Source organism: Streptomyces sp. NPDC102441 (assembly GCF_044765585.1).
Lineage (GTDB): Bacteria > Actinomycetota > Actinomycetes > Streptomycetales > Streptomycetaceae > Streptomyces.
Window position 1 is genome coordinate 1 of record NZ_JBIWKH010000020.1, and the last position, 55,728, is coordinate 55,728.

44 protein-coding genes, 2 tRNA genes, 2 pseudogenes and 1 riboswitch are annotated in these 55,728 nt (G+C 71.4%); of the genes and pseudogenes, 28 read left to right on the forward strand and 20 right to left on the reverse strand.

The genetic code is table 11. The features are described from left to right. Positions 1-371: 371 nt before the first annotated feature. Complete coding sequence (locus tag ACIREO_RS34335) at positions 372-929, reverse strand: MarR family winged helix-turn-helix transcriptional regulator (RefSeq protein WP_030123185.1); 558 nt, start codon at positions 927-929, stop codon at positions 372-374. Positions 930-1,071: 142 nt separating this feature from the next. Here ACIREO_RS34335 and ACIREO_RS34340 point away from each other — a divergent pair, with 142 nt between their 5' ends. Continuing rightward, positions 1,072-2,364, forward strand: a complete 1,293-nt coding sequence (locus ACIREO_RS34340; RefSeq protein WP_404117824.1) for an MFS transporter — start codon at positions 1,072-1,074, stop codon at positions 2,362-2,364. Between the two features lies 1 nt (position 2,365). Here the strand turns inward: ACIREO_RS34340 and ACIREO_RS34345 are convergent, their stop codons facing one another. Continuing rightward, positions 2,366-4,027: a SpoIIE family protein phosphatase gene (locus ACIREO_RS34345; protein ID WP_404117525.1), complete on the reverse strand. Its 1,662-nt coding sequence runs from the start codon at positions 4,025-4,027 to the stop codon at positions 2,366-2,368. A gap of 333 nt (positions 4,028-4,360) precedes the next feature. Then, positions 4,361-5,746 carry an NAD(P)/FAD-dependent oxidoreductase gene (locus ACIREO_RS34350; protein WP_404117527.1) on the reverse strand — a complete coding sequence of 462 codons (1,386 nt, stop codon included), beginning with the start codon at positions 5,744-5,746 and terminating at the stop codon, positions 4,361-4,363. Between the two features lie 384 nt (positions 5,747-6,130). Here ACIREO_RS34350 and ACIREO_RS34355 point away from each other — a divergent pair, with 384 nt between their 5' ends. Continuing rightward, positions 6,131-6,943 carry a TetR/AcrR family transcriptional regulator gene (locus tag ACIREO_RS34355; protein ID WP_404117530.1) on the forward strand — a complete coding sequence of 271 codons (813 nt, stop codon included), beginning with the start codon at positions 6,131-6,133 and terminating at the stop codon, positions 6,941-6,943. 317 nt (positions 6,944-7,260) lie between these two features. Next, positions 7,261-9,165, forward strand: coding sequence for a sigma-70 family RNA polymerase sigma factor (locus tag ACIREO_RS34360; protein WP_404117532.1), 1,905 nt, complete (start codon positions 7,261-7,263; stop codon positions 9,163-9,165). Positions 9,166-9,525: 360 nt separating this feature from the next. Here the strand turns inward: ACIREO_RS34360 and ACIREO_RS34365 are convergent, their stop codons facing one another. Continuing rightward, positions 9,526-11,637: an asparagine synthase-related protein gene (locus ACIREO_RS34365; RefSeq protein WP_404117534.1), complete on the reverse strand. Its 2,112-nt coding sequence runs from the start codon at positions 11,635-11,637 to the stop codon at positions 9,526-9,528. 939 nt (positions 11,638-12,576) lie between these two features. On the opposite strand from ACIREO_RS34365, the gene ACIREO_RS34370 reads away from it, so the two are divergent. The 4 genes from ACIREO_RS34370 to ACIREO_RS34385 all read left to right on the forward strand — a co-directional run bounded on the left by ACIREO_RS34370 (position 12,577) and on the right by ACIREO_RS34385 (position 17,863). Beyond that, positions 12,577-14,079 carry a sporulation protein gene (locus ACIREO_RS34370; RefSeq protein ID WP_404117536.1) on the forward strand — a complete coding sequence of 501 codons (1,503 nt, stop codon included), beginning with the start codon at positions 12,577-12,579 and terminating at the stop codon, positions 14,077-14,079. Between the two features lie 142 nt (positions 14,080-14,221). Next, complete coding sequence (gene lhgO, locus ACIREO_RS34375) at positions 14,222-15,478, forward strand: L-2-hydroxyglutarate oxidase (RefSeq protein ID WP_404117539.1); 1,257 nt, start codon at positions 14,222-14,224, stop codon at positions 15,476-15,478. Continuing rightward, positions 15,471-16,337: a tRNA (guanosine(46)-N7)-methyltransferase TrmB gene (gene trmB / locus ACIREO_RS34380; RefSeq protein ID WP_404117541.1), complete on the forward strand. Its 867-nt coding sequence runs from the start codon at positions 15,471-15,473 to the stop codon at positions 16,335-16,337. Before lhgO ends, trmB begins: the two co-directional genes overlap by 8 nt. Positions 16,338-16,408: 71 nt before the next feature. Continuing rightward, entirely contained in the window at positions 16,409-17,863 is a 1,455-nt protein-coding gene (locus ACIREO_RS34385; RefSeq protein WP_404117544.1) for a PrsW family intramembrane metalloprotease, read from the forward strand. A gap of 13 nt (positions 17,864-17,876) precedes the next feature. On the opposite strand, the gene ACIREO_RS34390 is transcribed toward ACIREO_RS34385, so the two are convergent. The 5 genes and pseudogenes from ACIREO_RS34390 to ACIREO_RS34410 all read right to left on the reverse strand — a co-directional run bounded on the left by ACIREO_RS34390 (position 17,877) and on the right by ACIREO_RS34410 (position 22,137). After that, complete coding sequence (locus tag ACIREO_RS34390) at positions 17,877-18,821, reverse strand: aldo/keto reductase (protein ID WP_404117546.1); 945 nt, start codon at positions 18,819-18,821, stop codon at positions 17,877-17,879. A 222-nt stretch (positions 18,822-19,043) separates the two neighbouring features. After that, the gene (locus ACIREO_RS34395; RefSeq protein ID WP_404117548.1) at positions 19,044-20,084 is read right to left on the reverse strand and encodes a M23 family metallopeptidase; all 1,041 of its coding nucleotides are present in this window, start codon (positions 20,082-20,084) and stop codon (positions 19,044-19,046) included. Between the two features lie 11 nt (positions 20,085-20,095). Then, positions 20,096-20,248, reverse strand: a riboswitch (cyclic di-AMP (ydaO/yuaA leader). Between the two features lie 233 nt (positions 20,249-20,481). After that, a complete protein-coding gene (locus ACIREO_RS34400) occupies positions 20,482-21,639 on the reverse strand; it encodes a PP2C family protein-serine/threonine phosphatase (protein WP_404117551.1) in 1,158 nt (385 codons plus the stop codon). 135 nt (positions 21,640-21,774) lie between these two features. Continuing rightward, positions 21,775-22,011 (reverse strand): annotated as a pseudogene (locus ACIREO_RS34405) (TipAS antibiotic-recognition domain-containing protein); the annotation flags it as partial. Between the two features lie 52 nt (positions 22,012-22,063). Then, positions 22,064-22,137 (reverse strand) — tRNA-Met (locus ACIREO_RS34410). A gap of 88 nt (positions 22,138-22,225) precedes the next feature. On the opposite strand from ACIREO_RS34410, the gene ACIREO_RS34415 reads away from it, so the two are divergent. The 3 genes from ACIREO_RS34415 (at position 22,226) to ACIREO_RS34425 (ending at position 23,231) form a co-directional block, all read left to right on the forward strand. Next, a complete protein-coding gene (locus tag ACIREO_RS34415) occupies positions 22,226-22,591 on the forward strand; it encodes a BBE domain-containing protein (RefSeq protein WP_404117553.1) in 366 nt (121 codons plus the stop codon). A gap of 194 nt (positions 22,592-22,785) precedes the next feature. Next, complete coding sequence (locus ACIREO_RS34420) at positions 22,786-22,941, forward strand: hypothetical protein (protein ID WP_404117556.1); 156 nt, start codon at positions 22,786-22,788, stop codon at positions 22,939-22,941. A 68-nt stretch (positions 22,942-23,009) separates the two neighbouring features. Further along, on the forward strand, positions 23,010-23,231 hold the full coding sequence (locus tag ACIREO_RS34425) for a hypothetical protein (protein ID WP_404117558.1): 222 nt from the start codon (positions 23,010-23,012) through the stop codon (positions 23,229-23,231). 28 nt (positions 23,232-23,259) lie between these two features. On the opposite strand, the gene ACIREO_RS34430 is transcribed toward ACIREO_RS34425, so the two are convergent. Further along, a complete protein-coding gene (locus tag ACIREO_RS34430; RefSeq protein WP_404117561.1) occupies positions 23,260-24,600 on the reverse strand; it encodes an ABC transporter substrate-binding protein in 1,341 nt (446 codons plus the stop codon). A gap of 457 nt (positions 24,601-25,057) precedes the next feature. Here ACIREO_RS34430 and ACIREO_RS34435 point away from each other — a divergent pair, with 457 nt between their 5' ends. Beyond that, entirely contained in the window at positions 25,058-25,513 is a 456-nt protein-coding gene (locus tag ACIREO_RS34435) for a MarR family winged helix-turn-helix transcriptional regulator (protein WP_404117564.1), read from the forward strand. Positions 25,514-25,590: 77 nt separating this feature from the next. Here the strand turns inward: ACIREO_RS34435 and ACIREO_RS34440 are convergent, their stop codons facing one another. Further along, positions 25,591-28,083 (reverse strand): ABC transporter permease, encoded by a 2,493-nt coding sequence (locus ACIREO_RS34440; RefSeq protein ID WP_404117567.1) that lies wholly within the window; start codon positions 28,081-28,083, stop codon positions 25,591-25,593. Further along, positions 28,080-28,907: an ABC transporter ATP-binding protein gene (locus ACIREO_RS34445; RefSeq protein ID WP_404117569.1), complete on the reverse strand. Its 828-nt coding sequence runs from the start codon at positions 28,905-28,907 to the stop codon at positions 28,080-28,082. Before ACIREO_RS34445 ends, ACIREO_RS34440 begins: the two co-directional genes overlap by 4 nt. A gap of 266 nt (positions 28,908-29,173) precedes the next feature. Between ACIREO_RS34445 and ACIREO_RS34450 the strand changes: the two genes are divergently transcribed. The 3 genes from ACIREO_RS34450 to ACIREO_RS34460 all read left to right on the forward strand — a co-directional run bounded on the left by ACIREO_RS34450 (position 29,174) and on the right by ACIREO_RS34460 (position 33,244). Next, the gene (locus tag ACIREO_RS34450; protein WP_404117571.1) at positions 29,174-30,112 is read left to right on the forward strand and encodes a LysR family transcriptional regulator; all 939 of its coding nucleotides are present in this window, start codon (positions 29,174-29,176) and stop codon (positions 30,110-30,112) included. A 106-nt stretch (positions 30,113-30,218) separates the two neighbouring features. After that, on the forward strand, positions 30,219-31,580 hold the full coding sequence (gene hisD / locus ACIREO_RS34455; protein WP_404117574.1) for a histidinol dehydrogenase: 1,362 nt from the start codon (positions 30,219-30,221) through the stop codon (positions 31,578-31,580). Between the two features lie 203 nt (positions 31,581-31,783). Beyond that, a complete protein-coding gene (locus ACIREO_RS34460; protein ID WP_404117576.1) occupies positions 31,784-33,244 on the forward strand; it encodes an amino acid permease in 1,461 nt (486 codons plus the stop codon). Between the two features lie 4 nt (positions 33,245-33,248). Here ACIREO_RS34460 and ACIREO_RS34465 read toward each other — a convergent pair whose 3' ends face one another. Further along, positions 33,249-34,247 (reverse strand): LacI family DNA-binding transcriptional regulator, encoded by a 999-nt coding sequence (locus ACIREO_RS34465; protein ID WP_404117579.1) that lies wholly within the window; start codon positions 34,245-34,247, stop codon positions 33,249-33,251. Between the two features lie 211 nt (positions 34,248-34,458). On the opposite strand from ACIREO_RS34465, the gene ACIREO_RS34470 reads away from it, so the two are divergent. The 7 genes from ACIREO_RS34470 to ACIREO_RS34500 all read left to right on the forward strand — a co-directional run bounded on the left by ACIREO_RS34470 (position 34,459) and on the right by ACIREO_RS34500 (position 41,867). Beyond that, entirely contained in the window at positions 34,459-35,598 is a 1,140-nt protein-coding gene (locus tag ACIREO_RS34470; protein ID WP_404117582.1) for a cupin domain-containing protein, read from the forward strand. Between the two features lie 5 nt (positions 35,599-35,603). Continuing rightward, positions 35,604-36,362, forward strand: coding sequence for an alpha/beta fold hydrolase (locus tag ACIREO_RS34475; RefSeq protein ID WP_404117585.1), 759 nt, complete (start codon positions 35,604-35,606; stop codon positions 36,360-36,362). 85 nt (positions 36,363-36,447) lie between these two features. Continuing rightward, complete coding sequence (gene hisD / locus ACIREO_RS34480; RefSeq protein ID WP_404117587.1) at positions 36,448-37,758, forward strand: histidinol dehydrogenase; 1,311 nt, start codon at positions 36,448-36,450, stop codon at positions 37,756-37,758. Beyond that, on the forward strand, positions 37,755-38,528 hold the full coding sequence (locus ACIREO_RS34485) for an SDR family NAD(P)-dependent oxidoreductase (protein WP_404117589.1): 774 nt from the start codon (positions 37,755-37,757) through the stop codon (positions 38,526-38,528). The genes hisD (ACIREO_RS34480) and ACIREO_RS34485 overlap by 4 nt, the downstream gene beginning before the upstream one ends. Continuing rightward, on the forward strand, positions 38,525-39,310 hold the full coding sequence (locus tag ACIREO_RS34490; protein WP_404117592.1) for an HpcH/HpaI aldolase/citrate lyase family protein: 786 nt from the start codon (positions 38,525-38,527) through the stop codon (positions 39,308-39,310). The genes ACIREO_RS34485 and ACIREO_RS34490 overlap by 4 nt, the downstream gene beginning before the upstream one ends. Before the next feature lie 103 nt (positions 39,311-39,413). After that, entirely contained in the window at positions 39,414-40,760 is a 1,347-nt protein-coding gene (locus ACIREO_RS34495) for an MFS transporter (protein WP_404117594.1), read from the forward strand. Between the two features lie 108 nt (positions 40,761-40,868). Next, on the forward strand, positions 40,869-41,867 hold the full coding sequence (locus ACIREO_RS34500) for an ester cyclase (RefSeq protein WP_404117596.1): 999 nt from the start codon (positions 40,869-40,871) through the stop codon (positions 41,865-41,867). A gap of 98 nt (positions 41,868-41,965) precedes the next feature. Here the strand turns inward: ACIREO_RS34500 and ACIREO_RS34505 are convergent, their stop codons facing one another. Next, entirely contained in the window at positions 41,966-43,051 is a 1,086-nt protein-coding gene (locus ACIREO_RS34505) for a LacI family DNA-binding transcriptional regulator (protein ID WP_404117599.1), read from the reverse strand. 168 nt (positions 43,052-43,219) lie between these two features. Between ACIREO_RS34505 and ACIREO_RS34510 the strand changes: the two genes are divergently transcribed. The 4 genes from ACIREO_RS34510 (at position 43,220) to ACIREO_RS34525 (ending at position 48,221) form a co-directional block, all read left to right on the forward strand. Beyond that, complete coding sequence (locus ACIREO_RS34510; protein WP_404117601.1) at positions 43,220-44,548, forward strand: extracellular solute-binding protein; 1,329 nt, start codon at positions 43,220-43,222, stop codon at positions 44,546-44,548. Continuing rightward, positions 44,545-45,540 (forward strand): carbohydrate ABC transporter permease, encoded by a 996-nt coding sequence (locus tag ACIREO_RS34515; protein WP_404117604.1) that lies wholly within the window; start codon positions 44,545-44,547, stop codon positions 45,538-45,540. Before ACIREO_RS34510 ends, ACIREO_RS34515 begins: the two co-directional genes overlap by 4 nt. After that, positions 45,537-46,385 carry a carbohydrate ABC transporter permease gene (locus tag ACIREO_RS34520; protein ID WP_404117606.1) on the forward strand — a complete coding sequence of 283 codons (849 nt, stop codon included), beginning with the start codon at positions 45,537-45,539 and terminating at the stop codon, positions 46,383-46,385. The genes ACIREO_RS34515 and ACIREO_RS34520 overlap by 4 nt, the downstream gene beginning before the upstream one ends. Positions 46,386-46,538: 153 nt before the next feature. Continuing rightward, the gene (locus ACIREO_RS34525) at positions 46,539-48,221 is read left to right on the forward strand and encodes an alpha-amylase family glycosyl hydrolase (protein ID WP_404117608.1); all 1,683 of its coding nucleotides are present in this window, start codon (positions 46,539-46,541) and stop codon (positions 48,219-48,221) included. Here ACIREO_RS34525 and ACIREO_RS34530 read toward each other — a convergent pair. From ACIREO_RS34530 to ACIREO_RS34540, 3 genes are all read right to left on the reverse strand, one after another. Continuing rightward, a complete protein-coding gene (locus tag ACIREO_RS34530) occupies positions 48,218-49,093 on the reverse strand; it encodes a carbon-nitrogen hydrolase family protein (protein WP_404117611.1) in 876 nt (291 codons plus the stop codon). The two genes, ACIREO_RS34525 and ACIREO_RS34530, sit on opposite strands and share 4 nt — an antisense overlap. 374 nt (positions 49,094-49,467) lie before the next feature. After that, complete coding sequence (locus ACIREO_RS34535) at positions 49,468-50,046, reverse strand: HD family hydrolase (RefSeq protein WP_404117614.1); 579 nt, start codon at positions 50,044-50,046, stop codon at positions 49,468-49,470. A 12-nt stretch (positions 50,047-50,058) separates the two neighbouring features. Continuing rightward, positions 50,059-51,177, reverse strand: a complete 1,119-nt coding sequence (locus ACIREO_RS34540; RefSeq protein ID WP_404117616.1) for a helix-turn-helix domain-containing protein — start codon at positions 51,175-51,177, stop codon at positions 50,059-50,061. Between the two features lie 131 nt (positions 51,178-51,308). Here ACIREO_RS34540 and ACIREO_RS34545 point away from each other — a divergent pair, with 131 nt between their 5' ends. The 3 genes from ACIREO_RS34545 to ACIREO_RS34555 all read left to right on the forward strand — a co-directional run bounded on the left by ACIREO_RS34545 (position 51,309) and on the right by ACIREO_RS34555 (position 53,335). Then, positions 51,309-51,476: a hypothetical protein gene (locus ACIREO_RS34545; protein WP_404117850.1), complete on the forward strand. Its 168-nt coding sequence runs from the start codon at positions 51,309-51,311 to the stop codon at positions 51,474-51,476. 180 nt (positions 51,477-51,656) lie between these two features. Continuing rightward, positions 51,657-52,778: an adenosylhomocysteinase gene (locus ACIREO_RS34550; protein WP_404117619.1), complete on the forward strand. Its 1,122-nt coding sequence runs from the start codon at positions 51,657-51,659 to the stop codon at positions 52,776-52,778. 11 nt (positions 52,779-52,789) lie between these two features. Further along, on the forward strand, positions 52,790-53,335 hold the full coding sequence (locus ACIREO_RS34555; protein WP_404117622.1) for an NUDIX hydrolase: 546 nt from the start codon (positions 52,790-52,792) through the stop codon (positions 53,333-53,335). 342 nt (positions 53,336-53,677) lie between these two features. Here the strand turns inward: ACIREO_RS34555 and ACIREO_RS34560 are convergent. The 3 genes and pseudogenes from ACIREO_RS34560 to ACIREO_RS34570 form a co-directional block, all read right to left on the reverse strand. After that, positions 53,678-53,751 (reverse strand) — tRNA-Lys (locus ACIREO_RS34560). A 90-nt stretch (positions 53,752-53,841) separates the two neighbouring features. After that, on the reverse strand, positions 53,842-55,398 hold the full coding sequence (locus tag ACIREO_RS34565; protein WP_404117625.1) for an amino acid permease: 1,557 nt from the start codon (positions 55,396-55,398) through the stop codon (positions 53,842-53,844). 101 nt (positions 55,399-55,499) lie between these two features. Further along, a pseudogene (locus tag ACIREO_RS34570) lies at positions 55,500-55,728 on the reverse strand (RNA helicase); the annotation flags it as partial.

The following is a 55,728-nucleotide window of genomic DNA, read 5'->3' on the forward strand; positions in this document are numbered from 1 at the left end:
CTGATTCGCTTTCCAGTTCTTCGCTTTCGCGTTTCCCTTTCCGGCGAGTCCGACTCTATCAGATCCTTTCGGGCCTGATTCCCAGTCAGCGGGGGTCGCCGTCCCGGCCCTTGGGCCGTTCCGACGCTCAAACTCTAGCGGATTCTCCCGGCGGCTCATAATCGAGCTTTCGAATTGAATTTCGGCATGCCGAAATTCTCCCCGGTGGGAGATCGTGCTGAGTTTGGTTGCCGCATTCGCGGCGGGATCGGCTGCCGCAGAACCGTATCGGGTCCGTGACAACTCGAAGAACCTTACGGATGCGAGGGAGGGGTGTCAAGCCCCCCTGGGAGGGGCGTCAAGCCCCCCCCTGACTGCCCCGTCGCTGACCGTCAGCCCAGGTCGGTGAGCCGGCCGCCGGCGTCCGGCTGCTCGTGTTCCACCCGGCGCAGGAGCCGGATCAGGATCTCGCCCAGCGCTCCGCGCTCGTCGCCCGAGAGGTCCTGGAGAAGGTCCTCCTCGAAGGTGGTGGCCATCCGCATCGCCTCCAGCCACTTCGTACGGCCCTCGTCGGTCAGCTCGACGATGACCCGTACCCGGTTGTTCTCGTCCCGGTCCCGCGTGACCAGGCCTTCACCGGCCATGCGGTCGATGCGATGAGTCATCGCGGCAGGGGTGAGCCCGAGGCGCTTGGCGAGCTCGCCCGGCCCCAGCCGGTACGGGGTGCCGGACAGCACCAGGGTCTTGAGGACCTCCCACTCGGCGTTGCTGATCCCGAGGGTGGCGACCTGTCTGCCGTAGGCGACGTTCATCCGGCGGTTCAGCCGCCCCAGCGCGGAGACGATCTGCTCGACCTGCGGGTCGAGGTCCCGGAACTCGCGCTGGTAGGCGGCGATCTGCTCGTCGAGGCTCGGCTCCTGTAGCTCGGGCTGCTCGGTGGTGTCAGACATGGCGGGCAGTATCGCACGCTCTTCATCGCCCTCGAAGTCCTTCAGAGTGAAGACTTCAGCTTCTAACTTTAGTGCTAAAGTCTACGAGTCTGTGTTCTTAAAGGTTCTTTCTGTCTTGAGGTAGGTGAGCGTGACCAGGGAGATGGGTGCAGCGCTGCGGCGGATCCAGTTGGGGAGCGCGCTGAGCGCGTTCGGCCTCGGATTCACCGTTCCGTATCTGTACGTCTACGTGGCGCAGGTGCGGGATCTGGGTGCCGGTACGGCAGGTGTCGTGCTGGCTGTCTTCGCCATGGCGGCGCTGGCCGTACTGCCGTTCACGGGCCGCGCCATCGACCGGCGCGGCCCCCTGCCGGTGCTGATCGTCGCCGCGGGTACGGCCGCCGTGGGCGCGTGTGCCCTGGGCCTTTCGAACGGCGTGACGTCCGCCGTGCTCTCCGCCGCGGTCCTCGGGGCGGGCACCGCCGTCATGCAGCCGGCCCTCGCGACGATGCTGGTGTGGTGTTCGAGCGCAGCGACCCGTACCCGTGCCTTCGCGATGCAGTTCTTCCTGCAGAACCTCGGGCTCGGCATCGGTGGCCTGGTCGGGGGCCAGCTGGTGGACGTCGGCCGGCCGGCGAGCTTCACCCTGCTGTTCCTCATCGAGGCGGCGATGTTCCTGGTCCTCGGCGTCGTCGCGGCCACGGTGCGCATGCCGCGTGCCCCCTCCATCGGCGACGCTGTGCCCGACGACGGCACGACGCCCAAGGGCGGGATGCGGGTCCTGCTCTCGCACAGGGCCATGGTGCAGCTGTGCGTGCTGGGCTTCGTGATCTTCTTCGCCTGCTACGGACAGTTCGAGTCCGGCCTCGCCGCATACGGCACCGAGGCCGCCGGCATCGATCCGTCCACCCTGGGTGTCGCGCTGGCGGCCAACACGGCGGTCATCGTCGTCGCGCAGTTCGTCGTGCTCCGTCTCGTGGAGCGTCGGAGGCGCAGCCGTGTCATCGCGTGGGTCGGTCTGATCTGGGCCTTCGCCTGGATCGTGGCGGGATACGCGGGTCTCGGGCACGGCAGTCAGACCATGGCGACGGCCGCGATGATCTCGACGTACGCCCTGTTCGGACTCGGTGAGGCGATGCTGTCGCCGACGGTGGCGCCGCTCGTCGCGGATCTGGCGCCGGAGGCCATGGTCGGTCAGTACAACTCGGCGTTCGCCCTGGTGAAGCAGCTGGCCCTGGCCGTCGGGCCTGCCGTGGGCGGGCCCATGGGGGCGTCACTGCACGGGCCGTACATCGTGACCTTCGTGCTGTTCTCGCTGGGCATCAGCGTGCTGGCGCTCAAGCTGGGCCGCCGGCTCACTCCCGTACAGGACAAGCCGTCGCTCGCGGCGGTGCCCTCCCGGGTGGTCGCCGTGTCGGTGCCGGAGAGCGAACCGGTCACCGCGCCCTTGGGATAGGTCAGCCGGGGAGCGCGAATTCGCACCAGACCGCCTTGCCCCCTCCGGGGGTACGGCGGCTGCCCCAGGACGAGGCGATGGTCGCGACGATGGAGATGCCCCGTCCCGCCTCGTCGGCGGGTTCGGCGCGGCGACGGCGCGGCAGGTGGTCGTCCCCGTCCGTCACCTCGATGATCAGCCGGCGGTCGGTCCTGCGGAGGCCGAGGCGCATGGGCGGGGTGCCGTGCTGGAGGGAGTTCGCCACGAGCTCGCTCGCGGCGAGGACCCCCAGGTCGCAGAGTTCCACGGGGAAGCGCCACGACGCCAGGACGCCCGTGGCGAAGGCGCGGGCCCTGGGGGCGGCCTCGATGCCGCCGAGCAGTTCGAGTGAGGCGTTGTGGAAGAGCTCCGCGCTCGCTCCCGTGCGGGCGGGGTGCTGGACGACGAGGACCGCCACGTCGTCGTCGTGCTCCGCGGTGACGCCCAGGGAACGGATGAGCCGGTCGCAGACGACCTGGGGCGAGCCCTTGGCGCCCGACAGGGCGCGCTCCAGGGAGGCCACGCCCTCGTCGATGTCCTCGCTGCGGCGCTCGACCAGACCGTCCGTGTAGAGCACGGCCGTTGAGCCGGGCGGCAGCGGAATCGTCCCCGAGGTGTGGACCCATCCTCCCGTGCCGAGCGGCGGACCCGTCGGGTCCTCGGCCCGGTGCACGGTGCCGTCCTCGTCGCACACGAGGATCGGGAGGTGCCCGGCGGAGGCGTAGACGAGGTGCCCCTCGTTGGGGTCGTGGACGGCGTAGGCGCAGGTCGCGATCTGGCTGGCGTCGATCTCGGCCGCGAGGACGTCGAGGAGCTGGAGCACCTCGTGCGGGGGGAGGTCGAGGCGCGCGTAGGCGCGGACGGCGGTGCGCAGCTGGCCCATGACGGCGGCGGCCCGCACCCCGCGTCCCATCACGTCGCCGATGACGAGCGCGGTCCGGCCGGCGCCCAGGGTGATGACGTCGTACCAGTCGCCGCCGACCGCCGCGTCCGTGCCGCCCGGCTGATACGTGGCGGCGATGCGCAGGTCGTCCGGCTGTTCGAGGTCCTGCGGGAGCAGGGAACGCTGGAGAGTGACGGCCGTTTCCCGGTGACGGCGCTCGCTGGCGCGGAGCCGCTCCGCCGCTTCGGCGTGGTCGGTGACATCGGTGGCGTAGACGAGGACGCCCGCCTCACCGTCCGGGTCGCCGGTGGCCACGGGGGTGCAGGTCACCGTGTACGAGCTGCCGGACAGGACCTTGCGGGACTTGACCGTACGAGGGGTGCCGCTGCGCAGGACCTGGTCCATGAGGGGCAGCAGGCTCAGCTCGGCGAGCTCGGGCATGGCCTCGGCCGCGGGTGCGCCGCAGGGGCGGTCGCCGAAGGCCGTCGTGTAGGCGGCGTTGACGTAGGTGATGCGGTGCTCGGGGCCGTGGAGCAGCGCGACGGGAGCGGGGAGCCGGCCGAGGAGCTCGCGGGCCGGCATGGCCTCCAGCGAGGGCCCGGTGGCGGGGACGGGGTCTTCCGCGGGGTCGTCCGGTGGCGTGGCCGCGGTCTTCGGCCGTACGGACTCGGCGCGGGCGGCGGGTACGGAACTGTGGTCGTCCCGCGCCGCGGCTCGACGCTGCGTTCCGGGAAGGCGGGCGCTCCAGCGCGTGAAGTTCACGGAATTTCTGGCCTCGTGTGTCGGTCTGGTCCGCTCGGGCGAGCTGCTTCTTCTGCTGGTCCTGTGGCCGGTGGCCCCCTGCCGGTCCTCATGCCGGGCCCGGGCGCCGGATCCGGGCCGCCGGGAACGCGCGGCCCGGCCGATTCATGCTGTTGGTCTTCACTGCCGGTCACTGTAGGTGACTACCTGCCGGGTGACTCTGCGCAGGTGCGGGCCCACCTATGGTCACACGCCCAGTGTGACCGACCGTACTGACAGTTGCCGTACGGCAGTCGGTCCATCCGCTGAACTGCGGTTCCTCCCGAGGGGTATGGGTGCGCGGGGAACCGCGGGTCAGCCGGACGTGTCCGGTGGCCTGCCGTCCTTCGGCGGCGTGTCTCCGGGAGGCCCCGGGTGCGCGTGTCCCCGGGCGGCGAGGGCGAATTCGGCACGCGGGTGTTCGAGCGAGCCGAGGGAGACGATCTCCCGTTTGAAGAGTCCGGCCAGGGTCCACTCGGCAAGGACACGCGCCTTCCGGTTGAACGTGGGTACGCGGCTGAGGTGGTACACGCGGTGCATCAGCCAGGCCGGATATCCCTTGAGCTTGCGCCCGTAGACATGGGCGACGCCTTTGTGCAGGCCGAGCGAGGCCACGGATCCGGCGTAGGAGTGCCGGTAGTCCTCGGCCGGCCGGCCGGCGAGCGTGGCCACGATGTTGTCCGCGAGGACCTTGGCCTGGCGCACCGCGTGCTGGGCGTTCGGCGCGGTGTCCGTGCCCGGCTCGGACGAGGTGAGGTCCGGAACGGCTGCCGCGTCACCGGCCGCCCATGCGTGCTCGGCGCCGTCGACGGAGAGCGTGGTGGTGCAGCGGATCCGGCCGCGCTCCGTGAGCGGAAGATCTGTGGCGGCGAGGATCGGCGCCGGTTTGACGCCGGCGGTCCACACCAGGGTGCGGGTCGGGAAGCGTGAGCCGTCGCTGAGGACGGCGACCCGGCCCTCGCAACTGTCCAGACGGGTGTCGAGCCGTACGTCGATGTTGCGGCCCCGCAGCTCTCTGACGGCGTACCTGCCCATCGCCTCGCCGACCTCGGGCAGGATGCGCCCGGTCGCCTCGACCAGGATCCACCGCAGGTCCGAGGGCTTGATGTTGTGGTAGTACCGCGAGGTGTAGCGGGCCATGTCCTCGAGTTCCGCGAGCGCCTCCACACCGGCGTAGCCGCCGACGAAGACGAAGGTGAGGGCCGCGTCGCGGATGGCGGGGTCCCGGGTGGCGGAGGCGATGTCCATCTGTTCGATGACGTGGTTGCGGAGCCCGATGGCTTCCTCGACGGTCTTGAAGCCGATACCGAACTCGGCGAGACCGGGAACCGGCAGGGTGCGTGACACGGATCCTGGCGCGAGGACGAGCTCGTCGTACGGGATCTCGAGGGCGCCCGTGCCGTCCTCGCCGGTGGCGAGCGTCGTGACCGTCGCGGTGCGCTTGGCGTGGTCGACGCGCTCAGCCTCGCCGATGACGATCGTGCAGGCCTTCAGGACCCGGCGCAGGGGCACGACGACATGACGTGGCGAGATCGAACCGGCTGCCGCTTCGGGCAGGAACGGCTGATAGGTCATGTAGGGCTCGGGCGTGACCACCACGATCTCGGCCTCGCCGCTTTTCAGTCTCTGTCGCAGCTTCCGCTGGAGACGCAGCGCGGTGTACATCCCCACGTAGCCGCCGCCGACGACGAGAATGCGCACACTTGGCCGGGTGCCGGGGGGTGCCCCCCGGGAATCTGGTGCCATCACCATCCCATGACGCAACGGAGTCCGGTGTTTGTCCACAGGCCCGGCAAATTGTGTGACCGGAGCACTTCGATCACCTGGCGTCCCCCGGTGCCCACCGGTTTCCGGAGTTGTGCAGGTCAGGTACAGCGGGAGGGCGGAAGCGCAGGGGTCGAATCAGGGTCCAACCGGTCCTTGCTCCGATCGGGGGGCGCTCCGTGCGGAACTACCCCCTTCTGAATTGACCCGGGCTCAACTATGTTCGTACCCGGTCGGGGTGTCGGAATCGGACGAAGGTCCACACGCCGGCTGTTACGGCGGGGAAGTCTCCGGGGGGAGACGTCATAACCGGGGGAAGTTATGCACATTCAGGATTTGCATGGGCCGAGCGCTGTCGCCTCTTCCAGTGAGGACCACGGGCGCCTGAGCCCCGTGGGAGCGGTCGGTACGGTCGCGGGGGCAGGAACGACGGGCGGCACCGCCCGCTCGGCGCCGCTCCGCGTGGACGCACAGCGCAATCTCGAACACGTCCTGCGCGCCGCGCGTGAGGTGTTCGGCGAGTTGGGTTACGGGGCGCCGATGGAGGACGTGGCGCGCCGCGCACGGGTCGGCGTCGGTACGGTCTACCGGCGTTTCCCGAGCAAGGACGTGCTGGTGCGCCGGATAGCCGAGGAGGAGACCGCACGGCTGACCGATCAGGCGCGCTCGGCCCTCGGCCACGAGGACGAGCCGTGGTCCGCGCTCTCCCGCTTCCTGCGTACCTCGGTGGCATCGGGTGCGGGCCGGCTGCTGCCGCCGCAGGTGCTGCGTGTCGGGGCGGAGCACGACGAGGAGTCCGGGATACCGGGCCCCGGCGCGGCCGACAGCGAGACACGCGTTCCGCACCAGCGGCAGGGAGCGGCACAGCCCGGCCTCCGGGTGGTCGACGGGCATTCCGCCGGCGAGGAGACCCTCGACGACGACCCGGGGGCGGCCGAGCTGCTCGAGGTCGTGGGCAGGCTGGTGGACCGGGCCCGTGAGTCGGGTGAGCTGCGGGGCGATGTGACGGTGGGCGATGTGCTGCTGGTCATCGCCACGGCGGCACCGGCTCTGCCGGACCCCGCTCACCAGGCCGCCGCTTCGGCCCGGCTGCTGGACATCCTGCTGGAGGGGCTCCGCTCCCGTTCGTTGTAGGTGCCGCGAATCCCGTGCGGTGCACCCGCCCCGGCGCAGACGCTCCGGCGCGGGTGTGCCGCGGGCCGGAGCGTAGGCGTCGGCCGGCGGGACGCGGATGCCGCCCGGACTCCCTTGTGTATAAGGGCCGTTGCTCCTGCCCCGTCGCGGTGATGTCACCCCCGGGGTGAAGGAAGACACCCCGGACGAGTGGTTGCTCCTGCTCCAGGGTTCGTCGCGGCGTTGCTCTGTGGCACTGTTGCCCCGGTATTCAGGCCGACCCGCCCCCATGTGCCGGTCGGCCTCAGGGTCCGAGGGTGCATACGGGGGCTTCCGCGATGAGCGGTGAAGCACAGCAGGAAGAGCCGTCCGACGGTGCGGCTCGGCCGGGCGATCCGGCCGAGGGCGGCACCGTGCTGCCGGGGCCGTGGCCGCCGGCGTCCGCCGAAGACGGCGCGCCGTCGGATCCCGGCGCGCGGACCGATGCCTCGTACGCGGTCCCTCTGCAGCGCGAGGGACGCACCGGATCGGCCGATCCCGGCCCGTCCGACGCACAGTTGATCCAGGGGATGCGCGCCGGCGACGACGAGGCCTACGAGGAGCTGTTCCGGCGTCACTCCGGTGCGGTGCGCCGCTACGCCCGCACGTGCTGCCGGGACGCGCACACGGCCGACGACCTGACGGCCGAGGTGTTCGCCCGGACGCTGCAGGCGGTGCGTGGCGGGAAGGGGCCGGAGGAAGCCGTCCGGGCCTATCTCATGACGGCCGTCCGGCATGTCGCCGCCGCGTGGACGAAGAGCGCGAAGCGTGAGCATCTCGTCGACGACTTCGCGGTGTTCGCCGCGCAGGCCACCCGCTCCGCCGAGCTGTCGGAGGCCGACACCCTCGATCTCGGCGCCGATGTGCTGGCCATGCACGAGGCGGACCGGTCGATGGCCATGCAGGCGTTCCGCAGCCTGCCGGAGCGCTGGCAGGCCGTGTTGTGGCACACCACCGTGGAGGAGGAGTCGCCGAGCGCGGTCGCCCCCCTGTTCGGTCTGACGGCCAATGCCACGGCGGTGCTGGCCGTCCGGGCGCGTGAAGGGCTCAAGCAGGCCTATCTGCAGGCCCATGTGAGTCAGTCGCTGACGGCCGGAGGCGACTGCGCGCGGTACGCCGACCGGCTCGGCGCCCATGCCAGGGGCGGCCTGCGGACCCGGGCGGAACGCGGGCTGCGCAAGCATCTGGACGAGTGCGCGAAGTGCCGGATCGCCGCCGGTGAGCTGGACCGTGTGAACGCGGGCATTCCGGCGCTGCTTCCGGTCGCCGTCATCGGCTGGTTCGCCGCGGGCTATTCGCTCAAGGCGGCCGGCATCGTGGCGGGCGGCGCGGCGGGGGCCGCCGGGGCCGGCGCCGCCGCCGCTGCCACCGGCAGCGCGTCCTCCGGGGGGAGCACCGCGGGCGGGGCCGCCGCGTCGGAAGGGCTCGGTGCTCCGATGAAGGCGGGGATCGCCGCCGCGGTGGCCTTGGCCGCCGCCGGTCTCGTGTGGGCCCTGGTCGGCGACGACCGGCCCGCGCCCGAGGAGAAGCCGGTGGCCAAGCCGCCGGTCGCGGCACCCGCCGCACCCACTCCCCCGCCGGAGCCGGCGCCGAGCCCGCAGCCGCCGACCCCGCCCGCCTCACCCGCACCGGCACCACCACCCGCCCCGGAGACGACACCGACCCCGGCCCCGACGCCGCCCCCGTCGAAGAAGCCGACGCCTCCTCCCACGCCGACGCCGACCCCGGCACCCTCCGCCCCGAAGGAGCCGCCGCCGCCCGCGCCGGAGGTCTACCAGGTGAACGAGCTGGCGTACTCCCTCACGGGTGATCACACGGGTCCCGAGATCCTGCTCGGGGAGAGCCGCGGTGTGTTCTGGCAGCGCCAGGACCTGTCGATCGCCTCCACGACGTACGCCCATGGCGTGACCGCCCCCTCCACCTCGTCGGTGACCGTCCAGCTCAACCGGATGTGCACCCGCTACGAGGCGGTCGCCGGGGTCGACGACCTGACCCTGGGCCTCGGCGCCGCGCGCTTCTCCGTGTACGACGGTGAGGGTGCGCGGCTGTGGCAGTCGCCCGTGGTCCGTGGTGGTGAGCCCGCCGTGCCGGTGAGCGTCGGTATCGAGGGCACGCAGACGCTCAGGCTCGTCGTGGAACCGTCGGGGCCGCTCGGCGGGGCCGCACTGGCCGACTGGGCGGATTCGCGTATCAGCTGCCGCTGAGCTCCTCGGCCGCGTCGGTCAGGAGGCCGGGTCCGAGCTCCTCACGCAGCCGCTCCGCCACGGTGGTCACCTGGGCCTCCTCCATGGAGCGGGGCCGATGCGGCGGAGTTCGGGCCGGCGGCCCACGAAGGAGGTCAGCCGTGGGCGGATGTCACCCTCGGCGGCCACGGATCGTCCGGGGGCCGCGCGGGGGGCTCACCGGCATCGAGAAGCTCCCGGTGGAGCGTGGTGAGCTCCGGCCCCGGATCGGTGCCCAGACCGTCGGCGCTGTTGGTGCGCGGCGAGCCACGCCCAGGATCAGATACCGCACCTGCCCACTGTGTCCCGGCGGGCGCCCGCCCGTTGCGGCTACGTGCCCCGCTACGACTGCAGTGTGCGGCGGGCCGGGACGACCCCGCCCGCCACCGCCCGCTGCCGTGGTGCCGCGGTGCCGGTCCAGCAGGTGCCCCGGCGCGTGACCAGGCGGCGGAGCCAGAGTTCCGTGGACGCCAGCTCGGCCAGGCCGTCCAGGGGGAGGGGCTCGCCCTCCGAGGCCGCGCGCAGCGCCTTGCGTACGACGCGTGCCTCGACCAGGCCCGCGTCAGCGAGCAGCGGGGCGTCGAAGAGGGCGATCAGGTCCGGAAGAGCGGTACGCAGGCCGATGCGTCCGGCCGCGGTCGACGTGGCCTGTGACGGGGTGCCCCAGCCCGGCGGCAGGTCATGGATACCGGCACCGGCGAGGACCCGGCGCAGGATCGCGGCGCGGGCGCCCGGCTGGACCCGCAGCGATTCCGGGAGGGCGCGGGCGGCCCGTACGACCTGGTTGTCGAGGTACGGGGCGTGCAGCCGCTGGCTGCGGATCTCCGAGGCCTGCTCCAGGATCCGTTGGTCGGCCGCGTGCCGGGCCAGCGCCGCGCGGGCCCTGGCCTCCCCCGGGCGCTGGACGGAGGCGGGCCGGATGGCCGCCTCCTGGAGGCGAACCGATACTTCCGCGAGTGCCTCCCCGGTGAGCCAGCGCGCGGCCGGTCCCGGCCTGGACCAGGCGAGGGAGGCGAGCGAGGCGCCCGCCGGGGTGGCGAGGTCGGGGGCGTCCCGATTGGCGTCGGGCAGCAGGGACGCCGCTGTTTCGAGCCCGGTGCGGTACGACGTACGGGCCAGCCGGCGGGCGGCCCGGTAGACGGCCACCGGGACGAACAGAGAGTGCGCGGAGGGCCCTTCGGCCCTGGCGAGCGCGGCGACGGGCCGCAGGATGTGGCGTCTGCGCCGGTCCATGAGGAGGTCGGCCAGCCGTGCCGGGTGCGCGTCGAGGACCTGCCGCGCGCCGTGGCCGACGAAGTGGTCCGCGCTGCCCGCGGCCAGCCGGCGCCTGTGCCGTTCGGCGACGACGAGGGAGGGGGCCGGCTCGTCGGTGAGCGGGCCGTTCTCGAGCGACGCGTACGGCAGGGCCTCCTCGCCCGCCGCCACGACCACATGGTGCAGGCGGGGGTTGGCCGCGATGACCCGGGCGCGCTCCAGCTCGTCCTCGCGGCCCTGCGTGGAGAGGTCGTTGAAGGTGACGGCGAGGAGCCGTTCGCCCGCTCCCGAGCCATGGCCCAGCACGGTGCCAGGCAGCCCGGGAAGTCCTGCGGCCAGGAGGGCGAGTGTGGCGGAGGCGCTGCCGCCCGAGAGATCCGCGCCGATGCCGGGGACGGGCGCCCCTCGGGCCGCGCGGCGTTCGGCGGGGCCCATGCCGGGGACGGGTCCGGGGTCGGGCGGCATGGTCTCCGGGGCGTGGCGCGGGGCTGTGAGCCGTGCGCGTACGGCATCGACGAGCGCGTCCCGTACCCCTTCGACCGCGCTCACCGGATCGGTCTGGGCGGCCGCCACGGCGAGGGAGGCCACCGCCTCGTACCCGGTGATCTCGCGCGAGCCCTCCCGGAGGATCAGCGCGTGCCCGGGCGGGATCCGCTTCACCCCCTCGTACGGGGTGCCGTCGCCCAGCGCCTCCGGGGTCTCGGGGCAGGCCAGCAGCGCGGCGAGGTGGCCGATGTCCAGCTGCGCCTCGATGAGGTCGGCGAGCGGGAGGGCTGCGGTGGCGTACGCGGTGCCGTTGGCCCAGGGTGTGTGGAAGACGGGGCGGGCTCCGGCGAGGTCCCCGGCGACGGTGATGCGGCGGCCGATCTGCACCACGGCCGTGTAACTGCCGGACCAGGCGGTGAGATGGCGCAGCGCTCCGCCACGGGCCGCCAGCAGCCCGACGCGGAGCTGTTCGTCGGTGGCCCCGCAGCAGCCGAGGACGGCGAGACGGGTGGTGGGCGCGCCCTCGGGGGTCGCGGCCGTGATGACGCGGATCTCGTCGGGGCGCCAGTCGCCCACGGCCCAGAGCGGATCCGGGTCTCCCCACAGGAGTTGGGAGCCCACCGGATGAACGGTGCGCCCCTCCGCGTGGTTGCCGACCGCACCCACGGTGCCGAAGCTCGCGGCGATACTGCTCCACCCCACCAACCAACGCATCGCCGCCTCCACAGGCTGTGGACGAACCGGCGTACCAGGACACGGGAACGCCGTTGCGGACATGCTGCCACGACAACGGCGCCCGGGAGGGGGTACGGGCGGCGCACACCGGATGTGCATGCGCCCCTGGCAAGAGCCTGGCCACGGCTCCGCGGGTTCCTCCACAACGGAAGTGGAGCTTCCGGGAGTTGTGTCGACCGGCCCCGGACGCGGCACCTGCCGCGGCGGGGCCACGGAACAGACGCAATCAGGCCATAGTCGGGCGGCTCCGCCTCGCTCCGCCCGACCGGCGCTATTCGGCCATTCTCGGATCGCGAGGAAACCGGGTGTTTCGCTCCGGGCGGCCACCGAGGGCGCATCCCCGGAGGGCTCCCCCCGGGCCCCGGCGGGTCTTCCCCGGAGCCACCGCGACAGTCCAAGTTCCTCGCCCAAGCGCTGCGACGTGCGGGCCGGCGCATCCCCCCGGTGCGCCGGCCCGCACGTCCGCTTCTCCGAACCCCGCCCGTGCGGCGCACAGTCCGGGAGGTGTTCATCACCTCCCGGACCGGTTCGCCGCCCGCGGGGATTGGGGCGGCGGTCTCCCCCAGCCCGTCGAGTCCAGTTCGGCGGGCCGACCCACGCGAGATCCATCGAAGCGCTCGCACACCGGCCGGACCAGAGCGCACGGCCGGGCGCACGGCCACACATCAGGAGCACGGCGCTCACAGCCCGCACCACGCGGACAACATTCCCGCCATACGGAGGTCTGCCCCTTAACGGTGGGGATGCGGCGAACTACGCTGGGTTTACCGATGTTCTCAGCAGGGCGGCATATTCCACGGGGCTCGGCCAAATGAGTGTGCGGCCGGAGTGCCCGGGACCGTACCTGGGGAGAACACGGTACGAATGCCGCGCGCCTGACGGTGACGCGGCGGCCGTCTGTGTGTCGAGGGGTGGCGCATGTCCAGGGAGCAACGCGGGCCGAACGAGAAGCTCGGCACGGTTCTCGCCCTCGCGGGAATCAGCAACGCCGGGCTCGCCCGGCGGGTCAACGACCTCGGAGCACAGCGCGGTCTGACTCTTCGTTACGACAAGACGTCGGTGGCCCGGTGGGTCGCCAAGGGCATGGTGCCGCAGGGCGCGGCGCCCCATCTCATCGCGGCGGCGATAGGGGCCAAACTCGGCCGTCCCGTCCCGCTGCACGAGATCGGGCTGGCCGACGCCGATCCGGCGCCGGAGGTCGGTCTGGCCTTCCCCCGCGACGTGAACGAGGCGGTCCGGTCGGCGACGGATCTGTACCGGCTGGATCTGGCGGGACGCCGGGGCGGCGGGGGGATCTGGCAGTCGCTGGCCGGTTCCTTCGCGGTGAGCGCCTATGCGACCCCAGCGTCCCGCTGGCTCATAACCCCCGCCGATCCGTCGGTCGCACGGGACCCGACGGCCGCCCGGGCCGCGGTCCTCGGCCCGGACGGCGCACCCGGGGCGCAGGGCGGGGTGCCCGTCCAGCCGGGCCCCGACACCGCGGGCGGGGCGGACGGACCGCTGCTGCGCGTCGGCCACAACGATGTGACCAAGCTGCGCGAGGCCGCCCAGGACGCGCGCCGCTGGGACTCCAAGTACGGCGGCGGCGACTGGCGTTCCTCCATGGTCCCGGAGTGCTTACGGGTCGACGCCGCGCCCCTCCTGCTGGGCTCGTACAGCGACGAGGTCGGCAGGGCGCTCTTCGGCGCCTCCGCCGAGCTGACCAGGCTCGCCGGGTGGATGGCTTTCGACACCGGCCAGCAGGAGGCCGCCCAGCGCTACTACATCCAGGCGCTGCGCCTGGCCCGGGCCGCCGCCGACGTACCGCTGGGCGGGTACGTCCTGGCGTCGATGTCCCTGCAGGCGACCTACCGGGGCTTCGCCGACGAGGGCGTGGACCTCGCGCAGGCCGCCGTCGAACGCAATCGCGGACTGGCCACCGCCAGGACCATGAGCTTCTTCCGGCTGGTGGAGGCGCGCGCCCATGCCAAGGCCGGCGACGCACCGGCCGCGGGGGCCGCGCTCCGGGCCGCCGAGAGCTGGCTGGAGCGCTCCCGGGCCGGTGACTCCGACCCGGCGTGGCTCGGGTTCTACTCGTACGACAGATTCGCCGCCGACGCCGCCGAGTGCTACCGCGACCTCAAGGCGCCCCGTCAGGTCCGGCGCTTCACCGAACAGGCCCTGTCGAAACCCACTGACGAGTTCGTCCGCTCCCACGGGCTGCGGCTCGTCGTGTCCGCGGTCGCCGAGCTGGAGTCGGGCAACCTCGACGCGGCCTGCGCGGCGGGGACGCGGGCGGTGGAGGTGGCAGGACGCATCTCTTCGGCGCGCACCACCGAGTACGTACGCGACCTGCTGCACCGCCTGGAGCCGTACGGGGACGAGCCCCGCGTGGCCGAGCTACGGGAACGAGCGCGTCCGCTTCTCGTCACCCCGGCATGATCCGAACCAGAGGCCCTGAGAGCCACCGGTACGCCCCGGTTTCGCCGGTTCCGTGAGCGGCACGCCCCGCCACGCAGACGCCGTCCCTGGTTTGAGCCCGTTGTCAGTGGGTCAGTGCACTATCGGGGTGGGAGGTGGCGTGATGATGACGCACGCGGCGTACGACTGCGATGTGCTGGTGATCGGTGGCGGAATCGTCGGTCTGTCGGCCGCGTACGCGATCACGCGCACCGCGCCCGGCACCCGGGTCACGGTGCTGGAGAAGGAGTGGGGCCCGGCCAGACACCAGACCGGGCGCAACAGCGGGGTGATCCACAGCGGCATCTACTACCCGCCGGGCTCGCTCAAGGCGCGCTACGCGGTGCGGGGCGCGGCCGAGCTGGTGGACTTCTGCACGGAGCACGGAATCGCCCACTCGGTGACGGGCAAGCTGATCGTCGCGACGGACAGCGGCGAGCTGCCCCGGCTGCACACCCTGGTGCAGCGCGGCCGGGCGCACGGCCTGCCGGTCCGGGAGCTCGGCCCCGCCCAGATCGCGGAGTACGAACCCCGGGTGCGCGGCCTCGCGGCGATCCGGGTCGGGACGACGGGCGTCTGCGACTTCACCGCGGTGGCCGTCCGCTTCGCCGCCGAGGTGAGCGGAGCCGGCGGGCAGATCCGTTACGGCGCGCCGGTCGTCGCCGTCGACCGGCGCCCCTGGGGCGTCGCGGTGCGCACGGCCGACGGCCAGGTGGTCAGGGCCCGTGTGCTGGTCAACTGCGCCGGGCTGCACAGCGACCGGATGGCACGGCTCGCGGGTGACGACCCGGGAGCGCGCATCGTGCCGTTCCGCGGGGAGTACTACGAGCTGGCCAGGCCGGAGCTGGTGCGCGGGCTCGTCTACCCGGTGCCGGACCCGGCGTTCCCCTTCCTCGGGGTGCATCTGACCCGGGGCGTCGACGGCACGGTCCACGTCGGGCCGAACGCCGTGCCGGCCATGGCCCGCGAGGGGTACGGCCGGACGGACGTCCACCCGCGCGAGCTGGCCGCCACCCTGGCCTGGCCCGGCTCCTGGCGGATCGCCCGACGGCACTGGAGGTACGGGGCGGGAGAGATGCGCAGATCCCTGTCGAAGAGCGCGTTCACCCGGGCCGTCCAGCGTCTGCTGCCGGAGGTGACGGAGGCCGATCTGCGGCCTTCCCCGGCCGGGGTCAGGGCCCAGGCGGTCCTTCGGGACGGCACGCTGGTGGACGACTTCCTGATCCGGGACGCCCCGCACACCGTGCATGTGCTGAACGCGCCGTCCCCCGCGGCCACCGCGTCCCTGCCCATCGGGAGGGAGGTGGCACGACGTGCCCTGCTGCGGGCTCGCGCGACGGGGTGGGCGCCTCCCGCCGTAGAATCGGGTCATTGTGTCTGAGCCCCTGAACCCCACCCCAGAGACGCCCGGCCCCGCAGCGGAAGCGCCCGGCCCCACGCCGGAGAACGCACCCCCTGCCACGGACGACGCGGCAGCACTGCGCGCCGCCTCCTTCGAGCGCCAGCGCAGGCTGCGCCAGGAGCCCCGCTTCCCCGGCGGCCCGGCCGCCGACCCCGCGGGCTCGCACCACGAGCGCCGGATCCGCAGCTTCCAGCCCCGCCGCAGCAGGGTGACCGCAGGCCAGGAGGACGCCCTCCAGCGGCTGTGGCCCAAGTGGGGCCTGGACATCGACGGCAAGGGCGTCCTCCATCTCCCCACGCTGTTCGACGGCCTCCCGGTGGTCCTGGAGATCGGCTTCGGCATGGGCGAGGCGACGGCGCAGATGGCGGCCGACGCCCCGGACACCGGGATCCTGGCTGTGGATGTGCACACCCCCGGTCAGGGCAATCTGCTGGGTCTCGCCGACCGGGCGGGGCTGTCCAACGTCCGGGTCGCCAACGGTGACGCGATCATCCTGCTCCGCGAGATGCTGGAGCCGGCGGCGCTGGACGGGCTCCGGGTGTATTTCCCCGACCCGTGGCCCAAGAAGCGGCACCACAAGCGGCGCCTGATCCAGCCGGAGTTCCTCGACCTGGTGGCACAGCGTCTGAAGCCGGGCGCGGTCCTCCACTGCGCGACGGACTGGGAGCCGTACGCCGAGCAGATGCTGGACGTCCTGACGGCTCACCCGCTGTTCGAGAACACCCAGGCGGACGGCGGTTACGCCCCCCGGCCCGCGTTCCGGCCGCTGACCCGCTTCGAGGGCCAGGGACTGGACAAGGGCCACGTCGTGCACGACGTGCTGTTCACCCGACGCTGATCGGCCACGGCCCGTCACCCCGACCGACCGCGGCATGGCCAGGTGTCAGTGGCCCTCGTTAGGGTCGTCGGGTGTACCAGGGGTCCGTGCAGCACCAGCAGCCGGCGGTCCCGGTTCTCGAGGAGCAGCAGCTCGACGAGTTCCTGGGCGCCGTCCCGGAGCGAGGCCAGTGGCGTTACCGGCCCCGCCGCGTCGGCATGGTCTGGCGCAGCAAGGCGTTCCGCGCCGGCGCCGTCATCACCGTGCTCGCGCTCTGCGGTCTGGTGATCCTGGCCCTGGTCCGCCGGCAGACGGGCACCGAGGGCTTCCTGGTGGGGCTGGGGCTGGCCGTGCTGCCCGTGCCGATGCTGATGGCGGCGTTCCGCTGGCTCGACCGGGTCGAGCCGGGCCCGTGGCGCAATCTGCTGTTCGCCTTCTCCTGGGGTGCGTGCGCCGCCGCGCTCGTGGCGATCATCGCCAACTCCTTCGCGACCCGGTGGATAGCGACGGCCACCGCGGATCCGGGGAGCGCCGACACCCTCGGGGCCACGGTCGTCGCCCCCGTCGTCGAGGAGAGCGCGAAGGCCATCGCGGTCCTGCTGATCTTCCTCTTCCGCAGACGGCAGTTCGGCGGAATCGTCGACGGCATCGTGGTGGCCGGCTTCACCGCGACGGGCTTCGCCTTCACCGAGAACATCCTCTATCTGGGCAACGCCTTCGGCGAGGACCAGCAACTCGGCACGACGGGCTTCGCCTCCGTGACGGCGGGGACGTTCTTCGTCCGCGTGGTCATGTCGCCGTTCGCGCACCCCTTGTTCACGGTGCTCTCAGGGATCGGCTTCGGCATCGCGGCGCTCGGCGGCTCGCGCCACCGGGTGCGCCGGGTCGTCCTGCCCCTGCTCGGGCTCACCCTCGCCATGGGCATGCACGCCTTGTGGAACGGCTCGTCGGCCTTCGGACCGTACGGCTTCTACGCGGTGTACGGCGCGTTCATGGTGCCGTGCTTCGGGCTGGTGACCTGGCTGGCGGTCTGGTCGCGCCAGCGGGAGCTGCGCACGCTCTCCACCGAGCTGCCGGTGTACGCGGCGGCCGGCTGGCTGACCCCCGCCGAGCCGCTCGCGCTGGCCTCCATGCGGGCCCGGGGCATGGCCCGCGACATGGCCAGACACTGGAACAGCCACCCGGACCGGGCCCGGGGCAGGGCCGCGGCCCACACCGTCGCGGAGTACGAGTCGTTCGCGACGTCCCTGGCCATGCTGCGCCGTAGGGCACGCCACGAAGGTGCGGGCCCGGACTTCGCCCTCCGCGAGCAGGAGTTGCTGCACCACCTGTGGCATCGCCGGGAGACCGCGGGGCCGGCCCTGACGTACGCGGCCCACGCGACCGGCCGGCTCCGCACCGTGCGGCCACCGGCCCCGTTGCCCCGTCAGTTCCCGTACGGCGCCCACGGCGGCCCGCCTGCGCAGCACCTCCCCGCGCCGCACCGGCACTACGGCGGCCACAACCCGTATCTGGAGGACGGCGGCCGCACCACCCCGCCCGGCTGAGACCTCCAGGGCGTCAGGCGGATGCCTCGGTGAGCTCCGCCAGCTCCGGCCCGGTCAGCGTGAGAGCGGCGACCGCCACCAGCGCGGGCAGCTGCTCGACCGTACGCGCGGAGGCGATCGGCGCGGTCACGGTCGGCTGCGCGGCCAGCCAGGCGAGGGCGACCGTGGCGATCTCGGCGTCGTGCTCCTGGGCGATCCTGTCGAGCGCCGTGAGCACCTTGCGTCCGCGCTCGGTCTCCAGGTGCTTGCCCGCGCCCTCGGCCCGCGCGCTGTCGACCGGCGTCCCCGGCCGGTACTTGCCGGTGAGGAAGCCCGAGGCGAGTGCGAAGTACGGGACGGCGGCGAGTCCGGCAGCGGCCGCCGTGTCCTGGAGCGCGCCCTCGTAGGTGTCGCGCGATACGAGGTTGTAGTGGGGCTGCAGCGCGACGTAACGGGCCAGGCCCTCGCGCTCGGAGAAGTCCAGGGAGGCCTGGAGCCGCTCGGGGCTGATGTTGGAGGCGGCGATCTCCCGCACCGTGCCGGCCTTCACCAGCTGGTCGAGCGCGGTGATGATCTCCTCGACGGGGACGCTCTCGTCGTCGAAGTGCGTGTAGTAGAGGTCGATGTGGTCGGCCCCGAGCCGGCGCAGGGACGCCTCGGCCGCCGCCTTGACGTTGGTGGGCGAGAGGCCCTTGTACGAGGGATGGGCGCCGACCTTGGTGGCGATGACGACATCGTCGCGGCGGGAACGGGCCGCCAGCCACTTGCCGATGAGGGTCTCCGACTCACCGCCCTCGTTGCCCGGGACCCAGGCGGAGTAGGAGTCGGCGGTGTCGATGAAGTTGCCGCCGGCCGCCACATACGCGTCGAGGACGGCGAAGGTCCGGTCCTCGTCGGCCGTCCAGCCGAAGACGTTGCCGCCGAGGGAGAGGGGGAAGACCTGAAGGCTCGAAGAACCGAGCGAGCGCAGAGATGTCATACCCAGGCACAACCAGTCGGCTGAAGCGACTATTCCGGTTCGCCTGGGGCCCGGCGGGGCTCCGCCCGTCGGCGTCGCGTGCCGCACAGCCCGACGGGCCCGGACCGACGGCCGGGACCGACGGCCCTGACGTCGGGGGGTGTGCGTCAGGGCCGCCGGGGTTCCGGTGCGCCGGGCACGACGTCAGGGCTCGCGCGTACCGGCGTCAGGGGCTCGCCGGGATCAGATCGAGAGGCCCTTGCCGCGCAGCCAGCTCATCGGGTCGATGCCGGAGCCGTCCGCGGTGTGGATCTCCAGGTGGAGGTGCGGGCCGGTGACGTTGCCGGTGGCGCCGACACGGCCGATGGTCTCGCCGGTGGTGACCTTCTGGCCGGCGGTGACGTCCATCGAGGACTGGTGGCAGTACCAGACCTCCGTGCCGTCGTCGAGCTCCAGGACCGTGCGGTAGCCGTACGAGCCGGACCAGCCGGCCGACTTCACGGTGCCGCCGTGCACGGCCTTGACCGGCGTGCCGGTCGGAGCCGCGAAGTCCAGCCCGGTGTGGTAGCCGGACGACCACATCGAACCGGCCTGGCCGAAGGTCGAGGTGATGGTGTACGAGGAGGTCGGGATGGCGTAGCCGGCGGCGAGCTTGGCGAGGCGCTCGGCCTCGGCCTTCTTCTTCGCCGCCTCTTCGGCCGCCTTCTTCTTCGCGGCGGCCTTCGCCTCGGCCTCGCTCTGCTGCTTCGCCGCCTCGGCAGCGGCGGCCTCGGCCGCCGCCTTCTCCTCCGCGGCCTTGGCCTCGGCGTCGGCTCCGGCCTGCTGCTGCTCGGCCTGCTGGAGGATGCGGGCGCGGAGCGCCTCGCCGGCGTCGGTGGTGCCCTTCTCGGCCTCGGCGGCGGTGATGCCCGCACTGGTCAGCGGGGCGGACGCGGCGACCGTCTCGTGGTCCGAGCCGGCGTCGTCGGACATGAACGCGCCTACGCCGGGAAGGGACTTGGCGTCGGGAAGATTGTCCGCGATGGAATCGGGAAGAGAGATGGAGACCGGGGGCTTGCTCTGCGCGGTGGCCATGCCACCCGCACCGACGGCCGCGATGACGCCGACGCCGAGGACGGTGGAGCTACGGGCGAGACCGCGCTGCTTGGCTACGCGGTGCCGGCCGCGTACGGGACGGACGGACTCCTCGGTGGGGTTCCATTCATCCCATGTCCTGTCCTCATCACCGAAGCTGTCGGTCCTGAAGGATGACGGGGCCTCGGGGGCAGGCTTGTTGGACGCCACGTGGGCGCACTCCTTTCCTTCCTTCTCGCCTACCGGGTTAGCTGACGGGTTCGGAGCAGGAAGGTCTCCTACGGGCCCCTTCGCCTCTCGCGAGACACAGGTGTCCGATTCACCCCATGTAGGTGGTTCCCCGGTTCCCTTGCGGAATTCGGCGCTGCGCGCGGCGTCGTCTCTGGCGACGACAGGTACAACCGCGCTGCGTTATCGAACGTTAATAGACACCCGGGTCCGATTCCAAGCTGTTCCAGCAGATCAGTCACCACTCTGGCCTGGACTTTCAGGGACCGAACGGTCGCAAACGGGCGAGTTGAGCGGCACTTGCCCGGTAGCCAGTTTCTGACGGTGCGTCAAATGTTATGCGGAGCGAGGTCCTTCGACTACCGACCGTCGCGACCGGTCATCCACGATCCCGCCCCACGATCTTCACCGTCGTCCGCCGCGCCTGCTGGCCCGGCGCGGGTCGGCCGACCGCGAGGAGCGCCAGGTCGTCCGTCGACCGGCCCCCGGTGTGCAGCCGTACGTCGTCGGTGAGCGCGGACAGCAGTTCGTCGGGCCCCGGGAAGAGTCGCCCGCGCAGCCGGGCCGCCGGATCGTAGAAGACGCCCTTCGCGTCCCGCGCCTCGGAGAGCCCGTCGGTGAACGCGAGGAACATCGACCCGGCCGGCAGCGTCCACTCGTCCGACCGGTCGGGCCAGGCCCCCAGCCCCATGCCGAGCGGCAGGGCGGGCACCGACGGAGCCAGCACGTCCAGCGCCCCGTCCGCGTGCAGCACGAGCGGCTCGGGGTGCCCGCGGTTGATGATCCTCAGGGTGTCCGAGCCGGCCGGGATCTCGGCGAGGACAGCGGTGACGAACCCCTCCATGGAGTCCAGCCCACCCCGCCTGGAGCTCTCGCGGGCCAGCGCCCGCTCCAGACGCTGCACGACCCCCTCCAGCGACCGCTCCTGCTCGGCGGCCTCCCGGAACGCCCCGATCACGACGGCAACCGCCGCCACCGCGTCAAGCCCCTTGCCCCGTACGTCCCCGAGGACCAGGCGCACCCCGTACGGGGTGTCCGCGACGGCGAACAGGTCTCCGCCGACGAACTCGTCGGCCTGGGCTGCCTCGTACCGTGCCGCGACCAGCAGCCCGCCGATCCGGTCCTCGGGCGTCGGGAGCACCGCACGCATCGCGGTCTCCGCGATGACCCTGGCCGAGGCCAGCTGCTCGGTCCTGCGGCTCACGACGCGGTTGATGACGAGGGAGAACGCGGTGACGGTGCACAGGGTGAGCAGGTCGGTGAGCGGAACGACGTCACCGAGCGCGCCGTCCGAGATCCGGATGGCGAGGGCCACGAGGATCGCGGCCCCCCCGACACGGATGGTGCCGGCCATCGAGAAGAACGGGGCCGCGATCAGCGAGGCGGCGGCGAAGAGCGGCACAGCGGTGACCTCGGCAGGCGTCACGAGGTCGAGGACCAGGCCGGCACAGATCATCAGAGCGGGCAGCACTCGCACGAACCGCCGGGAACGGGCGTTCCCCACAACGCTTCCCCGCCGTCCGTCCCGCTTCCCCACCTGTGCGCTCCTGCCCGGTCCACCCACGGGTGCGGACGGTACCGCGCCCCACCCAGGCTGGCCGGAGCCGCGCCGAACGGCGACTCGTCATCGGCCAAAGGGAGGAGCGCGCCGGAGCCCCCTGCCCTCCGTCGGTCAGTCGGAGAGCCGGTGCTGCGCGTAGATCGTCAGTGCGTCCCGTACGAAGACGGCAGTTCCGTCCCCGTGGCGATCGTAGTTCCTCCCGAAGCGAAGATCGGCGACATACATCTCCCCGATGCCGGTCACATACGCGCGCGTGGGCTTCATGGTCACCGAAAGCCACTCGCAGTGCCGTCGCGCGATGTCCTGCACCTCCTCGCCGCCCGCCTCCAGGCCGGCGGACCGATGACGGCATACGACTGAGGCCCGGATCCTTGGAAGGATCCGGGCCTCAGTCTTTCAGTAGCGGGGACAGGATTTGAACCTGCGACCTCTGGGTTATGAGCCCAGCGAGCTACCGAGCTGCTCCACCCCGCGCCGTTGTGATTGCAACTCTACGGCATCCGGGACGGTGCTCCGACCACTTATGGCCGCCCCCCGTGACAGGGGGCCCCGAACCCCCGACATGACGCCTCAACACAGGGCGCTCATCCCGGAGTTGGCACCGCACCCACGCAGGGGAACACCTCAGCTGGGCCGAACCCACGCCCTTGAGGCGCTCCGGTCGGGCGTCATCGCCGGCATCGACCCCGCCCCGGCCAGGGCCGCGGCTCTGCGGGAATGGGCCGTACGCTACTGGGAGGCCCTGCACCCGCACTCCACGGGCGGCGGCTACGTGAACTTCCTGGGCACCGGCGAGTCCGAGGGCCGGGTCCGGGCCACCTACCGCGGCCACCACGACCGCCTCGCGGAGATCAAGCGGTCCTACGACCCGCACAACCTCTTCCACGCAAACCAGAACATCGAGCCCGCACCGGCACACCGACCGTGACGCCGGGGTCGCAATACCGAGGGAAAGCCGTGCTGGGAGGGTTACAGTCTGCATGCACCGCAGATGTCCGGAAGCCCCCGGAGCGGCGCGGCACCGGTAGCGGCATCGCCGTACCGGTCGGGACCGGTCCGGCATGTACCGCAGTGATTCGGTCACGGGGCTCTCACCGCACACCTACGTACAGGACACCTGAGATGACCGACACCCCTGCCCGCACGACCCAGCGGCACTCCGACGGCGCGTCCACGGCGACCGCCGACACGGGCACCGCGGCTCCGCGGCCCACACCGCAGTACGCGGGCCTGTTCATCGAGCCCGACCTGCCGCCGGTCGCCGACGAACCCGAATGACCGGGCGGCCACCGGCCCGGGTGACCGGCACCGAGTGACCGGTCCGGCCGCGCGGTCGTTGGGAGACCATGCGCATCCGTATCGGCGTGGTCGTCCTCGCAGTGGTCCTGCTGATCGCCGCGTACATCTCGAACATCCCGTCCGAGGCCGAGACCGAGGCGGCCTGCCGGCGGGCCCTCGACAACACGTCGACGTGGGCCGAACGGCCGGACGTCTGTCTGGACGTGCCCACGGAGACCTACCGGACGTTCCTCCTGATGTACGAGCTGCGGGAGGAGGGCCTGGACTGAGGGGAGGGGCGGGCCCGGGGTCCGTCCGTCAGCCCAGCTGTTCCTTCCACTCCGCCTGGGCGGCGTCGAGGTCCTCGGCGAACGTGTCCAGGAAGTCCTTGGCGCTCATCTTGCCGAGCAGCACCTTCTGGAAGCCCGATTCGCTGTCGGCCTTGGAGAGGGTGTTCCAGTCCGGCAGGTAGTACGGCAGCTGGACGATCCTGGTCCTGCCCGAGAACAGCGCCTCGGCGCCGAGCTGGGTGGTCTCGGACTTGTCGAGCCAGGGGTCCTCGGCGGCCTCCTTGTTGGCCGGGATCAGGCCGGCGGACTCGCTGAACTTGGAGTTCGAGGCGTGCGACGCGGCGAACTCGATGAACTTCCAGGCCGCCGCCTTGTTCTCGGACGACTTCAGCAGGCCGAGGCCCGAGACCGGGTTGGAGACCATCACCCGGGTTCCGTCGGCCAGTTCGGGCTGCGGAATGCCGCGGAACTTGTCGGCGCCGATCGAGCTCACATGGTCCTGGTAGGACCCCAGGTTGTGGTTGAGCATGGCGATGCTGCCGGAGTCGAACTGGGCGACCATCTTGGTGAAGTCGTTGTTGAGGTCGGCCTCCGGGGTGACCTTCTTGTACATGCCGGCGTACTTCTCCAGCGCAGCGACGTTCTTCGGGTCGTTGACCGTCGTCCTCTTCCCGGACTTGTCCCAGAAGGAGTCGATGCCGGACTGCCCGTACATCGCGTCCAGCGCCTGGGCGATCGAACCCGGGCCGCCGCGGATGGTGTAGCCGAACCGGTTCTTCTGCCGGTCCGTCAGCTCCGAGGCGGCCTTGTAGAAGTCGTCCCAGGTGTCCGGCTCACCCAGTCCGGCCTTCTTGAACAGGTCGGTGCGGTAGTACAGGACGCCGTTGGTCGCGGAGATGGGCACCGTGTACAGCTCGTCCCGGCCGGCGGCGCTCCGTACGTTCTCGGTCATCGCCTCGTTGAGCTTGCCCTTGAGGGAGCTCGCCTCGATCCGGTCGTCCAGCGGCTCCAGCGCGTCCTGCGCGGTGATCCCGGCGACCATCGCGGCACCGACGCCGCCGACGTCCGGCAGGCCGCCGCCCTGGATCGCGGTGTCGTACTTGGACTGGGCCTCGGTGGAGGCGATGCCCACGTACTGCACGTCGACGTCCGGGTTCGCCTTCTCGAAGTCGGCGATGATCTCCTTCCAGACCGCCGTACGGACACCGCCGTTCTCGTCCCAGAACACGATCTTCCCCTTGCCCGAGCCCTCGGCCCCCTTCGCACCGGTGATGCCGCTGCCGTCGTCACCGCACGCGGTGGCGGTGAGGGCAAGGGCGGAGACCAGGGATATCGCGGCGGCGAGACGGCTGTTACGGCGTTTGGTCATGATCGGCTCTCTTCTCTGGGTGCGCACCGGCAGCGAAATGGGCAGCGGGGGGCCGCAGCCTGAAGCCGTGCGGGGTGGGGGGACTCGGGGGAGCGCAGGCGGCGGTCCAGGGAACCGGAGGCCTTCAGCGTCTCCCTCGGTGCCGAGGACGGCAGGGGAGAGGGCTCGGGACTGGCTGCATACGGCGCTCGGCTCTCATATCGCGTCTCATATATGACATACGAAGGACGCGAAGAACGTAAGTCGGCCCACACCCACGGTCAATGCCCGTGCAGCAGAAACTTCCGCGTCTCAGGGCCTCACCCGCCCGTCAGGGAGACTTGCGTCATGCACTTCAGTTGCAGCATGCACATGATGTGTCCCATGCACTCACTCGTAAACTTACGATGAAGCCAGGACGCACAGCGGCACGACGACACACCGGCATCGCCCGGCAGGAAGCAGGAGGTGCCCGCGCATGAACAGGGCAACGCAAGAGGTCGAGTACGAGCAGATGCTGCTCAGCCGCCACGGCCTGCTGACCCAGAGAAAGGGACGCCGCAAGGACGGCCTCCTGGAGCGGAGCGCGTACGTCCTGCTCAGCCGCATCCGCGTCCAGGGCCCGATGTCCGTCGGCGAGCTCAGCGAAGCCTTCGACCTCGACGTCTCCACCCTCAACCGGCAGACCGCCGCGGTCATGCGCGCCGGCTTCGTGGAGCGCATCCCCGATCCCGACGGGGGCATGGCCCGCAAGTTCCGTATCACCGAGGAGGGCACGAGAACCCTCGACTCGGAACGCGAGGGCATGGTCAGTTCCCTGGAGCGCGTCATGGCCGACTGGCCCGACGAGGACATCTCCGCCTTCGCCGGCTACCTGCGGCGCTTCAACTCCGACATCGAACGCCTCGGCGGCCGCCCCTGGCCGCGCCCCTGAGCCACGCCGCGCAGCAGGAACCGCCCCTGGGGCGGGAGCCGGCGTGACACCGGCTCCCGCCCCACGAGCCGCACGCGCTACGCCCAGCGGCGCAGCGCCGCCCGGGCCGGCAGCGTCACCGCGAGCAGCGCCAGGCCGCCGGCGGCTGCCGCGAAGGAGATGTACACCAGCGGGGGCACGTACGGCGCGTCGCCGGTCACGCCGTTCATCATCGGGATCAGTGTGGCCGCGGCGATCCCGGATCCCAGGACCACACCCACCCCGGAGACCAGCAGGCCCTCCCAGCGGAGCATCTGCAGCACCTGGCTCCGGGTGGCGCCGACGAGTCGCAGTGTGCCGAGCTCGCGGCGGCGGTCGAGGACCGTCATGACCAGGGTGTTGATGGCGGCGACGGCGGCGAAGCCACCGAGGACCGCGGCCATCATGTTGTTGGACCAGGCGCCCAGTTTCGCGTCGAGGTTCTGCTCGGTGGCGTAACCGGAGGCGTCGGTGACCCGCCCCAGGGCCGCGAGCGACTTCTCTGTGCCGCCGTGGACCAGCAGCGTGCTGTCGAAGCCCGAGGTGACGTGCCCGGTCAGGGACGCCCGGTCCATGGTCACCGTGGCCAGGCCGAGACCGCGGCCGTAGACCGCGACGACCTCGGGGCGGGCCTCGGTGCCGTCCGGCAGGTAAAGCGGGAGCCGGTCGCCGACGCCGACGTCCGCCGAGGTCGCCAGGGTCTTGTCGATCGCGACACGGCCCTGGCCGATCCGGTCGAGGCTTCCCTCGCGTACGTCCAGGTCCTGGACCTTCGCGAGGTCGGCGCCGGAACCGGTGACACCCTGGGCCGCCGCGCCCTGCAGCGCCTTGAACTCGCCGGATCCGACCGGTATCAGCACCTGTGTGTTCAGCAGGCCGACGGCGGTGTCCACGCCAGGCGCGCGGGCCGCACGCTCCGCCGTGCCCACCGGGAGCCCGGCCGGGTCGGTGACCACATGGTCCGCGGTGATGCCGGCGCGCAGCTGCTTGTCCGCGGCGTGGTTCTCGCTGGTGTGCATGAAGACGAGCGTCGAGGCGAAGGCCATGGCGAGCACGATCGGGGTGATCGCGGAGGCCAGACGGCGGGCGTTGGTACGGGAGTTGGCGGCCGCGAGCCCGGCGGCGGGGCCCGCGCCGCGCAGCGGCAGGCCGAAGAGGCCCGCGCACAGTCGCGCCAGCAGCGGGCCGAGCAGCCCGACGGCGAGCATGAAGAGCATGACGACGCCGAGGGCGGCGCCGGCCGCGTCGTCCCCCGCGGAACTGGCGGAGACCCCGGTGAGGACCGCGCCGCCGATGAGGGCACCGATGCCCAGCACGGTACGGATGACGCCTGGCCGCAGCCGCTCCACCGACGCCTCCGCGAGCGCCTGTCCGGGCTTGATCCTCGCGGGCCGGCGTCCGGCCGCCCAGCCGGAGGCGAGCGCGGTGAGCAGCCCGGTTCCGACGGCGGCGAGGAGGGGGAATCCGGAGACGTGCACCTGCACCGCCTCGGGGATCGCGCCGCGGTCCCGCATCTGCCCGAACCACCAGTGCGCGAGCCCGATGCCGGGCAGGCAGCCGAGGATCCCGGCGAGCGGCGCGACGAGCAGTGCTTCGGAGGCGACCGCGCGGCGGATCTGCCGCGGGGTGGCGCCGACCGCGCGCAGCAGCGCGAACTCGCGGGTCCGCTGGGAGACGGACAGGGCGACGGTCCCGGCCGCGGTGAAGACCGCGACGATCGCGGCGATGCCTCCGAAGGAGCCGCCGATCCCGAAGAGCATGTCCTTGGCGTAACCGAGGCCCGGGTCCTCGACGGCACCACGGTCGTCGCCGACGTTCACCTGGGCGCCGGAGCCGGCCAGGGCCTTCTCCACGGACCCCGCGAGGGTGCCGGCATCGGTGCCGGGCTTCGCCAGCACCGCGATGGCGTCCACCTTGCCGGGGTGACCGGCGAGCGTGGGGGCCTGGGCGTCGGCGAACCAGGCAAGGGGGCCGGCGTTCCGGGCGGTGTCCGCGGGTCCTGCCTCGGCGATGCCCGCGACGCGGAAGTCCTGCTGCCCGGCAGCGGTCCCCAGCGCGACGGTGTCGCCGACGGTGACCTTGGCGGCCCGGGCGGCGTCGTCGTCGAGTACGACCTCGCCGGTACCGGGCGCGCCCCCGGAGGTGAGCTGGGCATCGGTGAAGACGTGCGAGCCCCAGCCGTGCGCGGTGAGCGGGCTGTCCCCGGCCCGTACCGGGAAAGCGAGGTCCGGGACGGCGGTGGCCGCGCCCGGCGCCCGGGCGGCCTTCGCCGCCAGACCGGCGTCCACCCGCGCCGTGTCCGGCAGCGGGACCGCTTCCTCCTCACGGTCCTCACCGCTGCCCGTGACGATGTACTCGTACTGGTCCGCCGCCGCGACGACCGGCGCGTTCGCGTAGCGCTCCGCCGGCACCGACGCGCGCAGGCTGGTCTCCAGCAGGATGCCGCAGGCCGTGACGATCAGCGCGGACATCATCAGCGCGACGAACGTCCCCGCGAAGGACGCGGGCTTGAAGCGGACGGCCGCGCGGGCGAGCCCGTTGGGGCGCATCATGCCGCCGCACCTGCCGTCGCGCCCGCGTGGGCGGTACGGGCGGTGAGCGCCGTCATCCGTGCCGCGATCTGCTCCGCCGAACCGCGCTCCAGGCTGCCGACGAAGGTGCCGTCGGCGAGGAACAGCACGCGGTCAGCCCACGCGGCGGCGGACGGGTCGTGGGTGACCATGACGACGGTGGCGCCGAGCTGGTCGACGGCCTGCCGGAGCAGGCCGAGGACCTCGGCGGCGGTGCCGGTGTCGAGGGCACCGGTGGGCTCGTCGGCGAACACCACATCGGGGCTGGTGACCAGCGCCCTGGCGACGGCCACCCGCTGCTGCTGGCCACCGGACAGCTCGCCGGGACGGCGGCGCGCCTTGTCGGCGAGACCGACCTGTGCGAGCACCTCGGCGGCCCGGCGGCGGTCCTGACGCAGACCGGCGAGGCGCACGGGCAGCGATACGTTCTGCTCCACGGTCAGCGACGGCAGCAGGTTGAAGGCCTGGAAGACGAAGCCGAGGCGGCTGCGGCGCAGCTCGGTGAGCTCGTTCTCGCTCATACCGGTGATCTCCGTACCGCCGAGGCACACCGACCCCGCCGACGGCCGGTCGAGCCCGGCGGCGCACTGCAGGAAGGTGGACTTCCCGGAACCGGACGGGCCCATGACCGCGGTGAACGTGCCGCGCGGAAGAGCGAGATCGATGCCCGCGAGCGCGTGCACCGACCCCGCGCCACGGCCGTACTGCCGCCGGACACCGCGCAGTTCGACGGCAAGACCTGGTGTGGCGGCCGGGGCCTCCGTCCGGTCGTCCGTCCTCTGTCGTTCGCGGCTGCGTAGCCTCATGTTCCGCCCTTTCGCGATCTGCTCGTCCTGATGCGTGGAGTGTGCGGGGACGGTTGCGCGCCGGGCGTCATACCGGGGGCCCGATGTGGAGGTGCTACCGCGGTAGGGGGTGACGCGCGACGGCGTCGCGGAGCCGGACCGGATCCTGCCGCTGTGCTTCACGGGACCGAGGCTCTCCGCTGCCACCGGTGCGTGCGCCGGCCGGCCCCGTCCGCATCGACCGCCGGCCCGGAATCCGCCGGATGAACGGCCTCTAGGGTGCAGCCATGCACAGAACCACTTCACCGGGCAGCATGACCCTCGTACAGCTGCGGGCCTTCGTGGAGGCCGGGCGGCTCGGGTCGTTCACCGCCGCCGCGCAGGCCATGGACATCGCCCAGGCGTCCGCCTCCGAACTGGTCCGGCGCCTGGAGACGGAACTCGACGCGGAACTGTTCCTCCGTGGCAGCCGCACACTGACCCTGACGTCTGCCGGGCAGGAGTTGCTTCCTTACGCCCAGGAGGCGGTGGAGGCGGCTGACAGCGGAGCCCGGGCCGTGCACTCGCTGGGTTCGCTGGGCGGCGGCACCGCCACGTTCGGGGTGCTGCGCAACGCCGACTACTACCTTCTCGCCAACCTCGTGCAGATGTTCCATGCCCGGTACCCGGCCGTCCGCGTCCGTCTCGTGGGACAGAACTCCGCCGAGACCGCGCTCGCCGTCGCGGCGGGGCAGATCGAGGCGGGCCTGGTCGTTCTGCCGATCGACGACGAGGGACTCGCGGTGACTCCGCTGATGCGCGACGAGGTGCACTACGTCAGCGCGAGCGCCGAGCGCACCCGCACCCCGGTCACGATCGAGGCGTTCTCCCGGGCTCCTCTTGTGCTGTACGACGCCCATTACGGGTGGAAGGACCCGACGCGCCGCCAGATCGCCGAGCGCGCCCAGCTCGCCGGGGTCCGCGTCGACGCCATGATCGAGCTCGAACGCGTCGAGGCCGCATTGAATCTGACGGCGGCCGGAGTCGGCGACACGATCGCCAGCCGGGCCGTGATCACCAGCCCCACCTTTCCCGCAGGACTGCACACCGCCCCGTTCGCCGAGCCCCTGTACGACACCATCGCGCTCGTCAGGCGTCATGGCCATCCGCTCTCCCGCGCCACCCGGGAACTCGCCCGCCTCGCCGAGGACACCATCCGCGAGCTGGGACACGGCTTGATGACCTGAGGCGCTGAGCGGACGGAAACTGTGCCCACGCCACAGGGAAACCCTGTGAGGTATGCAGGAACTACCCCTCTAGCCCTGTGGCAGCGCCGCGTCTACCGTCCGGGGTATGCAGATCACGCACGACGAACAGAAGACCCTTGCCCCCTTCACGTGGCTGAAGAAGCCCGCGGTCGACGGCCCTCCCGCCCAGCGCGACCCCAAGGTGGTCGAGCGTGTCTCCCAGATGCTCAAGGAGATCGAGACGAAGGGCCTGGACGCTGTCCGCGCCTACGGTCAGGAGCTCGACGGCTGGTCCGGCGACCTGGAGATCGGGGCAGCCGAGCTGAAGAAGTCGGGGGACGCCCTGCCCGCCGACGTCCGCACCGCCCTGGAAATGGGTTACGAACGCACGTACCGCTTCGCCTCCGCCCAGCGCGACCACCTGACCGACTTCGAGATCGAGATCGCCCCCGGAGTGGCGGGCGGCCAGCGCTACGTGCCGGTGTCCCGGGTCGGCGCCTATCTCCCGGCGGGCCGGTTCCCGCTGCTGGCCAGTGCCTTCATGACCGTAGGCGTGGCCAAGACGGCCGGTGTCCCCACCGTGGTGGCGTGCACTCCCCCGTCCGGCGAGCACGGCGCCCACCCGGCCGTGCTCTACGGCGCCTACCTGTCGCGGGCCGACCGGGTCTTCGCCGTCGGCGGCGTACAGGCACTCGGCGCGATGGCCTTCGGTCTGCTGGGCGAGGCCCCGGTCGACATGCTGGTCGGCGCCGGCAACGCCTTCGTCACCGAGGCGAAGCGCCAGCTCTTCGGCCAGGTGGGCATCGACCTGCTGGCCGGCCCGTCCGAGGTGGCCGTCATCGCCGACGACTCCGCCGACCCGGTCTGGGTCGCCGCGGATCTCCTGGGCCAGGCCGAGCACGGCCCCAACTCTCCTGCCGCTCTCATCACCACCTCCGAGAAGACGGGGCGCGCCGTCGCCGCCGAGATCGACCGGCAGCTCGAGACGCTCGCCACCCGTGACATCGCCGGGCCCGCCTGGCGGGACTTCGGCTCCGTGATCGTCGTACGCGACCGGGACGAGGCCGTCGCCGTGTCCGACATCCTCGGCCCCGAGCACCTGGAGATCCAGACCGAGGACGACGACTTCTACCTGCGGAACCTCACCAACTACGGTTCGCTCTTCATCGGCCCGTGGTCCACCGTCGCCTACTCCGACAAGGGCATCGCCGGCACGAACCACGTACTGCCGACCGGCAAGACCGCCCGCTACAACGCGGGGCTGTCGGTCTCCCGCTTCCTCAAGCCCCTGACGTACCAGAGGACGGTCAAGGAGGGCACGGCTTCGCTGGCGCCCGCTGTCGAGCGCATCTCCGCCTTCGAGGGACTGGCAGCCCATGGTGCGACCGCCACGCTCCGCATCGACCGGATCGGCCGTACGTCCGGTGCCTTCGACGCCGTCCCCGAGGCGCTCCGCGAACAGCTCTGACCCCGCCCTCTCCTGCCTCCGGCTCCGCGCCTGCCTCGGCCTCGGCCCTCGGCCTCTGTCCCGAGGCAGGGGGCGAGGCGGCCCGGGACACCGAACGACTGCGCCCGCGTCCCGGGCCGCCGGTAGCGTCGCCCGCCAGAGACGGGTGAGTGCCGTCCTGCAGCAGGAGCACCCGTGCTCCCACTCCCGCGAGGATTCTCCCCATGCACCGTTCCCCGCCCGCCCCCGCCCCGTCGGACGCGCCCGCCCCCGCCCCGTCGGACGGGACAGGCCCCGCGCTCACCCAAGGGCTCAAGGGACGCCAGATCACGATGATCTCCATCGGAGGTGTGATCGGGGCAGGCCTCTTCGTCGGCTCCTCCACCGCCGTGGCGGCCGCCGGACCGGCTGTTCTGATCTCCTTCCTGCTGGCCGCCACCCTGGTGGTGCTCGTCATGCAGATGCTCGGGGAAATGGCCGTCGCCCATCCCGACACGGGCTCCTTCTCGACCTACGCGGACCGCGCCCTGGGCCGCTGGGCCGGCTTCTCCATCGGGTGGCTGTACTGGTGGTTCTACATCCTCGTCATTCCCATCGAGGCGATCGCCGCGGGCGAGGTCATCGCGGGGCTGACCTCGGTTCCCAGCTGGATCCCGGCCCTCGCCATGATCGCCCTGCTGGCGGGCAGCAACCTCCTCGCCGTACGCAACTACGGGGAGTTCGAGTACTGGTTCGCGCTTCTGAAGGTCATCGCGATCGTGGCCTTCCTCGTTCTCGGCGGGCTCGCCGTCTTCGGCCTGCTGCCTGGTTCGGACGCCCATGGGGTGTCGAACCTGTGGAGCAACGGCGGGTTCGCGCCCAAGGGCGGGGTCGCCGTGCTCGCCGGCCTGCTCACGGCGATGTTCAGTTTCCAGGGCAGCGAGATCGTCACGATCGCCGCCGCCGAGTCGGAGGAGCCGAAGAAGAACATCAAGAAGGCCGTCCGTGCCGTCGTATGGCGCCTCGGGCTGTTCTACGTCGGCTCGATCTTCGTCGTGGTCAGCCTCGTGCCCTGGAACTCCCAAGGACTGGCAGCCGGCTCCTACCAGGCGGTCCTCGACCGTATGAACATCCCGGGTGCCGGACTCATCATGGACGTGGTCCTCGTCGTCGCCGTGAGCAGCTGCCTCAACTCGGCCATCTACACCGCCTCCCGCATGGCGTTCTCGCTCGCCCGACGCAAGGACGCACCGGCCGCTCTCGCCGTGACCTCCGCTTCCGGGGTGCCCCGCAACGCGGTGGTCGCCTCGACGGTCATCGGAGTCGCCGCGGTGATCGCCAACTACCTGCTGCCGAGCGTGTTCACGTACCTCATCGCCTCCAGCGGCGCGATCGCCCTGATGATGTACATGGTCATCGCCATCACGCAGTACGCCACCCGGCGCAAGGAGACGGAGCCGGGCGAGGTGCGCATGTGGGCGTTCCCCTACCTCACGCTCGCCACGATCGCCTTCATCGCCGGCGTGCTTGTACTCATGGCGGTGCTGCCAGGACACCGCCTCGAACTGTGGCTGTCCCTCGCCCTGGCCGCGGTCCTCGTCGGTGTCGGCGCCCTCCGGCAGAGGCGGCACGGCGACCGGCCCGGAACCGGCCGGACCACGTCCGCCGCCGGGCAGTCCCCTCGCGCGGACTCGTCCCCGCGGTGACCGGTCAGGGGAGGCGGGCGTGGGTGGCGCGGGGTACGAATTCGGTCGGCTGGACGAGGCGTTCGCCCGCGGGGTCCGCGTCGCCGTCGATACGCCGCACCAGCAGGCGTGCGGCCTGCCGCGACAGTTCCCGCAGGTCGTGGCGGACCGTGGACAGCCGGAACACCTCCCACGCGGCCATGGGAAGGTCGTCGAAGCCGATCACCGTCAGGTCCTCGGGGACCCGGAGCCCGGCGGCGAGAGCCGCGTTCAGGACGCCGATGGCGACCACGTCGTTGCCGCAGAAGACCGCCGTGGGCGTCTCGGCCGCTTCGAGCAGGGCGGGCAGCGCCCGGTATCCCGTGTCGTACTCGAAGGCGCCGCGCACCACACGGTCCGCCGGGAGCCCCACACCCGCGTCGGCCAGGGCCAGCCGGAACCCCATCTCACGTTCACGGCCGGTCGTCGTGTTGGCCGCACCGAAGATGCCCGCGATCCGCCGGTGCCCGAGCTCGACGAGTACGTCGGCGACCAGGCGTCCACCACCCTCGTTGTCGACGACGGAGGCGTAGTCCCCGCTGCCGCCGCTGTCGCGGTTGAGGAAGACGTACGGCATGCCACGTCGGTCGAGCTGAGCCGGCAGCCGGGAGTCCGTGGTGGCGGTCGCCAGCACCACGCCGTCCAGCGACTGGTCCAGGAGCTTCTCCTCGGCCACCGCCTCCTCGGAGCGTTCGGTGAGCAGCATCATGCGGTAGCCGAGACGTTGGAGCTCGTCGTGCAGGGGCGCGATGACGTGGGGATAGAAGGGGTTCGTCAGGTCGGTCACGATGACCCCGACACGCCGGGTGGACCGGGTCGACAGGGTGCGTCCCGCCTCGCTGGGCACGTAGGCCAGCGCCTCCGCCGCCCGCCTGACCTTTTCACGGGTGGCCACGGAGACCCGCGGATCGTCGCGCAGCGCGCGGGAGACCGTGGGCTGCGAGACGCCTGCCAGCCTCGCCACGTCGTGACTCGTGATCGCCATCAGCCCTCTTCCCGTCAACCGGCGCGTCGTCCCGATCAGTATACGTATGTAGCTATAACCCGTGTGGCGCTCCACGGAAGCGCACCGGGAACCCCCATGCAGTGCACGTAAACAGGACCGCCCTTGTGTGACCCCTTGACATCGCCCGGCGAAAGCCCTGTCATGGAAATACATACGTATTCCAAGCGTATTTCGAACCAAGGGAGCAGTCATGCCCGATGTCGTCGTGTCCACCGCCGAGCTGGGGCGCCGCACGGTCCGCCGCAGTGACTTCGTCTCCTGCAACCAGGCCTTCATCGACTGCCGGACGCCGGGCTCCGACCGGAAGGAGAACTACGCCATGATCGGGCCCGGCGTCTCGCAGGCCGCCGGCCAGCACGTCAACCTCCGGCTGCCGCACGGATACAACATCGGTGCGGCCGCCATGCCGCACGGCGTCGTCAACAACCTCCACCTCCACTACACGGCCGAGGTGTTCGTCTGCACCGAGGGCGAATACCTCCTGCGCTGGGGCGCGGACGGCTCCGAGGGGGAGCACCTGCTCAAGGCAGGGGACATCGCGTCCATCCCCACCTGGATCTTCCGCGGCTTCACCAACACCGGTCCCGACGACGGCTGGATGTTCACCGTGCTCGGTATGGACCACACCGGTGGCATCATCTGGGGCCCCTCTGTCCTGCGCGAGGCCGAGGGACACGGCCTGTACCTCACCGCCGACAACGAACTGATCGACACGGTCGCCGGTGACGGGGTACCGCCCGGGACCGAGCTGACCGAGCCGATGGCCCAGGAGCACATCGACCGGCTGCGCCACTACAGCGCCGAGGAGATGAAGCGGCGCGTCGCGGCGGCGGACGAGCTGGTGTGGTCGGAGCGGCCCTTCCTCGACAGCACGCTGCCGGGCGGAGGAGCACGGCTGAGCTGCGTCATCGGGTACGGCATGACCGAGGACCTGCACCAGGAGCCCCGGATCTTCAACCCGCACGGACACAACGTCGCCTGGCTGCGGGCCGACCCCGGGCAGGGCGTCTCCTTCCACCGGCAGCACGAGACGCAGACGCTGATCGTCAAGGACGGCCTGTGGGAGGTCACGCTCAACCGCACCGATCCCGTGTCGGTGCGCCTGGGACCGCGCGACATGCTCTCCGTGCCGCAGGGCGCCTGGCGCGCCGTGCGCAACGTCGGCGACGGGCAGGGCGACCTGATGGTCGTCAACTCCGGTGACGGCCGGGTCCGCCTGGAGTGGGACGAGGAGGTCGCCAAGAGCGCCGCCGACGCGGGGCTCGGCATCGACCACAACGGCTACGTCGCGCCGTACGCCCTGCTGCCCCGCTCCGCGCGCCGCTGGTGACCGCCGTGCCCGGCGACGGACCCGCGAGCCCGCCGCCCCTGGTGGTGGTCCCCGGGATGCTGTGCGACGCGGGCCTCTGGTCCGAGGTGGTGTTCCCCGAGGGCCATCCGGTCCGGCATGTCGAGCTGACGAAGCCGGACATCGGGGCCATGGCGGAGGACCTGCTGTCCTCGGTGCGCGGCCCGTTCGTCGCGGTCGGCCTCAGCCTCGGGGCCATCGTCGCCTTCGAGGCGCTGCGCCGGGCCCCGGAACGGTTCCGCGGCCTGTGCGTCATGTCGACGAACGCGGGCGCGCCCCGGCCCGAGCAGTACGCCGCCTGGCGCGCGATGGACGGACTGATCGCCGACGGCCGGTTCGCGGACGCCGTCGAACAGACGCTGCCGGGCATGTTCCCCACGCCACGGCCACCGGACGCGTCCGCCGAGCGCTACCGGCGCATGGCGTACGCCGTGGGCCCCGAAGCGGCCCGCGCCCAGCTCGCCGCGCAGGCGACCCGTCACGACGCGGCCGGTGCGCTGCGCACCGCGCGGTGTCCGGCGGTGGTCCTGTCCGGGGCGCGGGACGCGTTGTGCCCGCCTGAGTTCCACCGGGTCATCGCGCGGGCCGTGCCGGGCGCGGAACTGCGCGAGGTACCCGGGGCCGGCCACCTGCTGCCGTGGCAGAGCCCGGCCGTCGTCTCCTCGGCGCTGCGGGACCTGCTGGCCCGGGTACGGGCAGCGCAACCGCCGGCACCGTCCGCTCGTCCCGCGCCCCCGGCCGCTTGAACCACCCGGGCGGACGCTCTCAGCTCTCCTCCCCGCTCCCCGCTCTCATATCTCCGCATCCGCACGCACCCCGAAGAAGGTCGTCATGCCTCGTTTCCTCAAATCCCCCGTGCCCGCCGGTCAGGTGCGCGCCGCCCGCGCGGATGTCGCCGAGCGCGTCCACGCGATCCTCGACGACATCCGCGAACGGGGTGACGAAGCGGTCCGCCAGTACTCCGAGAAGTTCGACAACTGGAGCCCGGAGTCCTTCCGTCTGAGCCCGGAGAGGATCGACAAGATCATCGCCGGTGTGCCGGAGACGGTCCTGGAGGACATCCGCTTCGTCCAGCGCCAGGTACGCACCTTCGCCCAGGCGCAGCGCGACTCGCTGCACGACGTCGAGATCGAGACCCTGCCCGGAGTCCACCTCGGGCACCGGCACGTCCCCGTGGCCGGAGCCGGTGCCTACGTGCCCGGCGGCCGTTACCCCCTGACCGCGTCGGCGCACATGACGATCGTGACCGCGAAGGTGGCCGGGGTGGAGAGGGTCGCCGCCTGCACCCCGCCGATCCGGGGCGAGATTCCCGCCGCGACGGTCGCGGCGATGCATCTGGCGGGTGCTGACGAGATCTACCTGCTGGGCGGGGTCCAGGCCGTGGCGGCGCTCGCCATCGGCACCGAGACGGTCGGCCGGGTGCCGCTGATCGCGGGACCCGGCAACGCGTACGTGGCGGAGGCCAAGCGCCAGCTCTTCGGCGAGGTCGGCATCGACCTGTTCGCGGGGCCGACGGAGATCCTGGTGATCGCCGACGAGCACGCCGACCCGTTCGTGGTGGCCGTCGATCTCCTCTCGCAGGCCGAGCACGGCCCGGACTCCCCCGCCGTGCTCGTCACCACGTCCGAGGAGCTCGGCCGGGAGGTCGAGCGCCACATCGAACGCCTGCTGCCCGGCATGCCGACGAAGGACTTCGCCGGACCGGCCTGGCGCGACCACGGCGAGATCGTCGTGGCCGGCTCCCTGGACGAGGCCTTCCGGATCGCGGACTCCTACGCCAGTGAGCACGTGGAGGTCCTGACGGAGAACCCGCGTCAGGCGCTGGACCGGATGACCGACTACGGCGCCCTCTTCCTCGGGGAAGGCACCTGCGTCTCGTACGGGGACAAGGTCATCGGCACCAACCACGTGCTGCCCACCCGGGGGGCCGCGCGGTACACCGGAGGCCTGTGGGTGGGGAAGTACCTGAAGACGGTGACCTACCAGGAGGTCACGGACACCGCGTCGTCGGCGCTGCTCGGCGAGGTGTGCGGGCGGGCTGCGCGCGTCGAGCTGTTCGAGGGGCACGCCCGCTCCGGTGACGTGCGGGCCGCCAAGTACGGCAACGGCACGCTGCCGTGGAACGAGGAGGCGGGCGCATGAGCGACGGCGCACAGCCTCTGACCGGGCGCACCGCCCTGATCAGCGGAGGCGGCAGTGGTCTCGGTGCGGCCGTCGCACGCTCGCTGGTGTCCGACGGTGCCCGTGTGGTGATCACCGGCCGCAGCGAACACACCCTGAAGGAGACGGCCTCGCGTCTGGGCCCGGACGTCGTCCACCGGGTCTGCGACGTGTCCCGGCCGGACGACGTCGAGAGGCTCGCGGAGAGCCTGGCGGACGAGGAGATCTCGGTACTGGTCAACAACGCCGGGATCGCGGGGCCGGTGGCTCCGCTGACCGAGATCTCGGCGCGGGACTGGGACGAGGTCTTCGACGTGAACGTGCGTGGGGTGTTCCTGATGTGCCGGGCCTTCCTCCCCGCCATGACCGCGCGTGGCGCCGGGGACGTCGTGAACATCGCCTCGGTGTCGGGGAAGCGTCCCCTGCTCCGGCGCACGCCCTACTGCGCCTCGAAGATGGCGGTCATCGGCCTGACCGCGACCCTGGCGGGCGAGGTGGGCCCGCTGGGGGTCACGGTGAACTCCCTGTCCCCCGGGCCCGTATCGGGGCCCCGGATGGAGCGGAACTTCCGCCTGGAGGCGGAGCGCACCGGCAGCAGCTACGCCGAGGCCGAGGAGGCGTTCGTATCCCGCTCGGCCCTCGGGCGGATGGTGAGCGAGGAGGAGGTCGGCGCCGCGGTGAGTGCGATGCTGCGGATGCCCGGCCTGTGCGGTGCGGACATCGACCTCTCCGCGGGGATGGTGGCGCGGTGACCGCGGTGCACGCGGGCCGCCGCTCCCTCAAGGCGCGGCTCGCGGCCGGTGAGACGCTGTACGGCGCCCTGCTGCGGCTGCCCTCGGAGACCCTGGTGGAGATGGCGGGGGTCGCCGGCCTCGACTACGTGGTCATCGACTGCGAGCACGGGCCGGCCGACATGGCCCTGCTCCAGCACCATCTGACGGCTGCGGCGGCGCACGGCCTCGATGTCCTCGTCCGCGTGGGTACGTCCGAACCGGCCCTCGCCCTGCGGTGTCTGGACCTGGGCGCCGCGGGTCTCATCCATCCGCATGTCGACTCCGCGCAGGACGCGCGACGCGCCGTGGCCTCGGTCCACTACCCGCCGCTGGGGACGCGGGGATTCGCCACGTACAGCAGGGCGGGCCGCTTCGGGACGGTCTCGGCGGCCGATCACCTGGCCGCCTCGCGGGACACCCTGGTGGTGGCGATGATCGAGACGGAGCGGGCCTGTGCCGCCGCCGGGGACATCGCGGGCACGCGGGGTGTGGACGCGGTCCTGGTGGGCCCGGCCGACCTGGCGGCGGACTGCGCCTTTCCCGGCCAGGACGTGATCGACGGTCTGGTCGCCACGGCCCATCGGGCCACCCGTGAGGCGGGCCCGGTGGTCATGACGATCGTCCCGGGTGCCGAGGCCGCCAGGGCGGCCGAGCGGGCGGGGGCACGACTGGTGCTCTACAACATGGCCCAGGTCCTGATGGACACCTTCCGGTCCCTGCCGGGGGCCGGAGCCTCCGACGGGGCCGGCAGGCCCTCGTGAGAGCGCGTCCGCGACACCTCTTGACGGCCTCCGTCGGGCTCCTTAGTGTTCGGCAGACATTCATACGTATGCACAACCAGTCCACTGCGCGATCGGAGACGTCATGTCCGCTGTAGCGCCGCCCACCGCCGCCACCGGTACCCCAGGGGTCGACGCGGAGAAGCGGAGGGCGATACGCCGAGCCATCGGCGCGGGAAGCATCGGTAACTTCGTCGAACAGTTCGACTACGGCCTCTACGGCTACATGGCGCCGGTCCTGGCCCCCGCCTTCTTCCCGGACAGCGATCCGACGGTGGCGGTACTGAGCACGTACGCGATCATCGCCATCGCCTGCCTGTTCCGTCCCCTGGGCGGGACGCTCGTCGGCCGCTGGGGCGACCGGGTGGGCCGCAAGAAGACCCTGCTGTGGACCATCGCGTTCATGGGCGTGACCACCGCCCTGATCGGCGCCCTGCCGACCTATCACCAGATAGGGATCCTCGCGCCCCTGCTCCTCCTGCTGCTGCGCGTCGTCCAGGGCATGATCTCGGGCGGGGAGTACGTAGGGGCCGTGGCCTTCATCGTGGAGTGGGCGGAACCCGACCGGCGGGCCTACTACGCCTCGTACGCCTCCAACAGCTGTTTCGTCGGACTCCTCGCCGGGGCCGGCACCGCCGCGCTCACCAGCTGGGTGTTCGACGGGCCCACGCTGGGCTCCTGGGGCTGGCGCATCCCGTTCCTGCTCGCACTCCCGCTCAGCGCGGTCGGGATCTGGCTGCGGAGGCACATCTCGGAGTCACCCGAGTTCATGCGGGCCACGGACGGTGGCAAGGAGGTCGTCAAGTCACCGATCCGGGAAGCCCTGCGCACGCAGCGGCGTCCGATACTCGTGCTCTGCGGCGTCTCCGTCATGCTCGCGATCCTGTCCTACAGCTGGGTCACGTTCTATCCCGAGTACCTGACCGGCACACTGGGACTGCCCCGCTGGATGGCACTGACGTCCAACGCGATCTCGGTTGCCGTACTCATCCCGCTGCTGCCCCTTGCGGGCATCCTCTCGGACCGGATCGGGCGTAAACCCATGCTGGTCACCGGCGCCGTCGCCTGCATCGTCCTGGTGCCGCTGGCCTTCCGGGTCGGCGAGGGCGGCACCTTCGGCACGGCGATCGCGAGCCAGCTGATCTACATCATCCCCGAGTTCTTCCTGACCGGCATCGTCACGGTCTGCACGGCGGAACTCTTCGCCACGCGTACGCGGTTCAGCGCGAGCGCCATCGCGTACAACAGCTCGTTCTCCATCTTCCAGGGGATCACCCCGTTCGTGGCGACGCTGCTCGTCAGCAGCTTCGACACGATCTATGCCGTGTGGGTCTACCTCGCGGCAGCCGCGGTCATGGCGCTCGTCGTCGTGAGTACCTTCATGACGGAGACGTACCGGAGTCATCTGGGAGCGGACAAGTTCGCCCAGTGACCAGCATGGGGGCCACAGCACCGGCACCGCGCACACCCCCGGCACGCAGGGCCACGACCCTGCCCGTATACATACGCATACCCCGCACAGACCCAAAGGTGAGAAATCATGCCGCTGGACCCCGCCGCCTACCTCCCCTACAAGGACCCGGACGACTTCATCCGTGAGGTCACCGACCGCATCTGGGTGGACCGCGACATCGACCACATCGTCGAGAACTACGAACCGGACTCGATCGTCCACACCGGTCTGGGCACCGTGGTGGGCCGCGACGGGGTGATCGAAGGCAGCACGATGCGCATGGGCAGCACGCCCGGCCACATCGGGCAGGCCGAGGACGTGGTGTGGGAAGCGCGCGGGGACGACGCCTTCCTCAGTTCGCACCTCGTCTTCTCCGCGGACGAACACCTGGTGGACGGCCGTAACATCCGCATCCGTAAGCGCACCGTCGCCAACTGCCTCTACCGCCGGGGCCGGATGGTCGAGGAGTGGGTTGTCCGCGACGAGCTCGCGGACTGTCTGCAGCGCGGCGGGGACCCGGACGAAGCGGCCCGCGCCCTGCAGTTCCAGGGATACAGCGGGTCGATGACCGCGGAGCCGCCGAAGGACGTTCTGCTGGCGGGCGTCAGCGGTCCGCGCCCCGACGAGTTCCGGCCCGAGTGCGAGATGGTGCTGGAGTTCATCGAGGACGTGTGGACGCGGCGACGGCTGCACAGGGTCAACGACTTCATGGTGCGCGACCTCTTCCTGCACACCGTCGGCGACCGGACCGTCATCCGCCCGGAGCGCTACCAGGCCGATCTGCTGGCCATGGTCGGCGCCTTCCCGGACGCCCGGTTCGCGGTGCGGGACATCCAGACCAACTACGCGCCGCGCTACGCCGGCCTGCGGGTGGCCGTCACCTGGACCATGCACGGCACCTACCGGGGCACGCCGGCCTTCGGCCCGCTGACCGACAAGCCGGTGACCGTCCTCGGGGTGTCCCAGTTCCTGATCCAGGAGGGGCGGATCGTCAAGGAGGTCCGTGTCTACGACGAGATCTCGCTGCGCGCCCAGATCAACAGCACCCGGGGTGACGGCCCGGCGGTGGAGGCCAACATCTACTGACGCCGTCCCCTGTTCCCCAGGGTGTGCCCCGCCTCAGGCGTCCGACCGTCCGAGGCGGGGCGGCCGGACCTTGTCGAGGCCCCAAGGCCAGGGCGGCGTCAGGTCCGGTGTGCCGGACCGCCGTCCCCGTCGTCGTCGGGCGCCGGGGACGGCGCCGGGCCCGCGCTGCCACGCGGGACGAGTTCCACCGGCAGGACCACGTGTCGCTCCCGGTGCGCGTCGGGATCGTTGATCACACGGTGCACCAGGTCCGCGGCCGCCTCGCCCAGCCGGCGGGCCGGCTGGGTCATCGTGGACAGGTCCCAGGGCTCCGCCATCGAGTGACCGTCGAACCCCAGCACCGACATCCGCTGCGGAACCGGGACGTTGACGCCGCGCAGCACCGTGAGGAGCCTGAAGGCTATGTCGTCCGTCTCGGCGAAGATCGCCGTGGGGGGCTCGGCAAGGCTCAGCAGTCCCCCCACCGCTGCTTCCAGGCTCGGGCCCTGCCAGTGGGCGACCTGGCGGACGAGCTCGTCACCTTGGGCGATGCCCGCCTCCACCAGGGCCTTGCGGTACCCGTCGAGGCGAGCTCTGCTGCTCCATGCGAAGCCCGAGGCGTCCGCGGGCTCCAGGTAGGCGATGCGGCGGTGGCCGAGGTTGATCAGGTAGCGGGTGCCGCGCTGGGCCGCCTCCACGTCGTCCACGTAGACGCTGGCCCTGCCCTCCTCGTGCTGGCTGACGAAGACCAGGGGCATGCCCAGGTCGTCGAGGCGCGCCCGCTCCTCCGGGGAGAGCGCGAAACTGACGACGAGCAGGGCGTCGGCGTTGCGCCGGGCCGGCAGGTGGTCGAAGAAGTGTGCGCGCTGCTCGGCGTCGATGACGCTGTAGACCAGCATGTCCAGACCGGCCGAGGTGAGCGCGGGTGCCATACCGGCGAGTGCCGCACCCAGGAACCAGGAGTCGAGGTTGGGTACGAGTACGGCGACCCGGCCCGTGCGACCCGTGACCAGACTGGACGCGCTGCGCGAGATCGCGAACGACAGCTCGCGCGCCGCCTTCTCCACACGCGCCCGGGTCTCCGGGGACACCGTCGACAGACCGCGCAGGGTGCGGGAGACCGTCGAGGGCGAGACTCCGGCCCTCTGGGCGACGTCCGCCAACGTGGCGCCCTTCTCAGCGGTTTCAGCGGATTCACCAGCCATGCGCGGGACGCTAACACACCGATCTCCCCTCCAGGACGCACGGACTGACAGCGCTGTCATTTTCGCTCCATGCTGCGATTACCCGGTCGAGACCGTTGACACCCCAGCAAGGCGCTCCGTACTTTGCTAGCGCTGTCATCAGGCAGCCCGAGAGGGGAGGAGCACGCCATGTCCCTGCACCGCAGAGCACTGCTGACGGGCGCCGTGAGCACCGCCGCGGCGGGTCTGCTGTCCGGATGCGGAGGAAAGAACCTCGACGACCTGCTCACGCGGGCCTCGGTCGTCCCCCGCAGGCCGGCCCGGCTGACCTGGTGGGTCTCCGAGATCCCCTCACGACGGGGCGCTGTCGTCGCCGACCTGATCATCCGTGCCTTCGAGCGACGCCATCCCGGGATCCGCGTCTCGAAGATCAACGCGCTGTCCACCTCCGACGGCAACCGCAGCGCCATCGCCACCCAGCTCGCCGGCGGCTCCGCTCAGCCCGATGTGTATCTGGGCGACACGACGTGGCCCGCGCAGTTCGGTCACTCCTCGCTGGCCCTGCCGGTGGAGACGCTGCTCCCGAGCGGCTTCTGGGACGCCTACCCGGCGGCTCTGCGGAGCAGCTCCACCTATCAGGGCAAGACCTACGCGGTGCCGTTCTTCATCGACAGCACCTACCTCTTCTATCGCAAGGATCTGCTCACCAAGCACGGGCTGCGCGTCCCCCGTAGCTGGGAGGAGCTGCTGCACACCTCCCGCACGGTGCAGAGTGCCGGTGACGTGGAGGCCGGGTTCCTGTGGCAGGCGGCGGTGACCGAGTCGCTGACGGCCAATGTCACCGAGTTCCTCGCCGACGCGGGCGCCACCGTCCTGGACGACCAGGGCAGGGCCGCGCTGGGCGGCCCGGAGGCGGAGCGGGCGTTCTCGCTGATGGCCGAGTTCACCGCCCGCGGGGTCACGCCCCGAACGGTGGCGACGTACGAGGAATCCGACGCGCAGGACGCCTTCGTCACCGGGCGCGGGCTGTTCCTGCGCAACTGGTCCTACGCCTGGGTCAATGCGAGCACCCCAGGGGCCTCCCGGGTCGCCGGAAAGGTCGGGGCGGCACTGCGTCCGGGCTTCGAGGGCACCGGCCGCTCCGGTGTCTCCTGTGCCGGCGGATGGAGCAATCTCGTCAACCCGAGCTCCCAGGAGCTGGGCGCCGCCATGGAGTTCGCCCGGTTCTGCGCCGGGCCCGAGGTGCAGCGGCTCCTCGCCCGGGAGGCCGGTGTCATCCCCGCGATGACCTCTGTGCTCGACGGCCGGGAGGCGCACGCCGCCGGCGACCCGACGGTCCTGCGCGCCGCCGACCTGCGACTCGTCTCCCGGCCCACACACACGCCGTACTACCCGCAGGTCAGCAAGGCGCTGTACACCCCGGCGAACGCAGTCGTACGCGGCAGCCTCTCCCCCGCGGCCGGCGTCCGCGCCGCACGCGAGGGACTGCGTACAGCACTGGAAGGAAACGCCCTGTGAGTTCCGTACGGCAGATGAAGAGGGCACGGACGTCGAAGGGCGAAGGCGGCGCCACACACACCGAGGCGTCGCGACAGCCGCCGAGGACGACGCCCCCGGGCTTCGCCACCCGCCGCCGCGCTCGCACCGGGTGGTTCTTCGCCTCCCCCGCGCTCCTGGTGATCGCCGCGGTGACCGTCTTCCCCGTCGTCTTCTCGCTGGTGCTCTCGTTCTTCGAGGTCCGCCTCGAATACGGCGGCCTGCGGCTCGGCTCGCCCACCCTCGCCCACTACGAGACGCTGCTGACGCACTCCGAGTGGTACCGGGCGCTCCTGTTCACCCTGGGCTTCACGATCGTCTCGGTCTTCGTCGAGCTGGTTCTCGGGACGCTGGTGGCGCTCGTCCTGGAACGGCTCGGAGCCGCCCGCGGCTGGATCCTCGCGCTGCTCCTGCTGCCCTGGGCGCTGATCAACGTGGTCGCCGCGCAGCTGTGGTCGTACCTGTTCAACGGCACCTACGGAGCGGTGGGCTGGCTCTGCGAGCAGCTGCTCGGCACCCGCCCGGACATCCTCGGGGAGCCGGTGCCCGCGATGGCCGCGATGGTGGTGGTCGACGTGTGGAAGACGACGCCGTTCGTCGCCATCGTCGTCCTTGCCGGCCTGATGCTCATCCCGGCAGACGTCTACGAAGCCGCGGAGATCGACGGTGCCGGCGCATGGACCACGTTCTGGAAGGTCACGCTGCCGCAACTGCGGCCGATCGTCGCCATCGCGGTCCTCTTCCGCATCCTCCAGGCGTTCGGGATCTTCGACCTGCCGTTCGTGCTCACCCAGGGCGGCCCCGGCACGGCCACCCAGTCCGTGGCGATGCTCGGCTACCGGATCCTCTTCCAGAATCTCGACTTCGGAGGCGGCGCCGCCGTCGCCGTCACCACCGCGGCCATAGTCCTGGGCTGCTGCCTGTTGTTCCTGCGTGTCTTTCGCACCCAAGTCGACGAGGAGGGCCGGGCATGAGCCGCCACGTCCCGCGCACAGGCGTGCGCCGCTATGTGAATGTCGTCAACCTCGGCGGGCTGCTGATCGCCGGGTGCGCCCTGCTGCCCCTTGTCTGGATGGCGTCCGCCTCGCTGAAGGGGCCCGGGGAGATCAGCGCGACTCCGCCCTCCCTGCTGCCGGAGGACCTCACCCTGAGCAACTACGAGACGGCTTTCCTGCGCAACGGCATCGGCCACTACTTCCTCAACAGCGTCGTCGTGGCCTGCGTCTCCACCGTGCTGATCCTCTCCCTGGCGTTCTTCGCCGGTTACGCCCTCGCCCGACTGCCGTTGCGCGGGCGTGGGGCCGTCATGACCGTGCTGCTGATGCTGTCGGTCTTCCCGCCGATCGCCCTGCTCGTCCCCTTGTTCCTGGTGGAGCGGCAGGCCGGGCTGCTCAACAGCTATCCGGGCCTGATCATCCCGTACGTGGCGCTGAATCTGCCGTTCGCGATCTGGATCATGCGCAACTACCTCAGTGGCATTCCGGGAGAGCTGGAGGAGGCCGCCGTGGTCGACGGCGCCGGCCCGCTGCGTACCGCCCTGACGGTGATCCTGCCGCTGGCCCGGCCCGGGCTGTTCACGGCCGGGGTGTTCGCCTTCACCGCGACCTGGTCGGAGTTCCTGCTCGCGCTCACGTTCAACGGTTCCGACGACCGCCGCACGGTCTCCGTCGGCATCGCGCTGTTCACCAGCCAGTACCAGGTCCCGTACGGCGTGATCTTCGCCGGCGCGATGGTGGCCACCGTGCCGATCGCGCTCCTGGTGCTGATCTTCCGCCGGTCGGTCGTCTCCGGCATGACCACCGGCGCTGTGAAGGGCTGAGCAGCAGCCCGCCCGAAGCCCCGCAGGCCGGCCACCGCCGGCCGTTGCCCCGCCTGCCCGCAAACCCGCACCCCGGCCACCGCCGGCCGTTGCCCCGCCTGCCGCACACCCGCACACCCGCACCCCGCCCGGGGACACGCCCGAGAGGCACACATGCACCACCACGACTCCCCCGCCCGCTCCCCGCACGACGCGGACTGGTGGCGGCAGGCCGTCATCTACCAGATCTACCCGCGGAGTTTCGCCGACTCCGACGGTGACGGCATCGGTGACATCCCCGGGGTCACCTCGCGTCTGCCCTACCTCGCCGATCTCGGCGTGGATGCCGTCTGGCTGAGCCCGTTCTACCCCTCGGAGCTGGCCGACGGCGGCTACGACGTGGCCGACTACCGCGACGTCGATCCCCGGCTCGGCACCCTCGACGACTTCGACGAGATGGTCGTCACGGCCCGCCGGCTCGGCCTGAAGATCATGGTCGACATCGTCCCCAACCACTCCTCCGACCAGCACGTCTGGTTCCAGGAGGCACTCGCGGCCGCGCCCGGCTCGGCCGCACGCGGGCGCTACGTCTTCCGCGACGGCCGCGGGGAGGACGGTGAACTCCCGCCCACCGACTGGCCGTCCAGCTTCGGCGGCCCCGCCTGGACCCGGGTGCCGGACGGGCAGTGGTACCTGCACCTCTACGCCCCCCAGCAGCCCGACTTCAACTGGGACAACCCCGACGTCCGCGAGGACTTCCACCACACCCTGCGGTTCTGGTCCGACCGGGGCGTCGCCGGATTCCGTGTGGACGTCGCCCACGGACTCGCCAAGGACCTGCGCGAGCCGATGCGCGACCTCGGCGAGCAGCTGAGTTACCAGCCCGGCGCGCTGCCCCTCGACGGCAGTCATCCGCTGTGGGACCGCGACGCGGTCCACGAGATCTACCGCGGCTGGCGGCAGGTCTTCAACGCGTACGACCCGCCGCGCTTCGCCGTCGCGGAGGCATGGGTGCGTGCCTCGCGGCGTACGGCCTACGCCTCCGCGGACGGGCTGGGCCAGGCGTTCAACTTCGACTTCCTCGGCGCACGGCTCGACGCGGCTGAGATGCACACCATCATCGACTCCGCGCTCGCCGACGCCCGTGACGCGGGGGCGACCAGCACCTGGGTGCTCTCCAACCACGACGTGGTGCGCCATGTCTCGCGTTACGCCCTGCCGGGCGACTACACCAAGCCCGACATCGAGGCATGGCTGCTCACCGACGGCCTGGCACCCGTGCCCGACCTGCCGACGGGTGTGCGCAAGGCGCGCGCCGCGGCGCTGTTGATGCTCGGGCTGCCCGGGTCCGCGTACGTCTATCAGGGTGAGGAGCTGGGGCTGCCCGAGGTCGCGGGTCTGGACCGCGCGGACCTGCAGGACCCGATGTGGGTACGCAGCGGCGGGCGCGTCAAGGGCCGCGACGGCTGCCGGGTGCCGCTGCCTTGGACCCGCGAGGGCGCGAGCTTCGGGTTCGGCCCCGGCGGCTCGTGGCTGCCGCAGCCCGCGGGCTGGGGCCGTTACGCCGCGGACGTGCAGAGCGGTGACGCGGGGTCTTTCCTGGAGCTCTACCGCGAGGCCCTGCGACTGCGCCGCACGCTGGTCGCGGACGAGACGCTGGAGTGGGCCGGATCGCGGGAGCAGTCACGCCAGGGCCTGCTGCACTTCGCCCGTACGGGCGGCTGGCACACCGTGAGCAACCTGTCCGGTGAGCCCGTCGCACTGCCGCACGGCGAAGTCCTGCTCGCCTCCGGCCCACTGACCGGTGACGAGCTCCCGCCGTGGACCACCGTCTGGCTGCGGGTCGGGTCCGCTTAGGGGCGGGCCCCGCGGCGCCACCGCTCGGGGTCGATCCGGCCTCCGTACAGGGGCAGTTCGATGGGCGGCTGACCGTCCGCGAAGGGGTCCCACACCCGGGTGAGCCCGGCGGTCCCCCGTGCGCGCACCCGACGGGCCTCGACGAGGTCGAGCACGTCCGTCAGGACCTCTTCCGGACCGGGCCCCGCCTCGGCGCGCATGTCTCCCTCGGGGCCCACGACGACGCTGCGCCCGACGCCGTCCGGCGCCGCCGCGTTGAGGCTGGCCATGAACACCTGGTTCACGATGGCGTTGGCCTGAGCGAGCACGACTTCCTGGGCGCGGTCGACGGTGGGCGTGCGCACCAGGTTCACCACGAGGTCGGCGCCCTGCCACGCGAGGTGGCGCGTCGTCTCGGGGAACCAGGCGTCGTAGCAGATCGTCAGGCCCACGCGCCCGTAGCCCTCCATGTCGAAGACCACGAAGTCACTGCCGGACGCCGTGGTCTCGTAGGGCCGCCACGGGAAGATCTTGCGGTACGCCGCGACCCGTTCGCCCGCGGGTGAGTAGACGGGGGCCGTGTTGTAGATCCGGCCGTCCGCGCCCTGTTCGTAGACGCTGCCGGGCACCAGCCAGACGCCCAGTTCGCGGGCGAGAGCCGCCAGCCGGTTCCCGCGGGGCCCGTCCAGCGGCTCGGCGGCCACGGTCATGACCGCCTCGGGGTCCTCGCCGGGCCTGTGGCCGCACAGGTGGAGCTCCGGATAGGCGAGCAGCCGGACATCGGGATGCGCCTCCGTGACGCCACGTACCTCCGCGGCGAACGCGTCCGGATCGTCGGCGGCGTGATGCCGCGCGGCCGTCTGGACGAGGCCGATCGGCAAGGGCGTCGTCATCGCAGGGGGAACCTTCCGCGCAGGGTGTGTCCGGGGGCGGGGACGAGCCAATCACCACGGCTTCCACGGGACAAGATCCCTTCCCCCAGTGGCTTCCACAGGGCGGCCCAGCAGATGAACAGCGGTCGGTGTGGGTTCCCCCGCATGGCAAATGCGCACAGGGCGTTCACCGACCCACGAGTTGCACCACTCGCTGTACGGGCCCGGCCCGGACGCCAGGGGGACTACTGGGCCGGTGCGCTCGGCGTGGGCCGTCACTTCCACTTCGCACCTCCGACAGGGGCGGCGGCTCCGACTCGCTGGTCACGTACCCGTCGTGCTGGACTGGCACGTACCGGTGCATCGCCGGGACGGGGCGTCTCCGCATGTCCGGGTCAGGGCCCCTCGCCGAGCGCGGTGCGCAGCCAGTCGAGGGACCCCTGCCCAAGGAGTTCGTCAGCCAGCCGTTTCCCGGTCTCCGTGACCAGGCGCCCCCTGCTGTTGTCGATCCAGCGCTGCGCGTTCTCGTAGCCCTGCGCCTTGTACTCGATGCCCTGCAGCATGCACTCCAGCTTGTCGGCGTCGCGGGCACAGATCGCCTCGGGCGATTCCTTCGCCTCGTACTCCGCGACCAGGCCCCGGACGGCCGAGGCCAGGACCTCGGGCATGCCTGCCGTCTGGTCGGCGGTGACTTCCTGCGGGTCACCGGCGGGTGCGTACTTCTTCCCCAGGTGGTTGACGTCCCCGGTGCGGGTCTCCTGGGTGTCGTGCCACACGGCGAGGAACGCGGCCTGCGCAGGGTCGGCGCCTTCCAGCTTGGCGATGATCGACGCGATCAGCGAGGTGCGCCACGAATGCTCGGCCACGCTCTCCGGGTCGCTGACCCCTGCCATCCACCAGCCGGTGCGGCGCGTGTTCTTGAGCGTGCCGGCCTCGTACAGGAAGCGCCCCACTGCGGCCAGGTCGTCAGCCACGCCCGTCTCCTCTCACGCCTCAGCAAGGCGGGTTGCGTACCGGATGTGCTCCAGCTCCCGGCGCGCCCGCGCCGACAGCTCCCGGTCATCCAACATCACGGGGAGCGCTGCGCGTAGCTCGTTGCCGATCACGGTGCCGGGACGGAGCAGGTTGGGGCGGGCGGCGAGCAGTGCCCACAGGGTGTGGACATTCAGGTCGAAGAAGCCGTGGTTCGGGGTCATGCCTCGCACGAGGTGGCGCATCAGCTTGTCTCCGGGCCACGGGCCTGGGTTCGCGTCAGCGATGAAGTCGTCGGACAGCTGGAGGTGCGGGGCCTCGCCGATCCAGTACGCCCAGTAGTTGAGGTTCGCGGCCTCGCCCGCGTCATCGTTGGCGAGCGTCTTCTGGATGAAGTGCCCCATCCGGTCTCGGTCGCCCTGCCTGGCGGCGACGGCTGCGACGGAGCGGGAGTTGAGCCAGCCTGTGAGCCAGCCGTCCGGGCGCTCGGTGCGCTGCTGCTGTGCCAGCCATGCGGCGGTGTCGGGGGCGTCGTCGTACCCGGCCAGGTAGAGGGCTTGGCGGCGGAGCAGGAAGCGGTCCTCGCCGCGCGCCTGCTCGGCGGTCTGACGCATGCGGGAGAAGAAGCGGCGGCGGTCGCCCGCGGGGAGCTCCGGCCCGCGCGGCACGGGGCCGCGCCGCGGTCGCGGCGGGTCGGGCAGGGTTCGTAGCGGGGTGGGGGTCACACCGTTGAGCGGCCAGGAGAGGACTTCGACCAGGTCGCGCTGCATGACCCACACGCCGAGCGGACTGTCGCCGGCGGGGACGGCCTCGTCGAGGGCGCCGACCAGCAGGACGTCCGCTTCCATGGCCCGTTCCAGGACCAAGAGCAGGGCGGGTGCACTGCCCAGCTGCAGGAGCTGGTGGCGGTACATGAGCATCTGCCCGACTGACACGGCGGTCAGGGAGCGGCGGCCGGATTCCCAGCCTGCAACGGTGTCGGGCGAGACCCGGAACCGATCGGCGAGCGCATCCTGGGTGTGGCCCAGTTGCTCACGGATCAACCGGAAGACGTATCCGGACACGATGCCGCCGCGGGCCCGCTGTTGTGTTCCCTGACCGCCGGTCAGGGTGGTGCGTGAGCTCGTGTCCATGGCGTCCCCCTTGCCTGTCGACCCCGGTCGGGCACCCGTACCCGCAGTCAGTTCAAGCGGCGGCCCCCGCTCCCTACCGTCGTGGGTGCAGTGATGACCAGGCAACTCAGGGTAGTGGAAGGGGCTTCGTCGTGGCGATGACGATGAAGGTGTACGAGGTGAACCGCGACGGCGGGATCCGGGTGCTGCAGCCGGAGGCCGAGGTGGTCCCCCTCGAACGGCCCGAGGCCAGCGACCGGTTCCCGGCCTGCCAGTGCGCTCGCTGCGCGTCCGGGCCGGCCGCGGCGCAGCGGCCGTGAAGGCCGCACCACCCAGAGCGGCCCTCGCCCCGACATGCCGCATCGGCGAGCACAGCGAATGCCCTGGGCCAGGCGAGCAACGGCCACCGGGCGCCCCGACGTGGGAGCGCCCCGTCGAAGTGCATCACTGTGTCTGCCTCTGCCATCACACCCGCGCTTGAGACCCGAAAGGCCACGCCCATGGAAGCATTCGAAAACGCCCGGCTCGACGCGTACTTCGCCAGAATCAACGCCCGGTTCCGCCCGGCTGAGCAACCCGCGTCTCTCCTCATCACTCACCTGCTGCCGGAGCGGCCTTCGTTCGTGAGGGCGGTGGCCGCGGCTTCCGAGCTGCGCGCGGTCCTTCCCAAGCCGAAGTCCATCAGCATCCCGGCGCAGCGCGAAGTGGAGAAGTTCACCCAGTGCGCCCCCCTGTCGCGCGAACTCTTCACTGACCCGGGAAGCGCCGTTGACTTCCTCGAGTCGCGTGCGGCCGGCGCGCCCCTCGTGCTGCTCGATGTCGGCGGCTACTTCGCGCCCAGCCTCGAAGCTATTTGCGACCGGTTCTCCGGGCGCGTCCTCGGCGTAGTCGAAGACACCGAGAACGGCCATCGCCGGTACGCGGACATCGAGAAGCTGCCCTGCCCCGTCGTGTCCGTGGCCCGCTCTCCGCTCAAGGACCCGGAGGACTTCCTCGTCGGCCAGTCCGTCGTGTTTTCCACCGAGGCCCTGATGCGGGCGCGCGGCGACATCCTGCACGGACGTCCGGCCCTCGTCCTCGGCTTCGGGAAGCTCGGCAGTTCCATCGCCCGACTGCTGCACGCCAAGGGCATCCAGGTGACCGTGTACGACATCGACCCCGTCCGCCGAACCCAGGCCCTCAGCCAGGGCTTCACCGTGGCGCGTGACCGGGACGCCGCCCTGCACGACGCCGGCCTGGTCCTGTGCGCCACGGGCTCCGTCTCCTTGCGCAACGAGGACTTCCCTGCGCTGCGTAACGGCGCCTACGTCGCGACGGTCACCTCGTCAGAGGACGAACTCGGCCTGGACGGATTGCCCGAGGTCTACACCCGCACACCGTCCGGCGACCACGTCACCCGCTACCAGACCACGGGCCACTACTTCTACCTGCTGAACGGAGGCAACGCCGTCAACTTCCTGCACGGGGCCAGCGTGGGCCCGTTCATTTTCCTCATCCAGGCAGAGATCCTGGCGAGCATTCGCATGCTGGCCCATGGCGCCCTCGGAAACGGTATGCACGAGGTCACACCCGCCGACCGCGCAGCCATCGCGTCCACCTGGCTCAGCTACTTCAACCGATGAGGAGCACCCCCATGTCCATCACGGCCCAGCACGTCCGCGAGACCCTCGACGCCTACCTTGCCCAGCACCCCGAGGACAAGGAGCCGCTCGCCTCTCTGCTCCAGGTCCTCGACGAGGCGGGCGACGCGATCACCTCGCGTAAGGAGTTCCTCGGCCACGTCACCGCCGGCGCCGTGCTTCACCGCCCCGACGGCCGGGTCTTGACCATCGAGCACCGCGCCCTCTCGAAGTGGCTGCTGCCCGGCGGCCACGTCGAGGAGGCGGACGAGACGCTCGTCGGGGCTGCGCTGCGCGAGCTGGCCGAGGAGACGGGCATCGACGCGGACGACGTCACGCTGACCGTCGACCTGCCAGTTCACGTCGATGCGCACATCATCCCGGCGAACTCCTCGAAGGATGAGCCGGAGCACCTGCACTTCGACTTCCGGTTCATGTTCCACACCACGGTGGACGACATCGTCCTCCAGGAGGAAGAGGTCACCGCGGCGTCCTGGCAGTCCGCCGACACGCTGGTCTCCGAGCCGCTGCGCAGCCGCGTGCTCACCACCATGGTGTAGCAGGTGACCAGCCCTGGTCGGACGTAGCTCATGGATGAAGGTGACCGATGTCAGCAGAGTGGATCGACCCGCGGTACGCCGACCTGTCGCAGCGTGGGAAGCCGGACAGGCACCCGACTCCCACGATCTGGAACAGCCCCGAGGACTGACGGGATTCCACGTCCTGGCAGAACCTGAGACACCGCAGCACTGAGCAGCAGGAGCCCGGGCCGCACACGCGGCCGGGCTTCGTCATGTGATCGTTTGCACGTCGATGGAGCAGGAGTGGAGCATCTGCCCGAAACGAGCTCGCGACAAGCAGAGGCCCCGGGTCAGAAAACGCTCTGACCCGGGGCCTAGCAGTAGGCCGTGTGGGACTCGAACCCACAACCAACGGATTAAAAGTCCGCTGCTCTGACCAATTGAGCTAACGGCCCCTGATGGATCACCCCCGAGCATAGCTTCCCCGGGCCCGGCAGCCGATCGGGTATCGGGTGCCGGGCCCTGTCACTGCCGGGGCGGGCCGGTCAGCGGGTGGTTTCGTCCGTGATCGTGTGGTTGTGATCCGGGGTGGCCGGTTTGAGGAACCAGTGGCGGGCGGAGACCACCCACCAGACGGCGGCGAAGCCGAGCACCGCCAGGACGGCCAGTGGGGCGTAGTTGAAGCTCTCCCAGGTGACCGGGGACACCTGGGGCAGCATGAAGAGCACCGTGATCACCCCGACCCAGGTCACCGCGACGATGCCGATCGGCCGTGACCACCGGCCCAGGTGCCAGGGCCCCCGGACGAAGTCCTCGCCCCGCAGCAGCCTGAGCAGCGTGGGGATGACGTAGGCGATGTAGAGGCCGATGACCGCGATGGACGTCACGGCGGCGTACGCGGTGACGTTGATCAGGTACGGGAGCCCGAGGGCCAGGGCGCCGAGCGCGGCCAGCCAGACCGCTGCGACGGGTGTGCGGGTGCGGGGGCTGACCGTGTGCCACACACGGGAGAAGGGCAGCGCCCCGTCGCGAGAGAAGGCGTAGATCATGCGGCTGTTGGCGGTCACCGAGGCCATTCCGCAGAAGAGCTGGGCGCCGATCACGACGAGCAGCAGGAGCTTGCCCGTGGTGGCTCCCAGCGCGTCCAGGAGGATCTGGGCGGGCGGGGCGCCGGTCGGGGAGTTCAGGGCCCCGTCGTACGACTGGATGGCGAAGGTGAAGCCCAGCAGGAGCACGAAGCCGGCGATCCAGGACGTCCAGATCGACTGCACGATGCCGCGCGGGCCGGCCACGGCCGCGTCGTGGGTCTCCTCCGTCATGTGGGCGGAGGCGTCGTACCCCGTGAAGGTGTACTGCGCCATCAGCAGGCCGATCATCACGACGTAGAAGCCGCTGCCCCAGCCGGTGTTGTTGACGAACTCGGTGAAGACGTACGACGCCGACCGGTGCGAGTCCGGCACGAAGGTGAGCGCGCCCACGATGACGGCGACCCCGACGACGTGCCACCACACGCTGACGTTGTTGAGGACGGCGACGATGCCGACCCCGAACGTGTTCAGCAGGCCGTGCAGGACCAGGATCGCCGCGAAGAGCAGGATCGTGCGGCCGGGCGTGACCTCGAAGCCGAACTGGAGGTTCAGGTACGCCCCGAGGAAGGACGCGGCCCCGAAGTCGATGCCGGCGGTGACGGCGACCTGGCCGAGCACGTTGAACCAGCCGGCGAACCAGGCCCATGCCGCGGCCGAACGCGGCGGGGCGAGGCGGTGGGCCCAGAAGTACAGGCCCGCGGACGTCGGGTAGGCCGAACAGATCTCGGCCATCGCCAGGCCGACGAACAGCGTCATCAGCCCGACGCCGACCCAGCCCCAGGTGATGACGGCGGGGCCGCCGGTGTTCATGCCGAACAGGTACAGCGTCAGGCACCCGGAGAGCACCGAGATGATCGTGAACGAGACGGCGTAGTTGGAGAAGGCGGACATCCGGCGCGCGAGCACCTGGGTGTAGCCGAGTTCGGCCAGCCGTTCCTCGTCGGAGGTGGGCGCGGGTGGGCCCTGGAGGGCATCGGGCGGTGGTTCCGCCGCCACGGCTTCGTCGTTTGTCATGCCCCCAGCGATGCCCTGGCACGGACGCCGGAAACGCCGCGGGGCCCGTACGCCACCGAAGTGTCGTACGGGCCCCGCGGTCGGTCAGCTGTCAGCCGGACTCAGCCGTTGCGCTTCCAGCGCGGCTTGTCGTCGCGGCGGCCGAAGGTGCCGGTGCCGGTGCCCGTGCCGGTGCCACCGCGGTGGTCGTCACGGCGGCCGGTCGGACGGTCGCTGCCGCCGCCGGAGCGGAAGCCGCCCGAGGGACGGTCGTCACGACGGTCGCGGTTGAACGGGCGGTCGCTGCCGCCGGAGCGGAAGCCACCGGAGGGGCGGTCGTCACGACGGTCG

Bases quoted from the DNA above. Each gene is read 5' to 3' on its own strand.
- ACIREO_RS34335 (WP_030123185.1), bottom strand. From the start codon at position 929: ATGTCTGACACCACCGAGCAGCCCGAGCTACAGGAGCCGAGCCTCGAC.
- ACIREO_RS34340 (WP_404117824.1), top strand. From the start codon at position 1,072: ATGGGTGCAGCGCTGCGGCGGATCCAGTTGGGGAGCGCGCTGAGCGCG.
- ACIREO_RS34355 (WP_404117530.1), top strand. From the start codon at position 6,131: ATGCACATTCAGGATTTGCATGGGCCGAGCGCTGTCGCCTCTTCCAGT.
- ACIREO_RS34360 (WP_404117532.1), top strand. From the start codon at position 7,261: ATGAGCGGTGAAGCACAGCAGGAAGAGCCGTCCGACGGTGCGGCTCGG.
- ACIREO_RS34365 (WP_404117534.1), bottom strand. From the start codon at position 11,637: ATGCGTTGGTTGGTGGGGTGGAGCAGTATCGCCGCGAGCTTCGGCACC.
- ACIREO_RS34370 (WP_404117536.1), top strand. From the start codon at position 12,577: ATGTCCAGGGAGCAACGCGGGCCGAACGAGAAGCTCGGCACGGTTCTC.
- lhgO (WP_404117539.1), top strand. From the start codon at position 14,222: ATGATGACGCACGCGGCGTACGACTGCGATGTGCTGGTGATCGGTGGC.
- ACIREO_RS34390 (WP_404117546.1), bottom strand. From the start codon at position 18,821: ATGACATCTCTGCGCTCGCTCGGTTCTTCGAGCCTTCAGGTCTTCCCC.
- ACIREO_RS34415 (WP_404117553.1), top strand. From the start codon at position 22,226: ATGACGCCTCAACACAGGGCGCTCATCCCGGAGTTGGCACCGCACCCA.
- ACIREO_RS34420 (WP_404117556.1), top strand. From the start codon at position 22,786: ATGACCGACACCCCTGCCCGCACGACCCAGCGGCACTCCGACGGCGCG.
- ACIREO_RS34425 (WP_404117558.1), top strand. From the start codon at position 23,010: ATGCGCATCCGTATCGGCGTGGTCGTCCTCGCAGTGGTCCTGCTGATC.
- ACIREO_RS34430 (WP_404117561.1), bottom strand. From the start codon at position 24,600: ATGACCAAACGCCGTAACAGCCGTCTCGCCGCCGCGATATCCCTGGTC.
- ACIREO_RS34435 (WP_404117564.1), top strand. From the start codon at position 25,058: ATGAACAGGGCAACGCAAGAGGTCGAGTACGAGCAGATGCTGCTCAGC.
- ACIREO_RS34440 (WP_404117567.1), bottom strand. From the start codon at position 28,083: ATGATGCGCCCCAACGGGCTCGCCCGCGCGGCCGTCCGCTTCAAGCCC.
- ACIREO_RS34445 (WP_404117569.1), bottom strand. From the start codon at position 28,907: ATGAGGCTACGCAGCCGCGAACGACAGAGGACGGACGACCGGACGGAG.
- ACIREO_RS34450 (WP_404117571.1), top strand. From the start codon at position 29,174: ATGCACAGAACCACTTCACCGGGCAGCATGACCCTCGTACAGCTGCGG.
- hisD (WP_404117574.1), top strand. From the start codon at position 30,219: ATGCAGATCACGCACGACGAACAGAAGACCCTTGCCCCCTTCACGTGG.
- ACIREO_RS34460 (WP_404117576.1), top strand. From the start codon at position 31,784: ATGCACCGTTCCCCGCCCGCCCCCGCCCCGTCGGACGCGCCCGCCCCC.
- ACIREO_RS34465 (WP_404117579.1), bottom strand. From the start codon at position 34,247: ATGGCGATCACGAGTCACGACGTGGCGAGGCTGGCAGGCGTCTCGCAG.
- ACIREO_RS34470 (WP_404117582.1), top strand. From the start codon at position 34,459: ATGCCCGATGTCGTCGTGTCCACCGCCGAGCTGGGGCGCCGCACGGTC.
- hisD (WP_404117587.1), top strand. From the start codon at position 36,448: ATGCCTCGTTTCCTCAAATCCCCCGTGCCCGCCGGTCAGGTGCGCGCC.
- ACIREO_RS34485 (WP_404117589.1), top strand. From the start codon at position 37,755: ATGAGCGACGGCGCACAGCCTCTGACCGGGCGCACCGCCCTGATCAGC.
- ACIREO_RS34495 (WP_404117594.1), top strand. From the start codon at position 39,414: ATGTCCGCTGTAGCGCCGCCCACCGCCGCCACCGGTACCCCAGGGGTC.
- ACIREO_RS34500 (WP_404117596.1), top strand. From the start codon at position 40,869: ATGCCGCTGGACCCCGCCGCCTACCTCCCCTACAAGGACCCGGACGAC.
- ACIREO_RS34505 (WP_404117599.1), bottom strand. From the start codon at position 43,051: ATGGCTGGTGAATCCGCTGAAACCGCTGAGAAGGGCGCCACGTTGGCG.
- ACIREO_RS34510 (WP_404117601.1), top strand. From the start codon at position 43,220: ATGTCCCTGCACCGCAGAGCACTGCTGACGGGCGCCGTGAGCACCGCC.
- ACIREO_RS34520 (WP_404117606.1), top strand. From the start codon at position 45,537: ATGAGCCGCCACGTCCCGCGCACAGGCGTGCGCCGCTATGTGAATGTC.
- ACIREO_RS34525 (WP_404117608.1), top strand. From the start codon at position 46,539: ATGCACCACCACGACTCCCCCGCCCGCTCCCCGCACGACGCGGACTGG.
- ACIREO_RS34530 (WP_404117611.1), bottom strand. From the start codon at position 49,093: ATGACGACGCCCTTGCCGATCGGCCTCGTCCAGACGGCCGCGCGGCAT.
- ACIREO_RS34540 (WP_404117616.1), bottom strand. From the start codon at position 51,177: ATGGACACGAGCTCACGCACCACCCTGACCGGCGGTCAGGGAACACAA.
- ACIREO_RS34550 (WP_404117619.1), top strand. From the start codon at position 51,657: ATGGAAGCATTCGAAAACGCCCGGCTCGACGCGTACTTCGCCAGAATC.
- ACIREO_RS34555 (WP_404117622.1), top strand. From the start codon at position 52,790: ATGTCCATCACGGCCCAGCACGTCCGCGAGACCCTCGACGCCTACCTT.
- ACIREO_RS34565 (WP_404117625.1), bottom strand. From the start codon at position 55,398: ATGACAAACGACGAAGCCGTGGCGGCGGAACCACCGCCCGATGCCCTC.